Below are 56,159 nucleotides of genomic sequence, written 5' to 3' on the forward strand. Positions count from 1 at the left end.
GGTTTAATGGATACTCTATTTTAGAAGTACTGTGAGTCATAAAAATTGCCACAGACATACTTCATCGTACAATCAGTTATTTTGTATGGACTAGAGGATAAAGTAATTTGGCTAAACGTGAAAGGTGAAAATGCTGAACCTTTTAATGGGTAATAAATTCATTTAAATTAAAGCCCCGGTTCCGTAGGGTTTTTGTTGTTTCTTCCTTAAAAGCAAAAGTAGTAATATTTTAGAGAAGGTGTATGGATAGGAAAATTTGGCTGTTAGTGCAAAGGGCAGGTGCGGCCATCTTTTTCTTGCTTTTCCGCCAAGCAAGCGCTAACATATGATACTGATAACCATTATCACGAAATGCTGATGTCCATCCAAAGAAGGTGAACCATATGTCCATTGCCAAAGTCATTCGCGAGCGCCGCTCGATTAAAAAGGGCTATAAACCGGATGCCGTGCCGGAAGAACTCGTACTGGAACTGCTGAATGATGCGGTGTACGCACCGAACCACGGTTTGCGTGAGCCATGGCGCTTTTTGTTTGTGCCGTCCGAGAAAAAGGAAGCGTTTGTAGAGAAGCTGATTACTGTCTATCCGGCGGAAACGCACCCGGCGCGCCGCGAGATGTACAACCAGCCAGCCGCTTACCTGATCGTCATCATGCCGGAAGACCCGCGGCAAAAGCAGTGGGAAGAAGACTTCAGCGCCGTTTGCGCGCTGATTCAAAACTTCCAGCTCCTGGCCTGGGAGCGCAATCTCGGCGTCGTCTGGAAGACAAACCAGCACAACTGGGACCCAAAAGCGCATCAGCTTCTGGGCGTGGCGCCAGGCGAGAAGATCGTCGGCTTTTTGCACCTCGGCTTTTTCGACCAGGAAGATGTGCCGGAAGCTCGCCCACGGACGCGGGCGGAAGAGAAGTTTACGCGGTTTGAATAAGGGCTGTTCTAGCAAAGACATCGGCTAGGCAGATTAGAAAACTTGGCTGCGCCAAGCCACTGGCGAAGCCTTCGTTGCCCTTATACTGGACAAGAATCTTATCCATTCTTATCTGTACGTGAAAAGCGAGGCCCACAGGGTCTCGCTTTTTTATCAACAAATGTTTGCCAATCACGCTTTTGGACCTGCTACTCCCCATTACCTCGGCTCACTGCTCAAATGCTCATGAATCAGCTTCCACTCGCCTGCCTCCGTTTTGACAAACACATTCGTGGCCCGTCCGCTCCCGGAGACGAACTCGCCGTTGTAATAGCCTTCGTACCGGTACGTGTACAGACAGGTCGCGGAGTGCTGGTCGGCGCTGATCCACTGCACGTCAGTCGCGGCGTACACTTCTTCCTTGATGACGTTCCAGGCGTTTTCGAAGTAGCTGCGGATTTCAGGCAGCGAGGTGCAGGTCTTGTCTGAAAACCAGTAGACGGCCTGCGGGTGCAGCACCTTTTCCACGTTCGAAAAGTCGTGCGTGTTCGTAGCGGCGATGTATTGCTCCAATGCTTGCTGATAACCCAAGGCGAACATGACCTCCCCGACAAAATTCAGAAAATACGGCTTCTTTTTTGTATTGTAAAGGATTTCCTGATCGCGTACCAGACCATGAAAAAAAGCCCGCCCGATCTAGAAGGGGGCTATTCGGGCGGCAATGGAGGACGTAATGTCCATCGTAGGGTCTGACAATTTCATCATAGTGCGGACATGTTAAGGGAGAGTAGAGGCAGCATGAAGCATTTGTTAATTTTGGGCGTAGTGCAAGCGAGGAGGGCAAGCACCTGTTTTTTTTATTTTGCCGATCAACTAGACAGGCATCCATACGGACAGCAGTCGGCTGTCATAAGCTGAAAAGAAGTGCTGGTCCTTTGCAAGGTCAGCTCTGCTCTACGACGTGAGAAGAGAGGAGAGGAAAGCCATGGGATGCAGGCGCGGCGGCGGTTTTGGCTTCGGAGGTGGCGGGTTTTTCTGGATCATCCTCATCATTCTTCTGGTCACTTCTTTCTGGGATGATTAAGCTCTGATTGGCAGCATAAGCAAAAAAGACTCTGCACGCGGCTTGCGAGCCGAGCCGGCAGAGTCTTTTTTGTACAGAGAAAAGATTCTTATCCGTAAAAGCGGAACTAAGGCAGCGCCAATGGTTTGGCGCGACCAAGTTTTCGAACTGTTGGAACAAACTGTTGGAACAAAGCCAGAAGCTTTACGCCTTCAAATGCTGCAAAAACTGGCGGGTGCGCTCCTCGCGCGGCGACGAGAACAGCTTGGCCGGGGTATCGCGCTCGACGATGACGCCCTGGTCCATAAAAATGACCTCGTCGGCCACTTCGGGGGCAAAGCCCATTTCGTGCGTGACGACGACCATCGTCATCCCTTCCTGGGCCAGCTCCTTCATGACTTTCAGCACTTCGCCGACCAACTCGGGGTCGAGCGCAGAGGTCGGCTCGTCGAACAGCATGACTTGCGGGTCCATCGCCAGCGCGCGGGCAATCCCGACACGCTGCTGCTGGCCGCCGGAGAGCTGTGCCGGGTAATGGTCGAGCTTGTCGCCTAGCCCTACTTTGGACAACAGCTTGGCCGCTTTGGCCCGCGCGCTCTCTTTGCTTTCCTTTTTGACGGTCACAGGGCCTTCCATGACGTTTTCCACGGCGGTCATGTGCGGAAACAGGTTGTAGCTTTGAAACACCATCCCTGTCTGTTTGCGCAGCCGCGGGATGCTTGCGCGTTCAAGCTTTTGCGAAAAGTCCAGCTTGACCTCGCCGATCTGCACGCTGCCGCTGGTCGGCACTTCCAGCGCGTTCAGGCAGCGCAACAGCGTCGTTTTCCCGGAGCCGGAAGGGCCGATGATGACGACGACCTTTCCTTTTTCCACGGTCAGGGAGATGCCTTTTAACACGTGCAAGTTGTGAAACTGTTTATGCAAATCCGTGATGGTAATCATCTGGGTTCACCTGCTTTTTAGACGTAGCGGTCCAGCTTGTTTTCAATCCGGTCCTGGATGAAAGAGAGGACGAAGCAAATCATCCAGTAAATGAGCGCCGCCTCCGAATAGACGAGCAGCGGCTCATAGGTCGCGGCGACGATCTCCTGTGCCTTGCGAAACATCTCGGGAACGAGAATCGCCGCCGCCAGCGACGTATCTTTGACCAGGCTGATGAACGAGTTGGACAGGGGCGGAACAGAGACGCGTGCTGCCTGGGGAAGCACGACCCGGCGCAGCGCCTGCCAGTAGGTCATCCCGAGCGAGTACGCCGCTTCCCACTGTCCTTTGTGAATGGACAGGATGGCAGCCCGCACGACTTCGGAAGAATAGGCGCCGACGCTGAGCGAAAAGCCGATGATCGCAGAAGGGAACGGGTCGATCATGATGCCGACGCTCGGCAAGCCGAAGAAAATGATGAACAGTTGCACCAAGAGCGGCGTCCCGCGAATGAGCGATACATAAAAACGGGCGATGCCCACCAGTGGCTTGATGCCGGACAGGCGGGCCAAAGCGGTTAAAACAGCGATAATCAGGCCGAAGAAAAAAGAAACGATGGCAAGCGTCAAAGAATAGAGCAAGGCTCCTTTCAAAAGAGGCAGAAAGGAGCTTTGCGCAATATCCATCCATCGGTTCAGGCGTTCCGGGTTGTCAAAGAAGTTACTTAGAAACATCTGCACCAAACCATTTCTCGGAAATTTTTGCGAGGGTACCGTCTTTCGTCATATCATCCAGCGCTTTGTTGAACGCGTCAACCAGCTCTGTGCTGCCTTTGCGGAAGAGGAACCCGTTTTTCGCGACGTTCGGATCTTTGGCGACAATTTTGATCGGCGTATCCGGCTTTTGCTTGAGGAAGTCCAACAGCGACAGGCCGTCGTTGATCGTGATGTCGACACGCTTGGAAGTGAGCAGGTCGATCGCCTGGTTGAAGCCTTCTACCCCGACGATTTCTGCGCCGTTTTTCTTCGCGATGTCCGTGAGGTTGCTCGTCAGCGTCTGTGCCGCTTTCAAGCCTTTGATATCTTCAAAGCCTTTGACGGTCGTGTTGTCCTTGTGGGTCACAAGAACGGCCGTCGAAACGGTGTACGCATTGGAGAAATCGTATTTTTCCTGACGGTCCGGGCGGATTCCCACCTGGTTCGCCACGACGTCAAAGCGCTTGGAATCGAGTCCGGCGAACATGGCGTCCCACTGGGTTTCCTGGAACACAGGCTCGACGCCGATGCGCTTGGCGACTTCCGTTACGACTTCTACGTCATAGCCGGTCAGCTTGCCAGATTGGTCGTGGAAGGTGAACGGAGCGTAAGTGCCCTCGGTCCCGATCAAGATTTTTCCGTCCGCTTTTACTTTTTCCAGCAAGTTTTGCTCTTTTTTCTCTTCGCTCGCTGCTGGTGCTGCGTTGTTTTGTGGCGCTTGGGAAGAAGAGGAGCCGCAGCCTGTCAAAGCGACCAGTAAGGTAGATGCGAGAACGGAAAACAATAGTTTTTTCATAAAGGAACCCCCACTAAACCGATATGTTTTTTTGATAGGAACATGCTAAAAGGGACGGACAATTTTGTCAACGAACGTTTACTTGGTGATGTCTTCGCCGAACCATTTTTCGGAGATGGATTTCAGCGTGCCGTCCTGGTGCATGTCATCGAGCACCTTGTTGATCGCGTCCACCAGCTCTGTGCTGCCCTTGCGGAACATGAACGCGGTCGGCTGGCCTTCTTCGTTTTTGGTCACGATCTGAATTGGCGTGTCCGGCTTTTGCTTCAGGAAGTCGAGCACGGACAGGTTGTCGTTGATGACGACGTCGACGCGTTTTTGTGCGATCAGGTCAATCGCCTGGTTGAAGTTGTCGACGGCGACGATCTCCGCTCCGTGCGAACGGGCGAGGTCGGCGTAGTTGCTGGTCATGGACTGGCCGGCCTTCAAGCCTTTGATGTCAGCGAAGCCTTTTACACCCGTATTGTCCTTATGGGTGACGAGAACGGCGCGGGAGATCGTGTACGGCTTGGAAAAATCGTATTTTTCCTGGCGGTCTGGGCGAATCCCTACCTGGTTGGCAATCACGTCAAAGCGTTTGGAATCCAGTCCGGCGAACATGGCATCCCACTGGGTTTCCTGAAACACCGGCTCGACGCCAAGGCGCTTGGCGACTTCGGTCACGACCTCGACATCGTATCCGGTCAGTTTGCCGGACTGGTCATGGTACGTAAACGGCGAGTATGTACCTTCCGTTCCGATGACGAGCTTTTTCTCCGCTTTGACTTTTTCCAGCAGGTTTTGCGACGCTGCTGGCGGCGTTGCATTATCGGATTGGGAAGGCGCGCCGGAGCTGCTGCAGCCAACGAGTCCCAACAACAGGCAAGAGAGCAGAGTAGAGAAAATGACTTTTTTCATGATGATAATCCCCTTTATGTTGATCGAATTTCATGGATTCATAGTAGTAGGCTCATCGGGCTTTGTCAATCATAAAAATGCTAAATCCGATTCGGTTACTATGAATTGGTTTTTGCGCAAACGGTTCCTTTTCAGGATTCTCCAATTGCCCCGGGGCTATGTGCGAATGAGAGCCGCTTATTGTGCAAGTAGTGGTTGAGGTTGTGGGCGCACATAGCGTACAATGAGTACGACCTTGGGAGTTTGCCTGCTTTTTTTATGGAGAAAAAGCGGTGAAATAGATGGGACAACAACGAACCGATAAAAGGAGTCAATCAGCATGTTAAACGACTGGCGTATGTACACGGATGCAAGCGGAACGGAGCAAAAACACGTAGCCTGGCATGAAGTATTGCGGGAAATTGCGCAGTTGGACGGCGTGAACCGGACGCTCGTGCATGCGGCTTACGGCGACCATGTGGATCTGGTGGTGGCTGGCGGAAACAAAGGCAAGGTGCTGGTTCAATGGAAGGAACACGAGCCGGGCGAGCAGCATTTTGTGTTGACCACGGGCGAGCAGAGCGCGGTGATGGCGTCGCTCGTCATTGAAGGCGGCGAGGCGGTGTTTCCGCTCTCCTGGTGCATCCCGCTGGAGAAGGCTGTCCCGCTGTGCGGCGATGTGCTCCGAACTTGCGACAAAGGCGAGCCACAAGAACTGCAATGGCTGCCAGTAGAAATGTAGGCGGGGGAAGCGGGCGATGGAATTTCAAACGTTGCAGCAATCCGTTCTCATCATGGCCGTCATTATCGGCATCGGTAGCCTGATCGGTTACCGCCAGCCGCTGACGGCCGATTCCCGTCAGCTTGTCATTACGATCATTATCAACGTGGCGATGCCGTGTATCATTTTGGACGGAATTTTTCAGACGCAAATCGACCATCAGCTTTTGATTCAAATTTTTGCAATATTCGTCATTTCGATCGTCCTGAACTGTCTGGGCATTTTTCTCGGTTGGGCGGGGGCCAGGACGCTGCCGTTGCCTGCGAAAAAGCGGCGGGAAATCGCGATTTTGTCCGGGCTTGGCAACACCGGCTTCATCGGGCTTCCGCTGTGCGCCGCCTTGTTCGGGCCAAAAGGCGCCTTGCTGGCGGCGATCTTTGACGCTGGCGTAGACGTCGTGCTCTGGACGGTTGGCGTCATGATGCTGCAGGAAAAAGGCTCGTTTTCGCTGAAAGGGCTGAAGACGCTTGTCAACATTCCGATGATTGCGATTGTATTCGGACTTGGCTCCGCCCTGGTCGGCTTTGCCCCGCCAGAGCCGGTCAAGCATCTGTTCGGCACGCTCGCGAAGCTGGCTTCGCCGCTCGCCATGATGTACATCGGGATGCTGCTTCCGCTGTTTTTGCGCAACAAGCCGCAAGTGTCCCTCCCGCTGCTCGGGATGCCGCTGGCCTTCAAGCTGTTCGTCTTTCCGCTGCTGACGGCCTTGCTGCTGTCGACCTTTTCGCTGGACAGCGATATCGTCAGCGTCACGCTCGTGCAGGTGGCGATGCCTACGTTGACGCTCGCCTCGATTCTGTTCGGGCGGTACAAGGCCGACGAGGAAATGGGCGCGATGACGACGGTGTTTTCCACACTGCTGGCGCTATTGACGATTCCAGCCGTCGTGCTGATGGGAAACTGGCTGTTGCACTAAAGCGTGCTTGCGCCAGGAAAAGCTCCGGTCCTGCCGCAGATGGCAGGCCGCTTTTTTTTAGGCGCAAGCACTGAAACGAATAAGAACAACCGAAAGTCTAACAAGATAGAAACAATCCGACAGCAATGGAATGGAGGAACAAAGATGAGAGGAAAGACATGGATGGCCGTTGCGCTGAGCCTCCAGCTTTTTGCCGTGGCCCCGGCGCTCGCGGCAACGGGCGGTACGCAAACGGCGACGGTTTTGGTAGATGGAAAAGCTGCGGCTCTGCAAAAGCAGGCGATTCTCCAGCAGCAGAAAACATACGTGTCTGCCGCGGACGCAGCCAGCTTACTGCAAGCGGCCTGGACGCTCGACGGACAAAAAGGGCAGTTGAAGCTGGGCGAGCGGACGATTGTGTTCCAGTTGGACGCGGGAACAGTGACGGTGGACGGCAAGCCGGTAGCAGGCGGCGAGGCTGCGCTCGTCCGCGGCAAAGAGGTGTACGTGCCGCTGCGCTGGCTCGTGGAGCAGGCAGGGCATGAGATTGCCTGGAATGAGGAGAAAAAGGCGGTGGAAATCGTGTCGAAAGCGCAAAACGATGCATTTGTCCTCGTGGACGAAAAACAGTTGAGCAAAGAAGAGCAGGACTTCATCGAGTCGGTCAAAGGAAAGCGGGGCGTCCATCAGCGGGGAGACTTGTACGTCATTGCCCGCGGCCAGGCTCCCCATCCCGGCTATGGCTTGCAAGTTACAAAGGTCGAGCAAAAATGGGAGCAGCTTTTTGTGTACGTCAAGCAGTCAGAGCCTGCGCCGGGGATGATGTATCCGCAAGTGATCGCCTACCCGTATTTGACGGCAAAAGTGAAGCTCCCACCGTACACGACGATCTCGTTTATAGACGCGGATACGAACAAGCCGCTGTTCGAGGGTCAGGCGCAAGGGCAGTAGGCGTTTTCCCAAGCAGCGTTTTGGCGCTTGTTTTTCGCGTGAAGCTGGTATATGATGGTGGATAAGATTTACCTAATCCTTGGGAATGGAGGTGTATGTACGTGTTCGGAACTGTTCAGGCATGGTTTGTGGTAGAAACTTCCAGTATGACGCATGATTTTTCTTTCAACGGGACCAGTCTGCCCATTTTTGCGCATACAACTGAACGGAGTTTCCACAGGCGTACCATGCATCGACCAGGGACGGTTTGTTCTTGTTCATAATGGGTGACTGACTCGCGCGGCGTTTTGCGCTGGCGAGTGGCTCCCCTTACGATGCCGCAGGTAATGGCCTGCGGCTTTTTTGCGTCCATTTTTGCCTGTTCGCGGGCAAGCGCGGGGGCAAAAGTCGGCCGGGGCCAGCCAAGGAAGTCCATTATTTTAAACCGTTATCACTAACCAGGGAGGAAATGAACTCATGATTATCGTCGCGACTACACAATTGGAAAAATCGTACGGAGCCGATCCGGTTCTGCAAGGCGTTACACTGGAAATAAAGGCGGGCGAGCGGGTAGGGATCGTCGGGCCGAACGGAGCGGGGAAAACGACCTTGTTCAAGCTGCTGGCCGGAATCGAAAGCCCGGATGCGGGCGAGTTGTACCGCGCCAAAGGAACGGTATGGGCATACTTGCCGCAGTCTCCGCACTACCCGGCAGACTGGACGGGCGAGGATGTGGTGGCAAGCGCGTTTGCCGATGTGCGTCACATTCAAGAGCAGATGCGCGAGCTGGAAGGGCAGATGGCCCTGCTCTACGAAAACGAGGCCGAGTTGAATCGGCTGATGCAGCGCTACCAGAAGCTGCAGGACGAGTTTGAGCAGTTGGAAGGCTACCAGTGGGAGACGCGCATGGCGCAGGTGACGCAAGGCTTAGGCGTCAGCGCGGAGCTTTTGGCGACGCCTTTTGCCCAGCTTAGCGGGGGCGAAAAGACGAAGGCGGGGCTGGCCAAGCTTTTGTGCCAAAAAAGCGACGTCCTGCTGCTCGACGAGCCGACCAACCACCTCGATGTGGAAGCGATGGAGTGGCTGGAGCAATTTTTGCAGAGCTATCCGGGAACGGTGTTGATTATTTCCCACGACCGCTACTTCCTGGATGCCGTCGTGACGTCGATCTACCATGTCGACGGCGGGGAAGCGGAGTACTACATCGGCAACTACAGCGCTTTTGCCGCCGAACGGGAGGAGCGCTTGCTGCGGCAGTTTGCCGCCTATCAGGAGCAGCAGAAAAAAATCAAAAAGATGAAGGAGACGATCAAGCGGCTCAAAGAGTGGGGTAACCGCTCCAACCCGCCGAACGAAGCGTTTCACCGCCGGGCGAAGAGCATGGAAAAGGCGCTGGCGCGGATCGAGCGGATCGAGCGGCCGAAAATGGAAGCCGACCGGATGGGCTTGCAGTTCAATAAGACCGACCGGAGCGGCCAGGATGTGCTGATCGTAAAAGGCGTGCACAAAGCGTACGGGGGCAAGCCGTTGTTTTCCGACGCCAGCCTGCTTTTGCGCTTCGGGGAGCGAAAGGCGTTGCTCGGGCCGAACGGCTGCGGAAAATCGACGCTGATCCGCATGCTGTTGGGCGAGATCGAGCCGGATGCGGGCACGCTCAAACTGGGCAGCAGCGTCAAGGTCGGTTATCTTTCGCAGCAAGCGCTGGAAGGGGACCAAAACCAGCGGCTGATCGACGCGTTCCGCGACGTGGCGAAGGTGACGGAGGCAGAAGCGAGGCATTTGCTGGCGCGGTTTCTGTTTTACGGCGAGCATGTCTTCAAGCGGATCAGCCAGTTGAGCGGCGGCGAGCGCATGCGGCTGCGCCTGGCCCAGCTCATGCACCAGGACATCAACCTGCTCATCCTGGACGAACCGACCAACCATCTCGATATCGAAGCGCGGGAAACGCTTGAGGAAGCGCTCGCTGATTTTCACGGCTCCTTGTTCATCGTCTCCCACGACCGCTATTTTTTGCAAAAAATGGTCGACGGCGTCTTTTGGGTGGAGGACCGACAGCTTGTGCACGACGTCGGCAACTATGAGGAAGCGCGCGAAAAGCAGAAGCGGCGCAGCGCAGCGCGGGCTGACAGGCTCGCGGAGGAATCGCGCGGCAAAGGGACCAAGCCAGAGCGGCCAGCGGCAGAAAGCAAACCGTCTTCGGCAGGCGCGCCCGCTTGCGCACAGACAAAACGCCCCAATGCCTACAAGCTGTCCGAGCTGGAAGCGCGCATTGCCAGACTGGAGGAGCAAAAAGAGCGCTTGAACAGGCTGCTTCTGGAGGCAGGGGCGGACTACCAGCAACTGGCGGAGTGGCAAAAGCAAATCGAGCAGGTGCAAGCCGAACTGGATGAGTCGTACTTCGCCTGGATGCAAATGCAGGAAGCATAGGCGCAACTCGCTTTTGCCTGGAGCTTGAGCAAACCAAAAGGCAGCGGAGGCCGCGGACGAGAAAACAGTCCGGGACTTCCGCTGCCTTTGGCGTTTGCCGCGCATACGGGCTTTTGCTTAATTCGAGGTTTGCATGGTCGGCTCCGGGTCGGGCAGCCGCCGATAGCTGCCGAAAAACCAGAGCAGAATCAGCACCATCAGGACGCCGCCGAGAAAAAACGGTCCGCTGTGGGAAAATTGGTAGACCGCGCCGCCTGCCAGTGGACCCAAAATCCGTCCGAGGCTGTCCATCGAGCTGATCGCCCCGCTGGTCACGCCTTGCCCTTGCGTAGTGCGCTGCGTAATCATCGCGGTAGCGGTTGCCCGGATCATGCCTTGTCCAGCCCCGAACAAGGACAAAATCAAGGCCAGCGCCCAAAAGTTGCCGGACAGCGGAATCGCGAAAAAGCCGATGCCGTAAAAGATCATCCCCAGCGCAAGCACAGAGGCTTCCCCGAACTGCTTGACCAGCCTGCCGATCAGGCCGCCCTGCACCAAGGCCGCGATAATGCCCATGACGAGGAACATGTAGCCGAGGTCTTTGGACGTAAAGCCGTACAGATCGCTGATGAACAGCGCAAAGGTCGTCTCCAGCCCGGAAAAGGCGAACGAGACGACAAACAGGATCGCATAGAGCAAAGACAGGGAACCGAACAGAGAAGTGAACGGGTTTTCCCTTGCTTCTTTTTGCAGGCTCGTCCGCTTTTCCTTGGGCAAGCTCTCCGGCAAGGCGACAAGAATGAAGAGGAACGTAACGAACGCGACGATTCCCGAAGCGTAAAACGGAATCGCAAACCCGTACCCGCTGAGCAGGCCGCCAATGACGGGGCCGAACACAAAGCTGAGCCCGATTCCGGCACCGACTACGCCCATTCCTTTTGCCCGCTCTTCAGACGGAAACAGGTCTGCGACCATGGCTGTTACCGTAGGCAGAGCCGCTGCGGAGACGATGCCGCCCAGGATGCGGTACATGAGCATTTCCGCATAGCTGTCCGCCATCCCAAACAGGATAAACGTGACGGCAAAGCCGAGAAGGCCAAAAGAGACGAGCGGCTTTCGCCCGATCCGGTCGGAGAGGCTTCCCCATACAGGTGCGAACAATAGCTGCATGATGTTGTAGCTGGCGAACAAAACGCCGATTTGAAAGGAAGACGCACCCAGTTTTTCTGCAAAGAAAGGGAGAATGGGAATGATGATGCCAAACCCGAGCATGGTCAAAAAGGCGATGAAGAACAAGAGGGCCAGGTACTTCTTATTCACAACATTTACCTCGTTTCACACAAATATCAGCTACTATTTGCTTGCATTTTCCACCTTACGTGAACGAAGTGTCGAAGTCAAGCGAGCGGCGTGGGCAGCATTGCCGATAGCGTGCTATAATGGAAAAGAAACAAGAATCGTTTTGCAAGTTGTCCAGTATATATCCATGAGGTGTTTGTCACATGTCTACTGCAATGCTGTACTACCTGGCCTGGCATGAAGATGACTGGCTGGATGAAGTTCTCGACCGCTTTCCTGAGGTGAATGCGATCGTGCCTACAGCGAAAACGTTTGAGCTGATCGCCGGGCAACGGGAGTCGAATGAGGTGACGCGCGCGGTCCTCGTCTTGAATGCGGCACAGGAGCAGGACAGATGCCGCGAATTTTTGCGTCTGTGCCAGGGACATCCCCAGCTTTCCAAAGATCCGCTGTACATTGTCGGATTGAAGCCTGAAGAGGAGGAGGCGTGGCAGGAAGCGTATCCGCATGCGAAGATCATCGTCATTACCGGCTTTGCTGTCGAGTTTGACTACGATGCCGTCCTCGCGAGGATGGAAATCGATCTGGAGGGAGCCCATTGAAAGCGAACCCCAATGAGTTCGATTTAAAGGCGTTTCTGCAACGCTTCGGTTTGTTCATCTACACGGGAGACCCGGAGGGGGATCTGCTCTTGATAGAGGACGAGATTCGCGAGCTGTACGAATTGAATGTCATTGAAAAAGAAGAGTTTATGGAGGCCATGTCAGCCGTGCGCAGCAAGCGCAAGGCGCTGGACGGCCGCTAACCGAAAAAAAGAAAAACCGGAACGAGGCGTGTTTATCTGCCGCTCTTAGGATGCGGCGGTGATAAGCGCGTTTTTTTGTGCAGATCAGGCTTCGCCAATGGCTGGACGCAGCCGCGACCGCTTTCTTAAGAAATTCTTCATAAATCCTTTCCAAAAACGTAAGGCATTCTCTCCATTTTAGAAAGGTTTACCCTGTAGCATAGAGAGCAGGATGGAGAGAAGGAGCGGCGGTGGCGATGACAGACTACGCAACGTTTTTGCGGGAATTATGGAAAGAACTTTTACGGCAGCTCGTTCCCGATGAAGTTTCGGTGATGAGCCTGGGCGCAAAGATCGCGCATGAGGATGCGGCTTTTTCCGTTGTGTACGCAGCCGTTTTTTTGGCGGCGCTCATCGGAGTGGCGGCGAGCTACATCGCCGGAGCATGGATGGGCGCACCTGCTCTGGCCCGGCTGTTCGGCCGCCGCTGGGCTGCCCGCCTGCGCCCGGGATGGGGACTTGGGCAAAGGGAGCGGGAATATGTAGGCTGGGTACTGGCGATCAGCGTTTTTATCCCGGTGGTTCGCTACCTCGTTCCTTTTGCTGCGGGCTTGTATCGGTTGCCGCTGCGCCAGCTTTTGCTGTTTTTTTTGCCCAGCACGTTCGTCTGGACCCTTCATTATTTTCTCATGGGCTACTGGTTCCCGGACGAGTTGGACGCGCTGTTGGCAGGAGTGTACCAGTACAGGAAAATTACGTTGGTGACGGCAGTTGTGGCCGCCGTCTCCTACATCACGATTCGCCAGTACATGCGAATGAAGCTTTGGATGGGAGCCACAAGCGCGAAGCACAGGGGAGAATTGCAAAAGGAGCCGACTGCCTGAGAGGGAAAACGCCCAGGACAGCCGGCTCTTTTTCATGTTGGGGAAGGCGCCGCGGGCAGCTCCCAGCCGAAGCTGTCAAACCACTTGTTCCGCCTGTAATTGGCAATCGCCTGTCTGACATACGGAATGACGTTGTCCGGCAACTGGTCGAGGTCCGCCCAGACCAGCTCGTCGCATTTGTCCGGTTCGGCGTTCACGATCTCGCCCTGCCAGCTTGTGGCGGCGACAAAAAAGTCGATTCGCTCGTCGGTGGAGCGCCTGTGCATGACGCCGACGAGCGAGAGGGCAGAGGGAGCAATCTCGATGCCGCACTCTTCCCGGGCTTCGCGGATGGCCGCTGTCTTGACTTCCTCGTTTCCATCCAGATGTCCGGCCGGGACGCTGTAATTTCCGTCCTCATAGCCTGTATTGTAGCGGCGCAGCAGCAAAATCTCGTTGCCTCTCACGAGAAAAAGATGCACGGCAACCGGCATGGTAAAATGGGTTCGCATAGCGCAGCTCCTTTTCTCAGCCTTCCTCTGGACGATGATTTTCCGCAGCTTGTCTGCGCCGTTTTTCCCTGTTCTTTTTCAGGACGGGCGAGCTGCTCATGGCGGCAAACAGCATGCCGAACCCGGCGATTGCCAGCACGATGCCAATGATGAGGTAGATGGTAGAAGACATTCGAAAAAGACCTCCTTATTCTATGAAAGCAAGCATGAATCTGACTTTGAACTGTGCTATAATGGCACAGTGTGTTTTACCCGATACTACGTATTGACTTATAGAAAAGCACAGGGAGGATTTCGCGAGATGACTCAGCATACGTCTGTCGATCAGCTATCCATTAACACCATCCGCACGTTGGCGATTGATGCCATCGAAAAGGCCAATTCCGGCCACCCGGGAATGCCGATGGGCGCTGCCCCTATGGCTCATGTTCTGTGGAGCCGTTTCATGAAGGTCAACCCTAGCAATCCGCAGTGGATGGACCGCGACCGTTTTGTCCTGTCTGCAGGACATGGCTCTATGCTATTATACTCGATGTTGCATTTGATGAAATACGATGTTTCGCTGGAAGACCTACATAACTTCCGCCAGTGGGGCAGCAAGACGCCAGGCCACCCGGAGTTTGGGCATACGGCTGGTGTTGATGCGACGACCGGACCGCTGGGACAAGGAATCGCGATGGCTGTCGGGATGGCCATGGCGGAAAAACATATGGCGGCTGTTTACAACCGCGACAACTTTGACATCGTCAACCACTACACCTACGTCATTTGCGGCGACGGCGACCTGATGGAAGGCGTGTCCAGCGAGGCTTCCTCCCTGGCGGCTCACCTGAAGCTCGGCAAAATGATCGTGCTCTACGATTCGAACGATATCTCCCTGGACGGCGAGCTGTCCCGTTCCTTCTCGGAAAACGTGGCGGCACGCTACCAGGCATACGGCTGGCAATACTTGCGCGTAGAAGACGGAAACGATCTGGCAGCGATCGAAGCTGCAATTGCAGAAGCGAAAACAGATCTCGACCGTCCTACCTTGATCGAAGTCAAAACCGTCATCGGCTACGGCAGCCCGAACAAAGGCGGCTCCAGCGCTTCCCACGGCGCACCGCTCGGCAAGGACGAAGTGAAGCTGACAAAAGCGAACTACGCGTGGACGCATGAAAACGAATTCCACGTGCCGCAGGAAGTAGCTGACTTCTACGCAAGCCTGGCAGAAGCGGGCGAAAAAGCGGAAGCCGCGTGGCGCGACAAGTTTGCGGCTTACGCCAAGGCGTACCCAGAGCTGGCTGCGCAATTCACGACAGCACAGGAAGGCCACCTGCCGGCAGGCTGGGATGCGAACATGCCTGTGTACGAAGCAGGAGCCAAACTGGCGACTCGCGTAGCTTCCGGCAACGCGATCAACGCGCTGGCGAAAACCGTTCCGTTTTTCCTCGGCGGTTCCGCTGACCTGGCTCATTCCAACAACACCGTCATCAAAGAAGCGGGCAACTTCCTGCCAGGCTCCTACGAGGGCCGCAACATCTGGTTCGGCGTTCGCGAGTTCGCCATGGGTGCTGCCCTCAACGGGATGGCCCTGCACGGCGGCGTGAAAGTGTACGGCGGTACGTTCTTCGTCTTCTCGGACTACCTGCGTCCGGCGATCCGTCTCTCTGCCCTGATGAAACAGCCAGTGGTGTACGTGTTCACGCACGACTCCATCGCGGTCGGCGAAGACGGTCCGACGCACGAGCCGATCGAGCAGCTCGCTTCCTTGCGCGCGATGCCGGGACTGACCATTTTGCGTCCGGCAGATGCGGTGGAGACGAACGAAGCGTGGAAATACGCGGTATCCCGCACAGACGAGCCAGTCGTTCTGGTGCTGACTCGCCAAAACTTGCCAGTCCTGCCTGAGACGATCGAAAAAGCGGCAGAAGGCGTGACCAAAGGCGCTTACGTACTGGCGGATGCGCCAAGCGGCAACCCGCAGCTCATCCTGCTGGCTACCGGCTCCGAGGTGTCTCTGGTGATGCAAGCCCGCGAAGAGCTGCTCTCCCGCGGAATCGAAGCGCGCGTCGTGTCCATGCCGAGCTGGAACCTGTTCGAGCGCCAGCCGAAAGAATACCGCGATGCGGTCATTCCGCCAACGGTAAAAGCACGGGTAGCCGTGGAAATGGGCTCTCCGATGGGCTGGGAGCGTTACGCCGGGGATGGCGGCAAAGTCATCGCGATCAACCAGTTCGGCGCATCCGCACCAGGCGAGCGCATTATGCGCGAGTACGGCTTTACGGTGGAAAATGTGGTCGCAACAGCAGAAGAGCTGCTCAAATAAATGGTTTTTGCTCCGTAAAAAAAGCCTATCTCTCTCGGGAGATAGGCTTTTCCAGTGACAAATGGGAATCAGTATGGAATGATAGACACGTGCCAAAACCAAAAGGAAGAAACTTTTTTCAAAAGCATCCGTCTATATAAGATGCGGGGGAGAGAGAAAACCAGGAGGTAAGAAATGGCAACAAAGGCCAAGAAGAAAGTCAGGAAGAAGAAAAACAACTTGCTGATGATTGCCGTAGGATTCGCAGTCTTTCTCATCTTGAGCGTCATTGGGGGATACTTCTCCCTGTTGTATGCGGGAGACCGGATGATTGCGGAAAACGAACAGAAGCTGAAAGATTTGAAAACAGAACCAACCGTCATATACGACAAAAACGGCGAAGAGATGACGAGCCTGATTCGTCAAAAAAACCGTGAATACAAGCCGATCAACGAGATGCCGAAAATTTTGATTAACGCGTTCCTCGCCGTCGAGGACAAACGCTTTTTCGAGCACAAGGGCGTCGACATGATCCGGATCGGCGGAGCCATTATCAATGACATTAAAAAAGGTTCACTGGCTGAAGGGGGAAGCACGATTACCCAACAGCTAGCCCGCAACGTATTTCTCACCCTGGACCAAACGTTTTGGCGCAAGACGAAAGAGATGAGTATCGCGATCGGACTGGAGCGCCGATATTCGAAGGATCAGATTTTGGAAATGTACTTAAACCGCGTCTATTTGGGCGAAGGGGAGTTCGGCGTCGAGGATGCGTCCAACTACTACTTCGGACACTCTGTCAGCGATGACGAATTCACCATTGCCAAAGCAGCGATGCTGGCGGCGATTCCGAAAGCGCCGACGACTTATTCGCCGTTCAACGACCCGGAAAAGGCGAAGCTGCGCCGGGATACCGTCATTCGCCTGATGTATGAGCAGGGCATCATTACCGAAGCGCAAAAAAACGAAGCGCAGGCAGAGCCGCTGCCAACCGAACCGACGGAAGTAGCCGGAGCCAGCCTGAAAAAAGGCTACCGCGCCTTTTTCGACCATATGGTAGAGGAAGCGGACGCCAAGTACGGCGTGACAGAGGAAGAGCTGTACCGCGGCGGCTGGCAAGTGTACACGACGTTTGATCCGAAAGTGCAGGATGCCATGATCGCCGAGTATGCCAACGCGAAAAACTTCCCGAAAGACGGGGCGAAGCGCGGCGTCGAATCGGCCATGATCGTCGTGGATGCGAAAAACGGCGGCATCGCCGGGATGATGGGCGGCCGCAACTACGCGGCAAAAGGCTTCAACTACGCGACAGACATGAAGCGTCAGCCGGGCTCCAGCTTCAAGCCGCTGGCTGTGTACGCGCCAGCGATTGACTCAGACAGCAAGTGGGGGCCAAATTCTTCGCTCAGCAACAAAAAGCAGAGCTTTAACGGCTACGAGCCTCGCAACTACAACAACAAATACAGCGATTCCGTAAGCATGAACCGCGCGTTGATCGATTCCCTCAACGTGCCGGCGGTTTGGCTGTTGAATGAGATCGGCGTCCAAACAGGCATCGATTACTTGCAAAAATTCGGCATCGAGCTGGCGCCGGAGGACCGTAACCTGGCGATTGCGCTCGGAGGTCTCAGCAAAGGGACGTCTCCGCTGAAAATGGCGCAAGCCTATACCGCTTTTGTCAACGGCGGGGTCATGTCCGAGGCGCACACGATCACGAAAATCGAAAACAAGAGCGAAGGTGTCGTCCGGGAGTACGAAGGCAAACAGACCGAAGTACTGAAGCCGAAAGCGGCTTGGGCTGTTCACACCATGTTGGAAAGAGCGGTTCAGGAAGGGACGGGGAAAGCGGCCCGCATCTCCGGTCGCCACGTTGCCGGAAAAACGGGTACGACCCAGTCGATCGCCGGGGACAGCAGCGTGAACAAGGATGCCTGGTTCGTCGGCTATACGCCGGAATACGTCGGCGCCGTCTGGATGGGCTTCGACCCCGAGGACAAACAGCACTTGATGCGCCAGGGCAGCAGCTTGACCGCGCAAATGTTCTCCAAGGTGCTCGCAGCAGGCTTGAAGGGCGTGAAGGCGACAGACTTCGTGCGGCCGGATGGCGCAGTGGAGGAACAGCCGGAGGAAGAAGCAGCCCAACCGCTGCAACTGGCGGCAGACCTGACACTCGACAACAACCAGTTGAAAGTCGTCTTGAGCTGGATTGGCGGAGCGCCTGATTACACATACGATGTGTACCGCGTCAAGCAAAATGGCGAGCGCGAGCTGATCGCGGCGGGATTGAAGGACACGACGTTCGTCGATGCGCTGGATAATCCGAACGAGTACCGCTATGTCGTCGTTCCGCGCAACGCCCAGGGCGAGGAGCAGACGCCTTCGCCGATTACGAGCATTAACTCGCAAAACCTGGAAAACTTGATTAATGCAGGAGATGGCCATCACGAGGACGGCAACAGCCAGGAGCAAAACCCGGACGGAACAGGAACCGACAACGGCGACGGCACGATCCAGTTCCCGCCGAACTTTGGCGGCAACAACAATCCGGGCAACGGCGGCCAACCAGGCGGCCAAGATCCGAACGGAGGCCAGGGAAATCAAGGCAATCCAGGAAACCCGGGAAATGCTGGCGAAATCCCGCCAGACATCGCCAATCCGGGCAACGGGCAATCAGGCGGTTCTACAGGCGGCAATCAGCAGCCGGCACAGCCTGTAGATGGCGCTCAGCAACAGACTGATCCCAATGGAACGAATGGCGGTTGAGTAGCATAGGATAGACAACTCGACAGATTCAACTATTTGCACATCTTCTTTCGCGTGGTACAATACCAGTAAATCGGGAGACAGGGGGGACAGTCCATGTCTGACTTCGCACAAAGAGATTTGCCCACTTTTTTCAAGGACCAATTACGCCGAGCCAAAGTGAATTTTGAGCGAGCTCTCGACTGTAAACATACCGATTTTGACGACCTTTACCCATATATGAACGAGCAGCCACAGTTTTTCTGGTACAAACGTTACGTCGCCTGGTCAGAGCTGCTGACTGTCGTGCGGCTGGCTGAGGAATTGGGCGTCGATTGGACAGAGGATTTTAGCGAGCAGCAGGTGGAATTTGTCAAAGGCAAAGTTCTGCAAGGAAAAGTGCTCGATTACTGGAATCCGGAAGAAGAACAGGAAGAAACGATCAGTCAGTTGGAAGAAGAAAAATAAGGCCATAAAAAATAAGGCGCGTTCCCGATGGCGGGGGCGCGCTTTTTTCAGTGGAAAACGAGGTTTGCCGCCGGGCAAAAACATGGCGATGACCGCTTACCGCGAGCAAAGCGGTCATCGCGTTTTTTTGGATGGAATCGCCACGTAACCAGCGATGATACTGGTTCGTCTTTTCATAGGGAGATTAATGCAGCCAGGTGTATATGACGTTGGGCGTCTCTTCCTCGGGTCCCGCCGGAAGGATGAAGAGAGCCGGGTTGCTCCACGGCTGGGCGGGTACGGGGGCATTCGAGATGATAAATTCCGTGCCCAGCGAGACAAAGGTGTACAGCTCCTCCACGGCGGCATTGAACAGCCGGACACAGCCGAGCGAGACGGACGTTCCGATGCTCTCGGGGTGGTTGGTTCCGTGGATGGCGTAGCCGTTGCCTTGAAACACCAGACCGCGTGTTCCGTAAATGTTGTCGTGGCCGCGCGGTTGGTTGATCTTTTGCAAAATCGTGTAGTAGCCCTCGGGTGTCGAGTCGTTTTTGCCGATCGCTGCCGGATAGCTGCGGACGAGATGCGTACCGCTGACCAGTTGCAGCGTATGCGACTTTTGCGAAAGCCGGACCTGGAGAGGGGCGAGCGGCGACAGCGGCTCCGGATAGCCTGGCAGCGGCAGGACGTCGCGCAGGCTCGCCCATGCCGATCCGCTCTGAAAAGCGTGCGGATGGTACGGGTAGCTTTTCAGCAGCAGCCGCTTTGGCGGGAGCGGAACCTGCGGCAAATAGTTGCCGGGATAGCTGCCCGCCAAATCCGCCAGACTGGCAGGGAGAGTCCCTTTTTGCTGGTAGTAGCGATAGAGAGAGTTGCGCAATGTCAGCACATGCTGCAACGTTTGCTGCTCGACTGCCAGATCGCCTCTCGCGGCTGCCAGCGTCGCCCCCGCATCAAAGCTGGCAGGAGAACCGAACCAGCGCTGGCTGATGACCGTCCGGCTGACTGGATTGTACTGCAGAACGCCCAGCACCTGTTTGGGCTGATAAAACAACAACGGCGTAAACAGCGGCGAGCCGGGAACCTCTGGAACAACGAGTACGGTGTAAGGCTGTGCGAGCGCCGGGCGCCGCGCCTCTACATAGCGACGCACCTGGCTTTGCAACTCCTTGGGGCTGAGCGTCGCGGGAACGGCAATCACCTCGACGTGCGGCTGCACAGGAGCAGGCGCGCTGGCGGGGACTGCCTGTGGCTGCGCGCTGGCAGCAGGCGCCCCATCCTGCAAAGGTCCGGGTGAAAACACAAATTGGGCGTACAAAAAAGCGAGCGAAGCGAGAAGCAGGCGTGCCCGGTTGCGCCAGCCTTGGCGGCTTTGCTCGCGCAGCAATTTTTGATAGGCGTCTCGCGCCTCGTCGTAATAGGGGCCTTGTTTGGCAAAAAGACTTTGTCTGTAAGCGGCCAGCGCCTGTCGCGTGTCTCCTTGTGCCTCGCGGGCCTGGCCCAGATGATACCAGCCGATCGCTTCATCCGGGTGTTGCTGTGTGAACCACCGGTAAAAGGAGAGATCGCTCTGTTCTGGATATTTCATATGAAAGGCGCTTTTTTCCTGAAGAAAGGAAACCTTGTCCACCGATACTCCCCCCTATATGGTTGTATCGGCGTGGCTCGGCAAAAAAGTGAGGGTGGAGGGGAAAATATTGGTTTATTTACGGACGATCAAGCTGCTGCGCGAGCAGTTTCCCGATGCCAGGCGGTACCCGTTTGACCTGCCGTCGTTGCGCGCGCTCGAAGCGATCGAGCTTGCGGCCAGCGTGACGTTTTTTGTCGGGGAAAACGGCTCCGGCAAGTCGACCTTGCTCGAGGCGATCGCCTATCAGTGCGGCTTTCACACGGCAGGCGGTTCCCGCCACAACTACTACAGCGTAGACAAGGCGGAAGCGAGCCTCGGCGACTACATCCGGCTGTCGTGGATGCCCAAGCAGACCAACGGATTTTTTCTGCGGGCGGAAAGCTTCTACCAGTTTGCCAGCCATATCGACGAGATTGGCGGCACAGCCAGCTATGGCGGGAGATCGTTGCATTCGCAATCGCACGGGGAAGCGTTTATGGCTTTGTTCACCAACCGCTTTAACGGAAAAGGAATCTACCTGCTGGACGAGCCGGAGGCGGCTTTGTCGCCGAAGCGGCAACTGGCGTTTTTGTACCTCATGCGCGAACTCGTCGAGGAAGGGGCGCAGTTTCTGATCGCCACGCACTCCCCGATCTTGCTGGGCTACCCCGGCGCGGACATCTATACGTTTGACGAATCTCCCGCGCAACCGATCCGCTATCAGGATACGGAGCATTACCAGTTGACCCGGAGGTTTCTGGAGAAGCCGGATGCTTTTTTTCGCGATTAATTTTTTTCCTGCTGTCACAAAAAAGGCGTCGGCGGTTTCTATAAGGTGTAGAACGCAAGAGGGAGCGTCAAGACAGTGGCTGTGCAGGAAGGAGGAGGATTGATGGAGATGCAGGCAAAGCTGGCGGTGAACCAGATGCGGGCCAGAGCGGAAACGGACTCGTTTCAGGAGCTGTTTACGGCCTACTACCCGTTCGTTGTCCGACAGATCATGCGGATTGTGCGTGAACAGCAAACAGCGGAGGATATCGCCCAGGAAGTGTTTCTCTCCTTTTACCATACAGATCGCTCCGCCATCGAAAATATTCCGGCATGGCTGGCCAAAGCGGCTCTCTATGCGGCCTACAACCATCTGCGCTCCGAAAAGCGCAGGCAGGACAGGCAAGAGCGCGGGACAGCGGATCAGGCTTGTGTCATGCCTTCGTCCGAAGAAGTATGGCTGGAGCAGGAAGCGCTCAGCCACGTCCGCGAGGTGCTCGATGAGCTGGATGAGCGGGAACGTACCTTGCTGCTTATGAAATACTCCGGCTTTCCTTATGCCGAGCTGGCAAAAGCGACGGGAATGCAGGCCAGCTCCGTCGGGACGGTTCTGGCGCGAGCGAAGAGCAAGTTTCGCAGGCTATATGAGCGGGTCAGGGGGGAAGAAGGATGAAATGTGCCGACACAGGCTTGATTCAGACGTTTTTGGACGGGGAATGCGACGCGCAGCAAAGCGAAACGTTTCGCGCTCACCTGGCTGAGTGCGAACAGTGTCAGGCTCGCCTGGAAGAGCTGATGGCTCTCGATGTCTGGACGCGCGAAAAAATCGAAGCGCACGTTTTTGCCCAGGCGGACCAGGCGAAGATCGATACCGACGCCGCGTGGCAGCGTTTCTCGCAAACCGCAGGAACAACGAAAAAGAGCGATCTGCGCGAGTGGGACAGCCACGAGCAGCGCAGCGCGAAAAGGAGCTGGAAACAGATGAACAAAACGACAAAACGCTGGATGACGGCAGCGTCAGCAGCAGCCGTAGTGGCGGTATCCCTTTCTTTTCCGCAAGTGCAGGCGGCCGCCAATGATTTTCTGTCCATTTTCCGCATGAGCAAGGTCGAATTTGTCAAAGTGACGCCGAAGGACTTGCAGCAAGTGGAAAGCTGGATTGCAAACGGCAATGTCGGCGAGATGGATTTGCAAGGAATCGGGAAAATCTGGATCGACGGCGTGGATAAAGACAAGCAGGAAAACCGAAACCAATACTACAACAGCAGAGAGGCCGCCGAGAAAGCGGGCGTCAAGCTGCCGAAGCTGCCGGATGGGCTGACAGTGGACGGCGTAGAGGTGACTTCCCCGTATCGCGTGCACCTGGAAATCAACACCGAGCGGGCGAACAAGCTGCTGGCCCAACTGCAGGTAGAGGCGAAATTCGATGAGAAGCTGGACGGTCAGCGCATCTCGTTGGAAATTCCGAAGATGCAAAAGACGTGGATCGCCACTGGCAAAGACAGCTATTCCTACTCCGTGGTCGACGCGCCTGAGCTGAAAGCGCCAGAGGGCGTAGATTTGCTCCAGTTGCGCGAGACAGTGCTGGCGCTGCCGTTCATTCCGGATCAGGTGAAAAAGCAAATGCTCGACATCAAAGACTGGAAGCATACGATTCCGGTGCCGTACATGGCTGACGGCAAGAGCGACATGAAGGAAGTCAAGGTAAACGGCGAGGACGGCATGCTGGTCACCGGCAAGTACGATACGCATCTCGTCTGGCAGCAGGACGGAAAAATTCACATGCTCGAAGGCAGTGACAAGAGTGGAGAAGCGCTGCTGGCTTTGGCGAAGCAGTTGAAGTAGAGAGGCAAGTCGAATGGAGGGGAGTAGCAGAGCTTTCCTGATGAGGAAGGCTCTGCTTTGTCCCGTTTCTTGCAAGAAAGAGGAGGAAACCGATGACGGATTACGTAATCGAGACCTGGGAGCTATCCAAGCAGTACGACGGCAAGGCAGGATGCAAAAACATTACGCTGCAAGTGCCGCGCGGGTCGGTGTTTGGCTTTCTCGGGCAAAACGGCGCCGGAAAAAGCACCTTTGTCCGAACGATGCTGGGGCTGTTGCACCCGACAAAAGGCAGGGCGGTCATGCTCGGCCACCCGATCGGCAGCGTCGCGTCGCGCCAAAAAGTCGGGTATTTGCCCGAGCTGTTTCGTTATCCGGATTGGCTGACCGGACAGCAGCTCCTGGAACATCATGCCGAGCTGTGCGGCCTGTCCCGGACGGAGAGCAAGGCCGTCATCCGCCATGTGCTGGAGCTGGTGGGCATGGCTGGCCGCGAGCGCGAGCGGATTCGCGGCTACTCCAAAGGCATGCAGCAGCGCATCGGGATCGCCTGCGCTTTACTGTCCGATCCCGAGCTGATTTTTTTGGACGAGCCGACTTCAGCGCTTGATCCGATTGGGCGAAAAGAAGTGCGCGAGCTGATTGCCAGGCTGCGCGATCAAGGCAAAACGATTTTTCTCAACAGCCATCTGCTCAGCGAGATGGAGAGCGTCTGCAACTACGTCGGCATCATCCATCGCAGCGAGCTGGTCGTGCATGGGGAATGGCGCAAGCTGAGCAGCGTCGCTCCTCAGATTGAGCTGACCGTAGAGGCGGCGAGCTTTGCCGCGAGCGAAGAACTGCCGGCCTTCGTCACTGACCGGCGGCTGCACAGACAAGACGCTGACCGCTCTACGTGGCTGCTGACGCTGGATCGGGACAATCGGGTGCCGGAGCTTTTGCAGGCGTTGATCGCCAGAGGCGTCGCGGTGCATGGGGTTGTGCAAAAGCAGCAGTCGCTGGAGGAAGTATTTTTGTACTGGGTGCAAAAGAAGGAGGGGGAAGCGCATGTGGCCGATCATGAAAATCACGTATAGGGAGATGCTCTCCAAGCGGATTTTTACGATTACGATGATGATGTCGCTTGCCTTCCTGCTGCTGTTTGGCGTGGCGACCTGGTTTGCGGCGCGGGAGCTGGGCCGTGAGCTGGGAGGCAGCGCGACCGACGTGCTGATGCAAAAAAACTTTTTCTCCACCCAACTGCTCGGCATGGGCTTGTACTTCGGCTCCTTCATTACCGCGCTGCTCGCGATTTTAAGCAGCGTCGGCAGCATTGCGTCTGAAGTGGAGAGCCACCAGATTGATACGTGGCTCGCCCGGGCGCTGCCGTGGCACAAATACGTGCTCGGCAAATTCGGCGGGCTTTCGAGCATGCTCATCCTCTACGCCATCCTGATGTTTTTGGGCATCCTCGGGATCAATCAGTGGGTGGGCGGAGGCGTACTGGCCGCAGACGTGAGCGCCCAGCAAGTGTTGTCCTCCCTGGGCTATTTTGTCCTGATGCCCGTCATTCTGGTCTGCGTGTCTCTTTTGCTCAGCAGTGTGACGACGACGGTGACAGGCGGAATCGTCCTGATTATTTTGTACGGGATCAGCTTTATCGGCGGGTTTGTCGAGCAGATCGGGTCGATCATCGGACAAGACGCGCTCATCAACATCGGCATTATTTCCAGTCTGCTGTTTCCGACCGACTCGCTGTTCAGGCAAGCGACTGTTGTGCTGTTTGACACGGCAGACGATCCGCTGTCCTTTGCGACGCAAGGCATATTCGGTACCATGTCTCCGCCGAGCGACGCGATGCTTTTTTACACTGTTATTTACGGAGCGGTGATGTTGGCGCTGGCTGTCCGCTTGTTCGGAAAGCGCGATGTGTAACGGGAACAGCCCGAGCCGGACAGCTCGGGCAAAGGCAGCCTGGCGCTGGAGTTAGTTGCGGTCTGTCTCCGAGCGGGCCTGGGCCGTTTTTTGTTCTTGTTGTTGCAGAAGCTGGATCAATTGGTCCAGCTTTTCATTTCGTTCGCGGTCCAGCGAGGTCTTGTTTTTCATGAAGCGGATCAGGCTGAAAATCAAATAAATGATTAGACCGTAAAACAGCAACATTATCAAGAGCGGGATGGCAGAAACACCGACGTTAAGCATGAAAACCTCCAGTTTAGGAAAATATAGGTTGTCTTATTGTAACATGCAACGGGACGAGTGGACACGATGTTGGTGAATTTTATGACGTTAATGAAAACAATGCGGGTAAAACTGTTTATGCGCAAATTCTATTCGGACTTTTACGAAGATTGCTATAATGGCAGCGCAAAATGAAATCGCATTCTTCCAAGGAGGAAATCGGGAAGCAGATGGTGGGCGGCGATAACGAGGCGGTGTTCGCGGGAAACTCGATCATCTCCGAGACAGTCGGTTCGCTCGGACCGGGGCTGCGGGGACAGACGCCGATCTATAATGACGCAGGGCAAGTGATGGGAGTCGTGTCTGTCGGCTTTTTGCTGGCAGATATTGACGAGACGATCGAATCGTACCGCGACCGGATTGTCGTGGTGGGGATCGTTACGCTGCTGTTGGGCGTTGCTTGCACGATGCTGCTTGCTTGCTCGGCAAGCTGAACCAGGCCAACGAACGCAAAATCGAGCTGAAAATCGACCCGGACAGCAACTTCCGCGACATTCCCGCCGCGATTGACCGGGCGCAACTGATTGTCATTTTGGGCAATTTGCTCGATAATGCGATGGACGCCGTTTTGTCGCCGGGGGCGTTTGCGCAGGAGGTTACGATTTTTTTGTTGGACATGGAGGAAGTGCTGCTGATCGAGGTGGAAGATCGCGGGCCAGGCATCTCGCGCGAAAACGCCGAACGGGTATTCGAGCTGGGGTTTTCGACCAAAGTGAAACCGAATCACGTCTACGGCCTGCATCTGGTGCAACAGGCGGTCGCGAAGCTGCACGGCAATATTACGCATACAGGCAATCCGTCGGGCGGAACGATTTTTACCGTGACGCTTCCGAAAAGAAGCTCGCACGTCGCAGACATGAAGGAGAGAGAGCAGCGTTGAAAAGCATGGCGGGGAGCAACATACGGGTACTGATTGTCGAGGACGACCTCAGAATCGCCGAGGTGAACCGACGATTTGTGGAAAAAGTGGAGGGCTACGAGGTTGTAGGCATTGCCACCAATGGACAGGAGGCGCGGGACCAGTTGGAGCTATTGCAGCCGGACCTGGTGCTTTTGGACATTTATTTTCCGGACATGGACGGGCTTGATTTTTTGTCGGTGATGAAGGAAGAGTTTCCCGTGTGCGACTGCATCATGGCTGTTCAGGGAAGACAGGGCACCCCCGCCGATATAACAAGCGACGTACACAAGGACAAGAAAGTCGGCCAAAAGGAGCGCATAAACGTTTCCTGCTGCCGAACCCTTTTGTAAATCAACAGGAAGACGATTGATAGAAGAAAGCCGGCGGTGTGTATGCCCGTCAACGTATAGCAAAAGAGAGGATCGCCGACGTCTTTGAGCAAGACCAGATCGGCATACAGAAAAAAAGGATAGCACATGAGCAGAAACAGCGAGGTCATGCGCAACCGGGTGAATAACAAGTTGGTGTTCCATTCATGAAAGGCTTCATCATGCTATTCATCTGTTGATCTCAATCCTTTGCTGGAAGGTCGAAAAAACTCCACGTAAGCACGAACGATTCCGATAGCGTGTTCACGTGGAGGCATGTGCCTTGTCCAAAAGGCGCGTTTCTTCTATTTAATGATGCAGCTTGCCTCTACCCGATAAATACGCTGTCCGCGGGACGAAAAGCGCTCTTCGTACTCCGTCATGACGTTCTCCTCTGCGAGCTTCGACTGGTGCAGGTCAAAAGTGATGTTGCGCATCTGGAAGCACTCGGCAGCGAACTGATTGAGCGAAAACTCAAAGAGCTTTTCATTGTCTGTCTTCAGATGAATCTCTCCGTCCTCGGCAAGCACCTGACGATAGTTGTTCAGGAAGCGAGGATGGGTGAGACGGCGTTTGGCGTGGCGTGTCTTGGGCCACGGATCGCTGAAGTTCAGATAGATGCGGGCAATCTCGTGATCGGCAAACAGCTCGGTCAGCTTGGAAGCGTCAAACTGGACAAAGGCCAGATTCGGAATCGGCTTGTACTCTGTCCGCTGCAAGGCGCGCAACACGACCTCCGCTTTCAGCTCGACAGCAATGAAATTAATATCAGGGTGACGCTGTGCCAATGTATTAATGAAGCGTCCTTTTCCACAGCCGATCTCCACGTGGATCGGATTGTCATTTCCGAAGCGTTCTTTCCAGCTTCCTTTATAGGAAAGGGGATTGTCCACAAACGTCGGATATTCTCGCAGGGCCGCTTCGGCACCTGGAATGTTACGCAGTCGCATGATGTGCCTCCTTAAAACGAACTCTTTTCTACTTTACGCTGACTCCCTGCAGGTTGCAAGCATAGAGAAGGAAGAGTAGAGAGAATCCAGTTTCTTCCCCAGCGAAAATCGCGAGAACAGGAACTTTTTGCAAGAAGAACTAGGCCATAAGTCGCATGTTATGCGGGAAGTAGACGCTTGGCACTGGATACAATTGGTCAAATTGCGAGGAACATTTTGGCAAGAAAATAAACTGAAAATTTGAGGAATGCCCATGATATCGGGCTTGAGCGCGTCAAGCGGTAATCGTATCCATTTGCCCAAGCGGTTTTTGCCAAGTTTTTGGTAATTTCACCGGGTAACAGCTTTGGTAAAGTAGAGAACAAGTGAGAGGTCAGCCAAACTTTGCATAAAGTAAGCTTCTACCGAAACGATTTCGTAGAAGCGTGTTCTGTCAAAAGGGAGGATGAACAACATGAAACTGCGAAAAACCCTCATCGGAATTGTAATGGGCTTGACACTTGGCGTAACGGCGATTGCCATGCCGATGCCTGGAGAAAATGTAGCTCATGCTGCTTGGTCGCAAGCAAAAGCGGACAAGGTTATTGCCACTGGGAAAAAATATTTGGGTACACCTTATAAATTCGGGGCAAGCAAAAATACGACAGCCGTCTTTGACTGCTCTTCTTTCACGCAACGCGTTTTTCGTGTGGCAGTAGGCAAGAGCTTGCCGCGAACGTCGCGCGACCAGGCGAAAAAAGGAATCAGTGTGTCCAAAGCCAACCTGAAAAAAGGGGATCTGGTCTTCTTCAAGGCGAGCACAACGACGAAGTCCAAGCGGATTACCCATGTAGCGATTTACGCTGGCAACAACAAGCTACTACATACCTACGGGCAACCGGGTGTGACTTTTACAGGTTTTAAAGGCACATCCTGGGAGAAGCGCTTTGTCTCGGCGCGTCGCGTCCTGTAGCGTTATTTCGAATCTCTCTACTTATTCATACGTCTCACAGCGCCGTTCGTTGCGAGATAGGAGCAAGAAAATCTTGGAAAAAGCGAAGCAGGCAAACAGGAGGGCGGTCCAGTCGGATCGTCCTTTTTTGCTGTCCAAGCGCCGGGGGAACGCCTCTTTTTTAGCATGCCCGATTCGCTTCGCGCAACAGCAGAAGCATGGGCAATTGCCTTGATTTATCAATAGCAGTTTGCGTGTACAAGGAGTAGTTTGGATGACGGATAAGCTAGGAGAAAACCTTGATGGAGAACGGAAAAAAGGAGCAATCCGATGCAGACAGGTGGAGGCAAAAAAAGCAAAAACTTCTCGTTTGCCATGATCGCGTTGATGATGGTGCTGATTTTGTTGACCGGATGCGCCGCTTTTTTCGGGGAAGAACGAAAAGCCGACGACGGTACACCAAAATCCAAAGTCGCCCCAACCATCATTCGCTCCACAGGAGAAAAGAGCAAGGCGATTCCGTTTGTGTACACCACCAGGCGGGAGCTATCGCTCACCTTCAATGGAATGACAGACAGCGACACGATGAAGAAGCTTTTGGATGAACTGGACAAGCATCATCTGAAGGCTACTTTCTTTTTGCCTGGCATGCGGGTCGCAGAAGAGCCGGAGCTGGCAAAAGAAATCGTCGCGCGCGGACATGATAATGCACGCCAACGCGCTCTACCAGGGGATGAACCGGCTCGTGTCCGATGTGAATGACGCCAACATCCGGCAACTGTTTGCGATGCATTTCAACAGGGAGGGCAACGCCTGCAATACCGCCGAGGACAGCCTGTACAACCTGACGCGCGTCCAGGCTGCTCTTTACTGGTACACGAACCATTTGCTGATGAAAATTCAGAAGGATACGCAGCAAAAGGTCAAATTCGTGCAGGGCGACGAACAGCAGGCGGCAAAGTGGGAGCGAATGGGCGGTGCGGAGGAATTTGGGGACAACAGCATCGTGCTGACTTCGCCGCCCGGTGAAAGCGGCATGCTGTATTTGCGCGACAGCGAGAAGTACCGGGATGTGCGCGTGTCAGCCAAGCTGGAGGGCAATGTCGTCGGCAGACAAACCATTTACTTGCGCTACGATCGCCAAAAAGAGTCGTTTGTCCGCTTGCTTTTGGAAAACAATGAGCTCAAGCTGGAAGAGAAGCAGGCAGGCCGTCCGCTGGTCGAGCTGTCCAAGGCAACATTGAGCGAGATCCACTGGAAGCCGGAAGACCTCGCCTACGACAAGGCGACAGTGTACAGCAAAGCCCAGACAGAGGCAGGGGCGGTAAAAGAAGACCCGGGCTATCCGGTCAATATTTCGCATATGCGGCTGCGGGAGATCGCGCTCAGCGGGAAGCGACTGACGGTGTCTGTGGACAAGCAGGTCGTGATCGACAGCCAGGAGACGGCGCAAGACAGCGGCGGTATCGCCCTGGAATCGCGGTATAGCGAGCAAAACAAAAAAGACGACATATACGATGCCGTTTTTACGGATGTGAGCGTGGTTGCGCCGGCCGCTGGCGAGCCGGGCAAGGAGACAATCCTGTTCAGGAATGCGTATTCCGGCTGGCGGGTTTGACTGGGCGGAGACAGGCGAGGTGACCGCGCTCACGGAGCAGCAGGCGCTGGAGCTGACAAAAGCGTGCGCTTCATGGATCAGTAACAAGCGGCTTTTGCTTTTGCATAGGAAAAACCCCCTGCCTGAGCGGACAGCTTGTCCAAAGGCAGGGGGTTGTCTTTTATAAAGAAATGCGACTAGATTTTCATAACGCCGCCCATGCTCGCATTCGTCACCAGCTTGGAGTAGCGGGCCAGGTAGCCTGTTTTGACTTTCGGCTGGAATTCCTGCCAGCCTTCGCGGCGGCGGGCCAGCTCAGCCTCGTCCACGTGCAGGTGGATCGAGCGCTCTTCGAGGTCGATGGAGATGATGTCTCCGTCCTGGACGAAAGCGATCGGGCCGCCTTCCGCCGCTTCCGGCGAGACGTGGCCGATACTGATTCCGCGGGAAGCGCCGGAGAAGCGACCGTCTGTGACGAGCGCGACTTCCTTGCCGAGTCCCATCCCGACGATTTGCGAGGTAGGAGCGAGCATTTCCGGCATGCCGGGGCCGCCTTTTGGTCCTTCGTAGCGAATGATGACGACGTGCCCGGATTTGATCTTGCCAGCGGCGATGCCCGCCAGTGCTTCCTCCTGCGAGTCGAAGCAGATCGCCGGACCTTCGTGTCTTTTAATAGAAGGATCGACACCGCCGGTTTTGATGATCGAGCCTTGCTCGGCCAGGTTGCCGAACAGGACGGCCAGACCGCCGGAGGCACTGTACGGATTTTCCAGACGACGAATCACCTGGTCGTTTTTGATTTCGGCGTTGGCGATGTTTTCTGCCAGCGTCTTGCCTGTCACGGTAATCCGGTTCGGATGAATCGCGCCTTCTTTGCGCGCGATCTCCTTGAGCACAGCGGACACGCCGCCCGCTTCGTGGCAGTCCTCGATGTGGTAGTCAGAGGATGGCGCCAGCTTGCAAATGTGCGGGATGCGCTTCGCCACTTCGTTGATGCGCTCGATCGGGTATTCGATTCCCGCTTCCTGGGCGATTGCCAGCGTGTGCAAAACGGTATTCGTAGAGCCGCCCATCGCCATGTCGAGCGCGAAGGCGTCGTCGATCGCTTCCAGCGTAACGATGTCGCGCGGCTTGATGTCTTGCTCGATCAGGTGCTTGAGCTTTTCTGCGGAGGATTTTACCAGCTCGCGGCGCTCCGGAGAGACGGCGAGAACAGTGCCGTTGCCTGGCAGCGCCAGACCGATCGCTTCGAGCAGACAGTTCATCGAGTTGGCGGTAAACATACCGGAACAGGAACCGCAGGTTGGGCATCCGTATTGTTCCAGTTCTTCCAGTTGCTTGTTGTCGATCAGGCCAGCCTGGTAAGCCCCGACGCCTTCGAATACAGAAGAAAGCGAGATGGAACGGCCGTCGCTCGTTTTGCCTGCTTTCATCGGGCCGCCTGTCACGAATACAGTCGGGATGTTGACGCGCAGGGCGCCCATAATCATGCCCGGGGTGATCTTGTCACAGTTCGGAATGCAGATCATGCCGTCGAACCAGTGCGCGGCTACGACCGTTTCCAGGCTGTCTGCGATGATCTCGCGGCTCGGGAGCGAGTAGCGCATGCCGATGTGGCCCATGGCGATGCCGTCGTCAACCCCGATCGTATTGAACTCAAAAGGAACCATGCCAGCGGCACGAACAGCTTCCTTGACCAGCTTGCCAAATTCCTGCAAGTGCACGTGGCCCGGGATAATGTCGATGTAAGAGTTGCAAATGGCGATAAACGGTTTGTCGAAATCCTCGTCCTTTACTCCTGCCGCACGAAGCAAGCTGCGGTGCGGAGCGCGGTCAAAACCTTTTTTAATCATGTCACTTCGTTGTCTAGCCAATGTGAAACTCTCCCTTCCTACACGTGAAAGTTACCTGTCTTATGTTTTGCACTATCTTATCAATTTTTATTAATAGAAACAACCGTAAAAGTCTGAACATTTGCTCAGTCTGCTGCCTGTGAGCGGCTGTGACCGGCTTTTGGAGACATGGCGGAAACCAGCTTTATGGGCTACAATAAAAGGATTGAGTCTATTTTTGTTGGAGTGAACAAAATGATAGAAGAGCTAAAAAATGTCTGGGCGGAAGGAAATGACGAGGAACGGAAAATACTGGAGCTGGCTTTGCAGGCAATCCGCCAGAAGCGCGAGCGCAAAAGCGCCTATTTATCCGGCTTTCTTGGCCTGAAGGGAGAGTTTATCGACGAAACGAAGCAGTCGTATCGCTTCGAGCTGCCTCTCACCGTGTTCATGCACAACTCCGGGGGAGCGGTGCACGGGGGGATTCTCGCCACCTTGATCGACTCGGCCATGGGTTCGCTAATCAACCGCTCGCTGCCGCCGGAGCAGTACGCGGTCACGACCGAATTGAAAATCAACTACTTGCGGCCGGGAGTAGGGAAGCGGCTTCGCGCCGAAGCGACGTTTTTGCACCGGGGGCACACGCTGGTCGTCATGGAGGGCACGGTGTACGACGAGCGCAACAAGCGGGTCGCCCACGGCACCGGGACGTTTATCGTCCTGAACAGAAAATAGCAAAAAGGCGTGCGAAATACGCACACCCCAAAGCCTGTTTTTTTACCTAGGCTTTACCGGATCACAACAAGCCCGCTGTATTGTGTAATGTAAGTGAGCATTTTGGCGGAGAGAGGGACGATAAACTCCATGTTTTCCTTCTCCACGATGCCGGAGCGGGAGACGATTCTGGCCCACTTGACGCCGATCTTGTAGTATTGGGAGCCAAACGTGGTGTGGACGGTTTCGCGGTTCAGGCGAAAGGACACGGGCGCGTTGTCGAGCTTATGCGGCACCATGCTGACGATGTCGTGCAAAAACAGGTGGTAGGTCAGGTGCGGCTTGAAAAAGACAAGCTCCTTCGTCGTGACCGAGAAGCCGTAGCTATTGTTCATTTGGGTGAATTTAAGCTCACCCTCCATATTTTTCAGGCGAATGAAATCGCTGTTCATGTTTTCCCCTCCTAAAAGCGTCGGGCACCGATGGGAAAAGGCTGGCTTGTGGCTCGGGACCGCGCTGCGTATCTGTCTTTCGCGAGATGGGTGTCACTCTATCATAGTGAAGTCAGGAGCCGGAATGCAAGGGAAAACAATGACAGACCATAGGAAGGGGCGAAAAGCCGATGCTGGAAATAGCCAAAGAAGCAGCAAGTGCAGCAGGAGCATTTTTAAAGGAGCGTTTTCTCGAACAGCTTACGCCGGATGAGGAACTGCATAACGACGTGAAGCTGCCGGAGGACAAAGGCAGCGAGCAGCGCATTATCGAGGTACTGCACCGCCATTTCCCGACGCATACGATTTTTTCCGAGGAAGTCGGAATGGTCAGCCGCGACGAAGAATATTTGTGGATTGTCGATCCGCTGGACGGCACGAACAACTACTTTATCGGCCATCCGTACTTCAGTATTTCGATTGCCTTGCAGCACAAGGGCGATCTCGTCCTCGGCGTCGTCTACAACCCGGTGGCAGGGCAAATGTTCTGGGCGGAAAAAGGGAAGGGCGCGTTTTTGAACGGCAGGCGCATGTCGATCAACAACCGGACAGACTTGACGCGCGCAGTCGGGACCTACATCCGCGGGCGCAATACGGTGACCAAGCAGGAGGAGCTGGCCTTTACGGAGCCGTTTGTGCTGAACACGAAGCGGATTTTGCGCAACGTCGCTCCGGCGCTCGACTGGTGTCTGCTCGCCAACGGCTGGCTGGACTATATCGTCATGCAGCGCTCGGGCATCATGGACGTCGCTGCGGGGATCGTCATCGCGAGCGAGGCGGGAGCGACCATCACTGACTGGCAAGGGAAACCGTACCGGCACGAGCCGTTTGCCCAAGATCAGGTGCGCTCGCTTTTGGCGACGAACGGGCATTTGCACGAGCCGATTCGCGGCCTGCTGCTGGAGCAGAGCATGGCGGATTGTCTGCGCTAAGGCTTTGCCGGACTGCCGGTAGCGCGACCTTTTTCACAGGAAACATCGCGGCTGGGGCTTGGGTCGGGACTCTCGCACCAACTTTTTCCTGTTCATCCGATTTTTTTAATTTTTTGGCAACCAAATGTTTCGTAGCGCGTATAAAATGTTGCGTGTCGTGAAAGAAGCAGCATTTTCGTACAAACGGGGTGAAAAAATGGCCAGATTGGAATATCGGCTGCTGGATGAGGCGAACGGTTACCCGGTCTTGTTTTACTACGACCGGATCGACAAGGACGAAGTGTCCTTGCGCTTTGCCTGCGACTACCTGGTGAAAGGGCATGTCGTCTACGAGAAGACTTCCTGCGCGATTGAGCAGGGGACGTACGTGATCTACGTCCGGCATTCGACGGAGGAGACGGCTGTGGACTACGCGGAGAGGCCGTCCGTGCGCTGGGGGAGCATCCAGATCGAGATGCGGGAGTACCGCGAGAACACACGGCTTTACCCGCTCGTGCACACGTTTTCGTTCAAGGACGACGACGATGCTCTCTTGCACTTGCAAAGCGACTATTTGTACCTGAATGGACGCGAGTGGGAAAAAACATCGGCGGAAGTGGACGAAGATCGCCAGGTGTACATTTTCTACGCGCGGCCGGCAGGGTAGGAGGGAAGAGGATGGCACTGACAAAATCGGCCAAGGTCGTCGGCCTGTTCGTGGCTGCTACGATGGCCATCAGCGGCTGTTCGTCAGACTATGATGACGATTGCTACGACAGAGACAATGACGGCTATTGCGACGACGGAGGAAGCAGCTCGCGCGGCGGGTCGTCCACCTACTACGGAGGCGGCTCGTCGAAAAGCAAGTCGCAAGGCGTATCAAGCGGCATTAGCCCGAGCAGCTCCAAGGGCGGTATCGGCAGCTCCGGCGTGTCCAGCTCGGGGTGAGGCCAGTGGACGTGCGGAACCGAAGAGAAGCGCTGTACGCCCCTTTGCGTGAAGAAGGCATTTTTACATGGGATTGGATGTACGGCGAAGAGTACGCGCTGGCCGATCTGCACCTCATCCCGGCATCGTTTCGAGACGAGCTTGCGACGGCAACGGCTGCGCTGGGCCGGATTTTCACCAAAGTGACGCCTGTACTGCAGCAGGCAGACGACGCGCTCCTGCTCGAACTGGGAGTCCCGCAGCAAGCGCTGCAAACGGTCAGAACCGCCGTTTTGCCCAAGCTGCCTACGGCGATCGGGCGCTTTGATTTTGCCGAGACGCAAGCGGGGCTGAAAATGCTGGAGTGCAACAGCGACACGCCGACCGGGATCGTCGAAGCTTTTTACGTCAACGAGCACGCCTGCCGCTTTTTCGGAGTGAACAATCCGAATGCCGGCATGGACGTCCAGTTGCGCCACGCTTTTGCCAAGCTGCTGCAAGCTTACAGGGACATGGGCTATCCGGTAGAGCACGTCTGGTTCAGCTCGCTGGACTGGCACGAGGAAGACAAGGGCACCACGCTTTATTTAATGGAAAAGACGGAGATCGCTGCCCGGTTTGCGCCGCTGGAAAAGCTGCGCGTCTGGGAGGACGGACTGTACGTGCAGGACGGCGACAGCCTGCTTCCCGTCGATGTGCTGTACCGTTTGCATGCGCTGGAAAAGCTCGCAGACGAGCGGGACGAAGACGGCTACCCGACAGGCGAGCACGTCCTGGCGCTGATTGCGGACAGAAAGCTTGCGATCATCAATCCGCCGTCCGCGTTTTTGATCCAGACAAAGGCGCTGCAGGCGCTCATCTGGAACTTGCACGAGGCGGGCGAGTTTTTTACCGCAGAAGAGCATGCGACCATCGACGCCTACATGCTTCCGACCTATTTTGAAAACCGTTTTGCAGGGACAGAAGACTATGTAACCAAGCCCATTTTCGGCAGAGAAGGGGGCGGAGTGGCCCTGTTTGCGGCAGACGGCACTTTGGTGGAGAAAGACCAGGAGGAATTTTACTGGGAGCAGCCGATGATCTACCAAAAGCGGGTGGAGCTGCCCGAAATCACGGTGCAGACCGTGGCGGGTCCCTACGCCGGACGGCTGTTGTGGGGCTCCTTCTGGATTGGCGGGGAAGCATCCGCAATCGTGGCCCGGGTCGGAGGTCCGATTACAAACAACCTGTCGTATTACTTGCCAGTCGGCATGAAAGGATAGCGAAAAGGAGAGGGGCGCGGCATGATTACGCAATGGAGCTACATACTCAATTTTTTGGCCTATATGGCCGTGACAATTCCGATATTGGCAGTAGGTATTTTCGTGTTTACGTTTACGACTCCGTATAAGGAGTTCGCTCTCATCAAGGACGGGGCGCAGACAGACGACCCGAAAAAAATGGCGGCGGCCAAGGCGGCAGCACACGACCTGGGCGGAAAAATTATCGGGCTGGCAATCGTGCTCGCATCTGCTGTCTACCATTCGGTCAACCTGTGGGATTTGGTTGTATGGGGCCTGGTCGGCATGGTGTTTCAAGTCATCATTTTTTATTTGTTCGAGTGGGTGACGCCGTTCAAGGTCGTGTCTGAAATCCCGAACGGCAACGTGTCTGTAGGCATTTTCGCCTCCAGATTGAGCATTGCGGCAGGCTTGCTGATGGCTGCGCTCATCAGCTACTAGGAAAAAATGGGAATAACGAAGAAACAAGCTGTCGGTGCTGCCGGCAGCTTGTTTGACTGAATCGGATAGCGTAAACTTGCAAGAGCAAACAACCGATTCGGCAAGAACAACCTTTCGCTAAGACGTGGTCGCTCATCATTGAGCAGGATTCGATAGAGGTTTTCTTATCCAGCAAAACGAAAAGATGTGCAAATATATTTTCATCAAGATTTTTTTCAAGAAATAGGAATTGATTATTGACGGCGAAAAACATCCCCTTTATAATTCCGAGTAAACATATATGATTTACAAATTAGGTTTGGATAAGGGGTTTATCCGATGGCAAAAACAGCGGCTTTGGTAATCGCTCACGGTTCACCCGATCCCGACTGGCTGAGTCTCGTAGAGTCAGCCGTCAGGCAGTGCCAGAGCGAGCTGCCGACCCGGGTAGCGTATCTGGGGGGAGTAGAGGGGCGAAGCATCAGTGACGAATGGAAGCGTCTGGAGGCGTCCGGCGCGAAGCGGATCGTCGTAGTTCCCCTGTTTGCTTCGGCGGGGAGCAACCACGTGACAGAAATACGCGCGATGCTCGGACTGGAGCCGTGGCCCGCCTGGGAGACGGAGCAGGTGCGCATTCCGGTTCGCGCGCGGCTGCTCTGGTGTCCGCCGCTGGAAGATCATCCGCTGGTGGAGCAAATCGTAAGCCAGCGCATTCAGGAGCTGTCGAGCGATCCGCGCAAGGAAGCGCTGTTGCTCGTCGGCCACGGCAGCGATTTGCCGGGAGGCCAGGAGCGGTGGGAAAAGCTGTTGCGCCGGATGACGTTTCGCCTGCAAAACCGCTACGCCTTCCCCGCAGCCGGATATGCGACACTGCGGCCGGACACGTTGCGGGAACAAGCCCTGCTGCTTGCAGAAAAAGGAGATGTCCTCGTGCTGCCTCTGTTCGTCAGCCAGGGGTACTTCACCCGCAAGGCGATTCCGGCACGGCTGGCGGAGCTGCCGTACCGCTACAACGGCAGCGCGTACTTGCCTCACCCGCTGATTGCAGACTGGATTGGCCAATCCATTCGCACGGCACTTGTAACAGACCTCTTCACAAAAAGGAGCGTGTATGAGCATGGCAGAGAGAAAACAGTGGAAATGGGCAGATGATCCGTCCCTGAACAAAATGGAGCTGACCAAGCTGGAAAAAGACGGCCTGGACGTCATCGAAACAATCATCAATACCTACTCCAAAGAGGGCTTTGAATCGATTGAATCTTCTGATATGGACCGCTTCAAGTGGGCGGGAGTCTACCAGCAGCGTCCGAAAGACGGCCACTTCATGATGCGGGTGCGCATCCCCGGCGGAATCATGACCAGCGAGCAGGCGAGAGTGCTGGCGAAAATCGCCCAGGACTACGGCCGCGATCTCGTGGACGTGACGACGCGCCAGGCTGTCCAGTTTCACTGGCTGACGGTGGAGACGCTGGCCGATATTTTTGATCGGCTCGCTGCGGCCGGGCTTTCTTCGTTCGAAGCGTGCGGCGACTGTCCGCGGCAGATCATGGGCAATCCGCTGGCCGGAATCGATCCGCATGAAGTGCTGGATACACGTCCGATTGTGGCCGAGCTGGAAAAGTTTTTCCTGCTCAACCGCGACTTTTCCAACCTGCCGCGCAAATACAAGATGTCCATCTCCGCCAACGTCTACAACGCAGCCCACGCGCAAATCAACGACCTCGCCTTTACGCCCGCCAAAAAGCGCATCGCGGGCGAGGATGTAATCGGGTTCCACGTCTGGGTAGGCGGCGGCCTGTCGGCGAAGCCGTACTTGGCGAAGCAGCTTGACGTGTTCGTCCGGCCGGAAGAAGTCGTCAAGGTGGCAGCAGGCGTCACGACCTTGTTCCGCGACTTCGGCTATCGGCAGAAGCGGACGCATGCCCGCCTGAAATTTTTGGTGGCGGACTGGGGACCGGAAAAGTTCAAGGAAGAACTGGTCAAGCTGATCGGCGAGCTGGAAACGAGCGGAGAGGATTTGACGAAAGGCTGGAACGGCGGCTATTTTTACGGCTTGCACGAGCAGCGCCAGCCCGGCTACTACTATGCGGGACTGTCCGTTCCCGTCGGCCGGATGAACGCTGCCGAGCTGATCGAGCTGGCGCGCCTGGCCGATGAATACGGGGACGGCACGATCGGAGCCTGCAACACGCAAAACGTCCTCATTCGCAACATCGCCAAGGAAAAGGTGGCGGCATTCCGCGAAGAGCCGCTGATTGTGAACCGCTTCAAGCTAAAACCGAATACGTTTGTCGGCTATGCCGTCTCCTGCACAGGGACTGAGTATTGCAACCTGGCGATCGTGGAGACGAAAGAACGGATGCGCTCGCTCGCCCAATATTTGGACGACACCGTTGAACTGGATACGCCGCTGCGCATTCACATGATCGGCTGCCCGAACTCGTGCGGACAGCGGCAGATTGCCGATATCGGCCTGCAAGGGGCAAAAGTCAAGACGCCGGCCGGGATGGTCGAAGCGTTTGACATCCACGTTGGCGGCACGCTCGAAGAACCGCAATTCAACCGCAAGCTGAACGCGCGAGTGACCGTCGACAGGCTGGGAGCCTTCCTGGCGCAGTTGATTACGTTCTACAAGGAAGAGCGGTTGGAGGGCGAAGAGTACTGGCGCTACGTCGAGCGGGTCGGACTGGCACGCATCCAGGAGCAGGTCGACAGCATTTTGCAAACGGCGTAAAGAAGCCAAAGCCGGACAATAACCGATCACACCCGATCCAAGGAAATGAGGGACTACCATGGCAGAGGAACAAACCGAGAGCTACTTGTACAAACTGGAGGCCGTGCTCGAAGAAGGCCGACTCTTGACCGTGGTCGTGATTGCCAAAACGGACGAGCGCGCTTTTTCGTCCGCGGAAAACAATCTACTGCGGCACACCATCGCTCCGCCGAAAATCAAGGAGCTGAGCCTGGTGGAAAAGAAACCGCTCGGTCGGCAGGGAGTCGGCTACGTCGTCGAAACCTCCCGCTTCAGCCAGTAAGACGAAACAGCTTTTCGCGTTAGGGAAGGCAGCAAGGAGGACTGATCGAAAATGAACGCTGGCAGAGTCTTATTTGTAGGGGCTGGCCCTGGCGATCCGAAACTGCTCACCATTCGCGGGATGGAGGCGCTGCAAAAAGCCGACGTCGTCGTGTACGACCGACTGGCTAGCCCGCTGCTTCTCTCCCACGTCAAAAGGGACGCCCGGCTTGTTTACTGCGGCAAGGAAAGGGACCGCCACACACTGCCACAGGAAGAGATCAACCTCCTGTTGATTCGGGAAGCCAAGCGAGGAAAAACCGTGGTTCGCTTAAAAGGCGGGGACCCGAGCATGTTCGGGCGGGTAGGCGAGGAAGCGCAAATGTGCGTACAGCATGGCGTGCCGTACGAGATCGTGCCGGGGATCACCTCCGGCATGGCGGCCCCGCTGTATGCAGGGATTCCTTTAACCCACCGCGACTACAATTCCTCCGTTGCCTTTGTCACCGGGCATCTGTGCGACAAAAATGCCGGCAAGGAGCCGGACTGGGCAGCACTGGCGCGGATGGAGACGCTCGTCATTTACATGGGCGTGAAAAACTTGCCGCACATCCAGGCGCAGCTTTTGGCCTGCGGAAAAAGCGGGGATACCCCTGTCGCGCTCGTCAGATGGGGCACGGTAGGAGAGCAGCAGACATTGGTCGGGTCGCTTGCGACGATTGACCGCGATGTCGCCAAAGCGGGCTTTTCCGCGCCGGCCATCATCGTCGTGGGCGAGGTCGTCCGGCTGCGCGAGCAACTCAACTGGTACGAATCGCGGCCGCTGTTCGGACAACGGGTGGCGCTTGCGGCCATTCCCGGAGCAGGCGGCAGCGACGCACTGGCGGGCAGGCTGGAGCAGCTCGGTGCAGAAGTCATCGCGATTCCGCTCGTGAAGCGCCCTTTGCTCGCTGTGGATGCTGCTGAATTTCCCGAGGACCTCACGGCATATGGCTGGATCGTGCTCGACGATGCGCAGCAGGCGGAGGCTTTTTTGGCAGAGCTGGGCAGACGGCGGTTTGACCTGCGGCGGCTGACGAGCAAGCTCGCTGTGCGCGGGAAGCAGGCGGCTTTGTTTCTGGAGAGCAGAGGACTGTACCCGGAGCGCGTTTTCGATCACGCGGCCACTCCTGCGGCTATGAGCAGGGAGCTTGCGCGAAACGGCGGGGAGCGGATTTTGCATGTGCGCGCCAAATGCGGGAGTACTCCTGCCCAGTCAGCAGCAGAGTTCCTCCATCTGCCAGCGGGAGGCGTCCTGGAGTGGGAGGAGACACACCCGGTCGTTCCTTGGATGAAAAAGCTGGCGTTTGACTGGTTTGCTGCCGCTGACGGGGAAGTTTTGCCTGCCCTGGCGGATTTTGCAGGAGCGGGTTGGGAGAGTGTGCCGCTTTTTTGCGCCGATGCGAAGACGCAGGAGGTGGCGAGACAAATGGGGTGGCGCGTCGTCATCGCCGAAGACGTGGAGAGCTTGGCCCGAGGAATCCATTCGCGAGAGCAGGTCGCCAGCGCAGCATGCAAGCTGTACGGCACCCCTTCTTTTCTTACGTAACAACAGATTGGCATGAAAGGAGGTAGTGCTCTTCGTGGATTGGAGTTACGTCGCCATCGCCATCGCCTTGTTTTTCGCCATGAATATTGGAGCCAGCGGGACCGCAGCCTCGATGGGGGCCGCGTACGGCAGCGGGGCAGTCAAAAACAAGCTGCTCGCCATGCTGCTCGTAGCCGTAGCGGCCTTGCTCGGGGCAGTGCTGGGCGGCGGCGAGGTCGTCAAGACGATCAGCGGGGGGATCATCCCTGCGAATCTGCTGACGATCGAAGCCGTTGTGATCGTTCTCGCTTCGGCCACGCTGACGCTTTTTGGGGCGAATCTGCTCGGGATTCCGCTCTCGACCAGCGAGGTGACAGTGGGGGCGATCGTGGGCGTGGGCCTAGCCTATCAGTCTTTGTTTGTCGGGCACATCCTCGTCATCCTGTTTTTTTGGGTCGTGGTCCCGGTGGCTGCCTTTATCGGGGCCTACGGGGCAGGCAAGCTGATTCGCCGCGTGGAGCGGCGCTGGCCGTCCTTGCAAAAGCCAGGCTCCAAAGGAGAGCGCTGGCTGACCTTTTTGCTCGTCGCCTGCGGTGTGTATGAAGCTTTTTCAGCGGGGATGAACAACGTAGCCAACGCTGTCGGCCCGCTCGTGGGAGCCGGACTGATGTCGACCGAAAACGGCGTGTGGCTCGGCGGACTGGCCGTCGCTGTCGGCTGTCTGCTCTTGGGAGGAAGAGTGCTGGAAACGAACGGCAAGAAAATTACCACCCTGTCGCTTTTGCAAGGAAGCGCGGTATCGGCTACAGGCGGTACGCTCGTCATCATCGCTTCGCTGTTCGGGATTCCCGTGCCGCTGACTCAAGCCACGACTTGCGCCATTTTAGGCGTAGGCACGTCGGAGCGAGGCTTCGTCTTGTGGCAAAAAGGAATTATCAAGCAGATCATCATGGTCTGGATCGTCTCGCCAGTTTCTTCGCTGGTCGTTTCGTTCGCCTTTGTCCATCTGTTCCTGCGTTCGGATTTGTACACGCTGGTCGTGCTCGCCAGTGTTTTCGTGGCGACGCTCGGCTTCGTGGGGCTGATCCGGCTGATTCGCAGGGAAAGCAGTTCCATCAACGATCAAGGAGGGGGCATATGAGCCGTCTACACTACGACACGGCGACAGCCGAGCAGCTCGCTGCGATCAACAAAAGTCTCGCCAAGGGAGATACCGTGGATGTCATCAAGTGGGCCTACGAGACGTTTGCCGACGATTTGGTCTATTCGTGCAGCTTTGGGGCAGAAGCGATGGTGCTCATCGACATGATAAGCGATGTAAAAAAAGACGCTCGCGTCACTTTTCTGGACACCCATCTGCATTTTCCCGAGACGTACGAATTGATCGAGAAAGTGCGTGCGCGCTACCCCGACTTGCAATTGACGATCAAGGAGCCACAGCTTTCGCTCGCCGAGCAGGCAGCGGAATACGGCGACGAGCTGTGGACAACCCAGCCCGATCTGTGTTGCCATCTGCGCAAAGTACAGCCGATGGAAAGCGTGCTGAAAGGGACGGTAGCCTGGATGTCAGGGCTGCGCAGGGAGCAGTCCGCGACGAGGGCGGACGTCCAGTTTGTCAATCGCGACGAGAAGTTTCAGTCGCTGAAAATTTGTCCGCTGATCCACTGGAAGGCAGATGAGGTGTGGCAGTACATCCGCGTGTTTGAATTGCCGTACAATGCCTTGCACGATCAAAGCTATCCGAGCATCGGCTGCGCGCCGTGCACGCGTCCGGTCAAAGCGGGCGAGGACGAGCGGGCGGGCCGCTGGGCGCATTTGGGCAAGACCGAGTGCGGGCTGCATCTCGCCAAGTAAGCGTGGGAAAAGAGAACAACGGATATGGATGAGGAGGGCTTGAATGTGAGTGGTAGCATCCCGCATGGAAACGTACTGGTAAACCGTTTTGATCCGACTGCCGACCTGTCGCGCGCGACGGGCGATGTCGAGCTGGACGCTTTTGCGCTGTCAGACCTGGAGCTGATCGCCATTGGAGGGTACAGCCCGATTCGCGGCTTTTTGGATCGCCATGACTACACATCCGTCGTCGAGCGGATGAGACTCGCGGACGGCACCGTCTGGAGCATTCCGATTACGCTCCCTGTTCCGGCGACCGTGGCAGGCGCGCTTCAGCCAGGAGATACCGTGCGTCTGGTCTATCAGAAAGAGGTGTACGGCTTGCTGGAGATTTCCGACATTTACTCGCCGGACAAACGGCAGGAAGCCCGGCTCGTGTACGGCACGGATGACGAAAATCACCCTGGGGTGAAAAAGCTGCTGGGCCGCCCCGATATTTACCTCGGCGGGCCGATTACTTTGGTCAAACGGGCTGACAAAGGGCCGTTTGCCGACTACCACTTTGACCCTGCCGAGACGAGAGCCGCATTCGCCGAAAAAGGCTGGAAGACGATCGTCGGCTTCCAGACGCGCAATCCTGTGCATCGCGCCCATGAATACATCCAGAAATCGGCGCTGGAGATCGTCGACGGCCTGTTTTTGAATCCGCTCGTCGGTGAGACGAAGGCAGATGACATCCCGGCCGATGTGCGGATGAACAGCTATCAGGTGCTTCTGGAAAAATACTACCCGGCTGATCGGGTCAAGCTGGCCGTCTTCCCTGCCGCCATGCGCTACGCCGGGCCGCGCGAAGCGATTTTCCACGCCTTGGTGCGCAAAAACTACGGCTGCACCCACTTTATCGTCGGCAGAGATCACGCGGGCGTCGGCAACTATTACGGTACATACGACGCGCAGCACATTTTCCGCCAGTTCCAGCCCGAAGAACTGGGGATCACGCCGCTGTTTTTTGAGAACAGCTTTTACTGCTCGACCTGCGGCAATATGGCATCAGCGAAAACGTGCCCGCACGGTTCAGAACATCATGTGGCGCTGTCGGGTACGAAGGTGCGGGAAATGCTGGCGCGCGGCGAAGCGCCGCCTCCTGAGTTCAGCCGTCCGGAAGTAGCGCGCGTGCTGATCGAAGGACTGCGGCCGATCTCGGTGTAACCGAGAAGGATGGAGTTTTTTTCAGGAAAAGAGAAAGGGGGACGCTCATGGCAAAGGAAGGAGTTGCCCACATCGTTTGGCATCCGACGACGGTGACGAAAGCAGATCGGCAGAGGCGGGCAGGGCACAAAAGCTGCGTCCTGTGGTTCACGGGGCTGTCTGGCGCCGGAAAATCGACGTTGGCCAATGCGGTTGAGCAGGAGCTGCATCAGCGGGGCCTGGCCAGCTACGTGCTCGACGGCGACAACATCCGCCACGGCTTGAACAAAGGGCTTGGCTTCGGAGAAGAAGACCGCAAAGAGAACATTCGCCGCATCGGCGAGGTAGCCAAACTGTTCGTGGATGCAGGCGTGATTGTGTTGACGGCATTCATTTCGCCCTATCGTTCGGATCGCGAACTGGCGCGCAGTCTGGTAGAGGCGGGAGAGTTTATCGAGGTGTACGTCAAATGCCCGCTGGAAGAGTGCGAGCGCCGGGACGTGAAGGGACTGTACGAAAAGGCGCGGCGCGGGGAAATCGGGCAGTTTACGGGAATCTCCGCTCCGTATGAGGAGCCGCTGCAGCCGGAGATTGTGGTGGAGAGCAGTGAACAGACGATTGAAGAGTCGGTTGCTGCCGTTCTGGCCTATCTGGAACAGGCGGGAATCCTCACCTATGAGAAAAAGCACGACGCGTAAATGCGCCGTGCTTTTTGTTTTGGCTGTGGATGGAATTAAGGGGTGGTTGTTTCCAATTCTTCCGCCCACTCGGCTTCCAGTTCTTTTTGCCATTTGAGATCGTCCAGCATGCTTTGCGCGAAGAGGCGCATGAAGCCTTTGTCGCTGAAGTTGTTGATCGCTTTTTCGTCTTTGTACAAGTCTTCTGCTGTCAGGCCAGCGTCTTTTGCCGGAACGTCGTACTTGGTCGCTTTTCCGAAGTTGTATGCGTATTGATCGGCGAACAGACCGATTGTCAGCGGTTGTTTCATTTCAGGCGCCTGGAAGGTTACGCTCAGGTCGCTCTTTTGGTGCACAGGCATTTTGTTTTTGTCTACGTAGAAGTCGAGGTTCCAAGCGAGGTTGTGGAAGCCTTCTTTTTTCATTTCTTCTACGATTTTTTCAGGCGTGTACACTTTGCCTGTTTCGTCCAGCCATGCTTTTGCTTCTTTCAAGCCTTCGGTGATGGTTGCTTCGGCGTTGGCGCGTTTTTCTGCCTCGGTCGTTTTGCCCATTTCCGGATACATTTCTTCGGTCAGGGAGTTGGTCAGAACCATCATGTCGATTGCGAACGCTTTTACGTCCTGGCTCGCTACCGCGTCGTTGGCTGTGAAGAAGAACATTTTCACCAGTTCTTTGGCGTCGATCTTCACCGTTACGTGAGTCGCTTCTACTTTTTCGCCGTTAGGCAGCGTGACGGTTTCGATGCCGAGGTTTTTCGCGTCAGCCAGCTTGTAGCCGTACTTGCCCACGTATTTTTTGATGAAGTCCAGCGTCAACTGGTTCATTTTGTCCTGGTATTCTTTCAGCTTGGCAGGGTTCACCTTGTCGTTTCCGTTCACGCCAGTGAGAGCGCCGGAAGCGTTCGCGTCGATCAGCAAGTATTTGCTGTCGAGCGGAGATTTTACGAATACTTTGTCATCGCTGACTACCAGCTCGACGGACGCTTTTTTGTCGCCAGTCCAGAGCTTGTTGTCGCGCAGTACCTTGTCGTCGTTCACTTCAAACTGAACCTTCGCATTTTTCAGATCGAGCTGGGATCCTTTTACAGTCACGCCCGCTTTCATGGCAGACAAGATCGCTTGTCCCTGTTTGTCCGGTGTCGCTTCCCCGAAAGCTTCCGGCAATTTGTCTACGTCGCCTGTCAGCTTCAAGGTTCCTTGGAAATCGTAGTTTGGTTTATCAATGGATGCCACGATAGAATCGCGCACCAGTGAAGCTTCACCAGCACATCCTGTCAGTACCAGCATCCCCGCGAGCAGCAGGGCGCTCCCCTTTTTCCACATGTGTGTTCCTCCCCTATGTATTTGTTTTTGTTCCCTCTATCTATTACGTCCAAAGAAAGAAAAGGTTTCGCAAATACGGAAAAAAATCACAATCGGCCTAAATCGCCGCTTGTTTCATGGTAAGATGAGAGGGAATAGATGGTTAGCAAAGAAAGGACGTTGCAGCATGTGGTTGTGGCTTCAAAAGCTGATGAAATTTTTTCAGGGCGAAGAAGAGCATGAAGAGACAGTGGAAGGGCGTCCAGCGGCAAGTCCCCCTGCAAGCCCCGCACCCCGTCAGCCCCAGGCGAAGACAAAAAGCATTTACCCGAAAGAACGGGTGAATAATCGCAATATAGACGATGTGCGTCCGCGCAGGGAGCGCCAGTTTCGCTTTCCTGTCGTGCCGGACGACTATTTGGAGAACAGGCGAAAAGAAAGAAGGAACCAGCAGGCAGCAGACGACGCCGTGCGCGCCCAGTCGGCTGCGCGCGAGCGGGGAGCGAGTGCGCGGGACACGCTTCGTCCGCGCGATGAACAGGTGCCGGAAAAGCAGGCGGAGACATTCGCAGACAGAAAGCCGGCTGTCTCTGCCGAGCACAAGCGCGACAGCCATCGTTGGCAGCCAGCCAGACAGACGGAAAGCGCGCAGCGCACTTCGCTGACGCCGCAGGAAAAGAAGGCGTACCGCCCGTCGGAGATCGTCTCGCCTGTTTACGGCAAGATCACCCCGTCTACACGCGAGGCGGAGCACCGCATCCACACAACAGGGGGAGTGGTGTATCCGCGACTGGAGCAGGAAGAGCATCTGCAGCAGATCAAGCAGTGGGAACAGGAAATTAGCGAGCGGTATTTTCCTGAGCAGAAAACGGTGGCGCAGGATAGGGAGACTGACGGAAATGCCAGCGGCGGCAAATCCGTCATTGAGATGGATGGAAAAGCGGAGAGCGGCAACGGGCAGGCGGATCGTACCGCCCGGTCGTTTGAGCGGCAAGCGGACGTGGTGGCGGAAGCCGAAGCGCAAGCGGCCGCTGCGGCAGTTGTGGAATCAGAGCAAGATGCGTTGGACAAGCCTGCGGTGCAGTTCCGGGAGTTGGGGGGCGCAGAGCAGGAGCGTGTCCGCCTGCGGCAAGAAGCGGAGTCGCTTGCGGTTGGGGAGACAGGAGTTGTGGAAGGAGAAAGTCGTGTCTTTGTGCAGGATAGGGCTGTTACGGAAAAGCTGTATGGGCGCGCAGAGCGCGTAGAGGTAGAAGAAGTGAAAACGGGTGAAGCCGTGTCAGCCAAGGGTGAGGAACCAGCGCTTCAAGGTGGCAGTGTGGCAGGCGCAACAAGTGGAGCGAGGGCCGCGGCCGATTTTGGCAGCGCGAGTGAGCAGTGTGGCGAAGTAGTGGGTGGTTTGGAAAATGGGGCCGAGTTGCTGGAAGGAGAAGCAATGGCAGCGGCCGGAGTGATAGGTGTGACGGGAGCCGCGGCAACTGGTGGAGCGATGGAGGCAGTGGGAGCAGTGGAAACTGCTGGAGCTGCGGAGACTGCTGGAGCAGTCGGGACAGTTGGCGCAGCGGAAACTGCTGGAGCTGCCGGAACAGTTGGCGCAACGGGAACTGCTGGTGCAACAGAAACAGTTGGCGCAGCGGACGACGTTGGCGAACCGGAAACAACCGGGGCAGCGCAAATAGCCAGATCGACCGAAACGGTTGGAGCATCCGAAATAACGGAAGCAGTTGAAGCAGCGGCAGAAGCAGCGGCAGAAACAGCGAAAGAACCCGAAGCGACTGTGGAAATGGTCCCTGAGCTGCACGAAGCGGAAGCAAGTGGGGAGACTTCCCCTCTCATAGCACCCGAGTCCCCGCTGGGGGCACGACGAGAAGCGGCACTCCCATCGCGGCCAGAGCAGCAAGCAGAGCAACCAAACGATTCGGAGCGACCAACCTATCCGGAGCTGCCGAGCCAAGCCGCAACACAGCAAATGCTGGTCGCAGCGCTTGGCGACGTTGTGCGCACTGGGATCGAGGAAGGCATAACGGCTGCCTACGAGCGCATTCAGGAAGGCGAAGCCGCCCAACCTGCTGTTCCGTCCGGCGGCAGCGACACGGTCCGGCCAATCAACAGCGACAATGTGCCCGTTTCCGCTGAAGAAGAAAAGCAGGCGCCAGCCTACACATACGACGTCAATCGCCTGCTGGCGCGGGCCATGCCGGATGCCGAGGTGGAAGCTTCTGCTGCGGCGCAGGCGGCGAGTTCGGTTTCCGAGGCTGCTGCCCCAGACGCTTTGCAGGCACAGATCGCAAGGCTGTTACCGCCAGTGACCGAACTGCCAAGCGCCGGGCAAAAAGATGAGGGCACAGCGCAGCCAGCGCCTGGATTGGTGACGCCAAGTGCGCCAGGTACAGCAAGTACTCCAAGCGCCCCAGGTGCGGCAACCACCCCATCCCCCGGCCCTCACTCTCAGCCGCAGCCACCAGCCGCAGCGGATAGCCAGGAGCCGCCGTATTGCCTGCCGACGCTTGCGCTGCTCAATCCGAGCCCGCCGATAAGCGATGACGACGATGAGCATACGCAACTGCAAAAGCTGCTTTTGGAAGAGACTTTATCCAACTTCAACGTCAGCGCGAGCGTCGTCGGCATCGTCAAAGGCCCGTCTGTCACGCGCTTCGAGCTGCAGCCGGCCCCAGGGGTGAAGGTGAACAAAATTACCAGTCTGATCGACGACATCAAGCTGAATCTGGCAGCCAAGGACATTCGCATCGAGGCGCCGATTCCAGGCCGCAACGCCATCGGGATCGAGGTGCCGAACTTGGCGAGCCGGCCCGTGCTGATCGAGAAAATCATCGGCTCGGAAAAATTTCAGCAGCATCCATCGCCATTGGCCGTGGCGCTTGGCATGGACATCGGCGGCGAGCCGATTATTGCCGATATCAAAAAAATGCCGCACGGCCTGATCGCAGGCTCGACCGGATCGGGGAAAAGCGTCTGCATCAACTCGATCATTGTCAGCCTGCTGTACAAGGCGACGCCGGAGCAAGTCAGACTGCTGTTGATCGACCCGAAAATGGTCGAGCTGGCACCGTACAACCATTTGCCGCATCTGGTGACGCCTGTGGTGACGGAGGCCAAGCAGGCGACAGCGGCGCTGAAATGGGCCGTCGAGGAAATGGAAAAGCGCTACGCTTTGTTCGTCGACGCAGGTGTGCGGGATATTGACCGCTACAACCAGACGACAGACGACCAGTTGCCGTATATCGTCATCATCATCGACGAGCTGGCAGACCTGATGATGGTTTCTCCGCAAGACGTGGAGGACTGCATCATCCGGATCGCGCAAAAGGCACGCGCCTGCGGCATTCACTTGTTGCTCGCGACCCAGCGCCCGTCCGTGGACGTCATCACGGGCAATATCAAGGCAAACGTGCCGACGCGCCTGGCGTTTGCCGTATTCTCCCAGGTCGACTCGCGCACGATTCTCGACCAGTCCGGGGCAGAACGATTGCTGGGCAGAGGGGACATGCTGTTTCTGGAGAGCGGCACGACGCCTGTGCGCTTGCAGGGCAACTTTGTTTCCGACGACGAGATCGAAAGAATTACGCAGACGATCAAGAAGCAGCGAAAGCCGGCGTACCTTTTCAGCAAGGAAGACCTGGAGCAGCAGGTGCAATCCTACGATGTGGGCGACGATCCGCTGTACATGGAGGCGCTCCTGTTTGTGGCGGAACAAGGCCAGGCTTCGGCATCTGGACTGCAGCGCCGCTTCCGGGTCGGCTACAACCGCGCAGCGCGCCTGATCGAAATGATGGAGGCAGACGGCTACGTCGCCGGACAGAGCGGAGGCAAGGCGCGGGCGGTGCTCATCACGCGCGAGGACGCGCAAGCAGTGGTGGACGGCTCGACTTTGCTGTAAAGAAGAGAGGTCAAGGAAGCAAAAAAGCTTGCCCAAGGCGGCAAGCTTTTTTGTCCATAAGTTTAAGAATGGATAAGATTCTGATCCAGCTCATCCAGTATAAGGCCAACTTGGCTGGACCCACGGCTTGGGGCAGCCAAGTTTTCCAATAGCCGGATCGTATTTTACCGTTAGGATGGAACTTCGTACTTTTCTTCTTTCGTTTGTACGAATGAAGGGAAAGATATAGCATCCCTAAAAGCAGCATTGCTCCGCCAACGACGCCAAAGAGCATTTCAATGCGAAGCATAGACGGGAAAGTCCAAGCAATAAAGGCCAGAGACAGAGACTGAAACAAACTCGATACGGGGTCAAGAATCCCCCGAAATCTTCCCATCATGTTCGGATTCACCATTTGCGGTATCCATCCATAAAAAGAAATGTTAATAAACGCCACAGCAACGGAAAAGAAAAAGTGAAAAATCAAGAATAGAACAATCGTAGGGGACAAGCCTGCGAGGATGACGAAGATTCCCGAGAAAATCAGGCTGAAAGTCAATACCATGTACAGTTTGATTCTCTTCGTAACTTTGGGGCTTAGCGCACTTCCCAGCAAGATGCCGATTCCGAAAACGATCGTTTCGATTACGGACATTTCCTTGTAGAAATGGGGAGACAGTTTGTATTTCATGATAAAAATAGGAATGATTCCTATTCCTCCATTGACTACTCCCAGTATGGCAGAACCAAGCGTTAGCAGCAGCAACACCCGATCGTAAACAATGTATTTTACCCCCTCAATAAAATCCGTGAACAGTGCTTTAATTGTATGTAGTCCTTTCCAATCGGTGCTCCCGTTCAGTTTCCGAACAGATAGCTCGATTTTGCACGAATAAATGAGCATGGCTGAAATCAACAAGCAGATGAAGTCCAGCAAAAATGCACCTTGGACTCCCAAATTCCAATAGACTACCGCGCCGATCCCACTCCCGAAAAGCAAAAATACACTTCCGAGCATAGAGTTTAATCCAGCGGCAAGGGGATATTCTTCTTTTGATAGTACGCCTTGAATGATTGCACTTTGGGCGGGAGGAAAAAATTTCCCTACAGCACTTCGGAGAAAAATGGCTAAAAAAATCAAGGCAAGCGAATCGTACCAAATGCAAATCATTAGACATACAGTGAGAAATGCGCGAATCAGATCGCAATGGACCGCTATTTTCTGACGGTCAAAGCGATCCGCAAAAACGCCGATAAACAGAAAAACGACCAATGCGGGTGCGGCATGCATCATGTCTTTCATGGTAGTGTAGTACGGTTGTTGGCTAAATTTATCAAGCAAATAAAATGTGATCGCCATAATCCCGATGACATTTCCCAGTTGCGAAGTAAATTCTGCGAGAAAAAGTTTCAAATAGTTTGCGTTTCTGAAAAGGTGGAAGACGTTATTTGGACCCATCCATATCGAATCCCTTCAGCATTGTCCGTTTGTATCCCGACACCTATTGATTTTATTTTCGTTATTTTCAAAAAACGTTTTCAATCGTGTGGTATAGTTATCGGATTCTATTAAGAAAATATTTACAATTATATTTATTGTTTACTAAAACTATCAAAAAAACAACACTTTCCAGCAATTCGAACGTAGAAAATTGCCTCCGTCCGGGAACGATGGCAGTTCATCATAACCAACGGCTGCCGTGTTCATGAAAATACGGTGTCTCTATTGTGGATCAGCTTCATCCCAAAACATAGGAGGGAGCGCGTCGCTTTGGACAGTTCAAAGCAGTCCGTGACATGAAGGGGCACGCGTGCCATCCCGCTGTCACGCGGATATCGTGCGGGGGAGCAGGAGGAATATTCAACATTTTCTGTCAAATTCGTTGCCGAAATATTCGGCAGCATATATGCTATAGGATAGATTGTGGCGATAGCTGGAAGGGGACCAAGACAATGAATCCGCTTGCAAAAAAGTATCAGCAAATCGATGACCAGATCGTGTTGTTCAACGAGGAGTATTACTTGAGCGTGGAGAAACTCGACATTTCCTCCCTGACACAAGAAACGAGGGAAGCGTTGTTCAACCACCTCTACGATTTCGACAGCAGCGATATGGAGCTGGAAATCGACGTGTCCGAGGAAGATAAAGGAGTTTGGTACCTGCAATTGCTCGTGCCGCACGTGTTGACGTTGCCCGAAGCGGCGAAAAGGCGCATCGGGCAAGGCGCGGAGCAGCTTGCCCAGCATCTGGCGGGACGGGTGGGAGCACTCGGTCAGGTACGTCTGCAAAACGACGAAATCTACGAATACGTGAAGCGGTACAATCCGGATTTGGAGCGGATCGCCTAGTAAAAAACATCTCTTCTGCCCTGTGCGCAAGCAGGGAGGAGGGATGTTTTTTTGTGCAGATAAGCATGCAACAGCTTCTTAACCAGTAGGCGTACAACGAAGGCTCCGCCAAATGGCTTGGCGCCGGCACGTTTTGCAAGGGAAAGTCAGAAAGTCGGGGTTAGCTTTTCGCGGTCTTGGTCGCCAGCCACGTGCAGGCGGTCTTGTTTGTCGTGGTCGCGATCCACTCGCACGGCTGCCCGTTGACAGGCGTTATCAGCCGGAGTGTGTCGCCTTTGATCCCGCCGTATTTCACCGATGAGCTGGGAGGCGTGCTGGCGTAGACGATTCGCTCGTTCATCGCCACGCTGGGGAGATAGGAAGAGTTGTCAGAGCTGTAGCCGCTCGTCAGACTGATGGGGACAGGCACGTTTTTCATAGAGAGCGTAATTTTGTCTGCGGTTTTGTGGTAGAACATCTTTCCGCTGACCTGGCTGAAGTCTCCGCCGTCTACGGTGAGAAAAAGCGGATAGGAGCCGGAGCCATACAGGGAGATGACATGATTGGAGCCGGAGTAGCGGTTGTTTTCCAAATAAACATGCCCGCAGCGGTTCAAAAACAGGTTTTGCCTGAGCCGCGTATCGAACGAACAGTTGCGGACGGTAATAACTCTCTCGGACGGGACATCCCACGGATCGACGCTGAGCGCGTAGCCGTCAATGACAGCGGCGGTATCGGCTGCCTCAAAGCTGCAACCGTCGAACACGAGGCCGACGTTGTCGTAGTCGACGGAAAGGCCGCTGCCAACCGTCCTGGCCGCTTCTTGCGCGGTCGTGTGCAGGACCCATTTGCAGTGGGCGAACGTCATGTTCCGCATGAAATTGACGCGGTTTTTTTGATCGGCAGCGGTGTAAAAGGTGGAGGCGCTGATCGTGCCCGTCAAACAGCTCAGGCTGAAGCTCGCCATGGAAACGAGCTGGCTCGCCTGCACGACAATCGGCGCGGACGTATGTCCCTCCAGATCAAGCTGCTGCCGACAGTGGACATTGCTCAGGTTCACCAGCATCGGACGGCTGCCGTCGTAGGCTTCGTTCAGTTCGACTTCAAAGCGGTCGCATAGTACATTGGCGGCGTTCAGCCGTTCCAGGCCGCCCGTTACGGTAATGTCCGAGCGGGTGCGCGTCCGGCTGTCGCTGTAAAAATCGCTGATGGAAACCGAGCGGACGTAGCAGTTCGCCTCCCCGGCGAAGTAAAAATGGTCGGCGACCCCGTCCGTGCACCAGATGTTTTGCAGCAGCACGTAGTTGAGATAGCTGCCAGGCCCGTCGCCGCGAATGTAAAAGTCGGCGGAGTGCTCGTAGGCGTACGGGTCTTGCGGCACAGGATTTTCGCGCGCATTGGAGTCGATTTTCAGATTGGACACGACGAACGAATCAGCGTCCCCGCCCGCAGAGGTGATCGAAAACAGCCACCGCCAGTCTGCCGCAGTAGAATTGGCCTTTCGCTTCAAAACGGAAAAAGGACCGGCGCCCTGCATCACCAGGCTTTTGCCTTTTCCTAGTGTGACGGCCAGTTTCGTAGGTTCAATGACGTAGGTCCCGGGCGGTAAATACAACGGAAGTTGCTGCTGGACCGCGGCTGCCAGAGCGGCCGAAAGCGCTTGCGTATCATCGCTCACCCCGTCTCCCCTTGCGCCATACGTCTTCACATCAAGCATCATGCACCCATTCCCTCCATCTCGTCAATTCGACAACACAAGATTGTCTTTCTTTCATTTCATTCAAAAACGAAAAAATGTTGACAACCATTTTGCAAAAAAGGTGACCGTTTGCCCAGGGCGTGTGCAAGTCGTCCTGCGACCTCTTTCATCCTGCTGGCATATTTGTTCTAGAACCTCCGTATGAATAAGCAAAGAGGTGGAAAGTATGTCGATTTTAGTGACAGGCACTGCTGGCTTCATTGGATTTCACGTAGCGAAAAGACTTTTGGAAGGAGGGGAAGTCGTATGGGGGGTGGATAATTGCAACGACTACTACGATCCCCGCTTGAAGGCGAAAAGGCTGGAAATGCTCCACGCGTTCGAACAGTTCCACTTCTATAAAGCAGATATTGCCGATCAGACGACAATGGACGGGTTGTTTCGCAAAATACGACCGGAACGGGTCATCCATCTGGCGGCGCAGGCTGGCGTCCGCTACAGCCTGGAAAATCCGCATGCCTACACAACCTCCAACATCGCGGGCTTCCTGCACATATTGGAAGGCTGCCGGCAGACGGGAGTCAAGCATTTGCTCTACGCCTCGTCAAGCTCTGTGTACGGAGGCAACAAAAAGCTGCCTTTCTGCGAGACAGACCCGGTCGATGAGCCGAACAGCCTGTACGCCGCGACGAAAAAAGCGAACGAGCTGATGGCGTACACGTACAGCCACCTGTACGGCATTCCTGCGACAGGACTGCGTTTTTTCACCGTGTACGGACCGTGGGGACGCCCCGATATGGCGCTGTACACATTCACCAGGGCCATCCTGGCGGGAGAGCCTGTCCGCGTGTTCAACCACGGAAAAATGATAAGAGATTTTACGTACATTGACGATGTAGTGGAGGGAATCCACCGGCTCATGGGACGGCAGCCAGAGCCGCAGGACGGCAAGCCGCCGCACCAGGTTTTGAATATCGGGAACCATCAGCCTGTAGAACTGCTACAGTTCCTGGCGATTTTGGAGCAAAAGCTGAACAAACCCGCAAACCGCCACTATATGCCCATCCAGCCGGGCGACGTTCCGGCTACATTTGCCTCCGTTGATGCCCTTTATGCGGAAACAGGCTTCCGCCCCCAGACGCCAATCGAGGTAGGGATTTCCCGCTTTGTCGATTGGTACCTCCACTATTACGGTGACGCCCATGCGTAAAAAAGTAGGAGTCGTAGGACTCGGGTACGTCGGATTGCCTGTTGCGGTCGCATTTGGGGAAAAGCTGCCTGTGATCGGGTACGATGTGGACGCGAGACGAATCGCTGCGTTGCAGACGGGCCGGGACGAGACGGGGGAACATACGGCGGAGGAGCTGGCGCGCACGAGCGTCACTTACACCGATGATCCCGCCAGGCTTGCGGAGTGCGACTTTATTATCGTCACCGTGCCTACGCCAGTCGATGAGGCCAAACGTCCCGATTTGCGCGCGCTGCTCTTCGCCTCGGAAACGGTCGGGAAGCATATGCAGCCTGGGACGATTGTCGTCTATGAATCGACGGTTTACCCTGGCGCGACAGAGGAAGTGTGCGTTCCAGCGCTGGAGCGCTCGTCCGGGAAGCGCGCAGGCGAAGACTTTTTTGTCGGCTATTCTCCCGAGCGGATCAATCCCGGGGACAGGGAGC

Annotated in this window: 55 protein-coding genes and 1 pseudogene (1 of these 56 running past the window's edge); 40 read left to right on the top strand and 16 right to left on the bottom strand. The window is 55.6% G+C overall.

The features are described 5' to 3' along the window. The first annotated feature begins 383 nt into the window (after positions 1-383). Complete coding sequence (locus AC3WJN_RS06670) at positions 384-926, top strand: nitroreductase family protein (RefSeq protein WP_005836576.1); 543 nt, start codon at positions 384-386, stop codon at positions 924-926. Between the two features lie 198 nt (positions 927-1,124). Here AC3WJN_RS06670 and AC3WJN_RS06675 read toward each other — a convergent pair whose 3' ends face one another. The 5 genes from AC3WJN_RS06675 to AC3WJN_RS06695 form a co-directional block, all read right to left on the bottom strand. Further along, entirely contained in the window at positions 1,125-1,496 is a 372-nt protein-coding gene (locus AC3WJN_RS06675; RefSeq protein ID WP_005836571.1) for a YybH family protein, read from the bottom strand. A gap of 676 nt (positions 1,497-2,172) precedes the next feature. Continuing rightward, positions 2,173-2,910 (bottom strand): amino acid ABC transporter ATP-binding protein, encoded by a 738-nt coding sequence (locus AC3WJN_RS06680; protein WP_007778958.1) that lies wholly within the window; start codon positions 2,908-2,910, stop codon positions 2,173-2,175. Positions 2,911-2,927: 17 nt separating this feature from the next. Beyond that, positions 2,928-3,623: an amino acid ABC transporter permease gene (locus AC3WJN_RS06685; RefSeq protein WP_025843858.1), complete on the bottom strand. Its 696-nt coding sequence runs from the start codon at positions 3,621-3,623 to the stop codon at positions 2,928-2,930. Then, the gene (locus AC3WJN_RS06690) at positions 3,610-4,440 is read right to left on the bottom strand and encodes an amino acid ABC transporter substrate-binding protein (protein ID WP_005836563.1); all 831 of its coding nucleotides are present in this window, start codon (positions 4,438-4,440) and stop codon (positions 3,610-3,612) included. The genes AC3WJN_RS06685 and AC3WJN_RS06690 overlap by 14 nt, the downstream gene beginning before the upstream one ends. 78 nt (positions 4,441-4,518) lie before the next feature. Next, complete coding sequence (locus AC3WJN_RS06695; protein WP_007778961.1) at positions 4,519-5,337, bottom strand: amino acid ABC transporter substrate-binding protein; 819 nt, start codon at positions 5,335-5,337, stop codon at positions 4,519-4,521. Between the two features lie 319 nt (positions 5,338-5,656). Here AC3WJN_RS06695 and AC3WJN_RS06700 point away from each other — a divergent pair, with 319 nt between their 5' ends. The 4 genes from AC3WJN_RS06700 (at position 5,657) to abc-f (ending at position 10,349) form a co-directional block, all read left to right on the top strand. Beyond that, positions 5,657-6,058 carry a hypothetical protein gene (locus AC3WJN_RS06700; RefSeq protein ID WP_005836559.1) on the top strand — a complete coding sequence of 134 codons (402 nt, stop codon included), beginning with the start codon at positions 5,657-5,659 and terminating at the stop codon, positions 6,056-6,058. Positions 6,059-6,074: 16 nt separating this feature from the next. Further along, entirely contained in the window at positions 6,075-7,013 is a 939-nt protein-coding gene (locus AC3WJN_RS06705) for an AEC family transporter (RefSeq protein WP_005836557.1), read from the top strand. 144 nt (positions 7,014-7,157) lie between these two features. Continuing rightward, a complete protein-coding gene (locus tag AC3WJN_RS06710) occupies positions 7,158-7,943 on the top strand; it encodes a stalk domain-containing protein (RefSeq protein WP_007778965.1) in 786 nt (261 codons plus the stop codon). A 456-nt stretch (positions 7,944-8,399) separates the two neighbouring features. Next, positions 8,400-10,349: a ribosomal protection-like ABC-F family protein gene (abc-f, locus tag AC3WJN_RS06715; RefSeq protein ID WP_007778966.1), complete on the top strand. Its 1,950-nt coding sequence runs from the start codon at positions 8,400-8,402 to the stop codon at positions 10,347-10,349. Positions 10,350-10,466: 117 nt separating this feature from the next. Here abc-f and AC3WJN_RS06720 read toward each other — a convergent pair whose 3' ends face one another. Further along, positions 10,467-11,648, bottom strand: a complete 1,182-nt coding sequence (locus tag AC3WJN_RS06720) for an MFS transporter (protein ID WP_005836552.1) — start codon at positions 11,646-11,648, stop codon at positions 10,467-10,469. Positions 11,649-11,830: 182 nt separating this feature from the next. On the opposite strand from AC3WJN_RS06720, the gene AC3WJN_RS06725 reads away from it, so the two are divergent. The 3 genes from AC3WJN_RS06725 (at position 11,831) to AC3WJN_RS06735 (ending at position 13,295) form a co-directional block, all read left to right on the top strand. Beyond that, the gene (locus tag AC3WJN_RS06725; protein ID WP_005836550.1) at positions 11,831-12,229 is read left to right on the top strand and encodes a hypothetical protein; all 399 of its coding nucleotides are present in this window, start codon (positions 11,831-11,833) and stop codon (positions 12,227-12,229) included. Then, positions 12,226-12,432: a YqgQ family protein gene (locus tag AC3WJN_RS06730; RefSeq protein ID WP_007778978.1), complete on the top strand. Its 207-nt coding sequence runs from the start codon at positions 12,226-12,228 to the stop codon at positions 12,430-12,432. The genes AC3WJN_RS06725 and AC3WJN_RS06730 overlap by 4 nt, the downstream gene beginning before the upstream one ends. 236 nt (positions 12,433-12,668) lie before the next feature. Next, entirely contained in the window at positions 12,669-13,295 is a 627-nt protein-coding gene (locus tag AC3WJN_RS06735) for a DedA family protein (protein WP_005836546.1), read from the top strand. Between the two features lie 32 nt (positions 13,296-13,327). Here AC3WJN_RS06735 and AC3WJN_RS06740 read toward each other — a convergent pair whose 3' ends face one another. After that, positions 13,328-13,786, bottom strand: a complete 459-nt coding sequence (locus AC3WJN_RS06740) for an NUDIX hydrolase (protein ID WP_005836543.1) — start codon at positions 13,784-13,786, stop codon at positions 13,328-13,330. Between the two features lie 16 nt (positions 13,787-13,802). Beyond that, positions 13,803-13,958, bottom strand: coding sequence for a hypothetical protein (locus AC3WJN_RS06745; RefSeq protein WP_005836541.1), 156 nt, complete (start codon positions 13,956-13,958; stop codon positions 13,803-13,805). A 129-nt stretch (positions 13,959-14,087) separates the two neighbouring features. Between AC3WJN_RS06745 and tkt the strand changes: the two genes are divergently transcribed. The 3 genes from tkt to AC3WJN_RS06760 all read left to right on the top strand — a co-directional run bounded on the left by tkt (position 14,088) and on the right by AC3WJN_RS06760 (position 19,283). Beyond that, a complete protein-coding gene (gene tkt / locus AC3WJN_RS06750; RefSeq protein ID WP_005836539.1) occupies positions 14,088-16,094 on the top strand; it encodes a transketolase in 2,007 nt (668 codons plus the stop codon). Positions 16,095-16,268: 174 nt separating this feature from the next. Then, positions 16,269-18,836 carry a transglycosylase domain-containing protein gene (locus tag AC3WJN_RS06755; RefSeq protein WP_005836537.1) on the top strand — a complete coding sequence of 856 codons (2,568 nt, stop codon included), beginning with the start codon at positions 16,269-16,271 and terminating at the stop codon, positions 18,834-18,836. Positions 18,837-18,932: 96 nt separating this feature from the next. Then, complete coding sequence (locus AC3WJN_RS06760) at positions 18,933-19,283, top strand: hypothetical protein (protein ID WP_005836536.1); 351 nt, start codon at positions 18,933-18,935, stop codon at positions 19,281-19,283. Positions 19,284-19,467: 184 nt separating this feature from the next. Here the strand turns inward: AC3WJN_RS06760 and AC3WJN_RS06765 are convergent, their stop codons facing one another. After that, a complete protein-coding gene (locus AC3WJN_RS06765) occupies positions 19,468-20,892 on the bottom strand; it encodes a L,D-transpeptidase (RefSeq protein WP_007778989.1) in 1,425 nt (474 codons plus the stop codon). 67 nt (positions 20,893-20,959) lie between these two features. Between AC3WJN_RS06765 and AC3WJN_RS06770 the strand changes: the two genes are divergently transcribed. From AC3WJN_RS06770 to AC3WJN_RS06790, 5 genes are all read left to right on the top strand, one after another. Continuing rightward, positions 20,960-21,661, top strand: a complete 702-nt coding sequence (locus AC3WJN_RS06770; protein WP_007778994.1) for an AAA family ATPase — start codon at positions 20,960-20,962, stop codon at positions 21,659-21,661. A gap of 102 nt (positions 21,662-21,763) precedes the next feature. Next, positions 21,764-22,312 (top strand): RNA polymerase sigma factor SigX, encoded by a 549-nt coding sequence (locus AC3WJN_RS06775; protein ID WP_007778996.1) that lies wholly within the window; start codon positions 21,764-21,766, stop codon positions 22,310-22,312. Next, a complete protein-coding gene (locus AC3WJN_RS06780) occupies positions 22,309-23,484 on the top strand; it encodes an anti-sigma factor family protein (RefSeq protein ID WP_283858056.1) in 1,176 nt (391 codons plus the stop codon). Before AC3WJN_RS06775 ends, AC3WJN_RS06780 begins: the two co-directional genes overlap by 4 nt. A gap of 92 nt (positions 23,485-23,576) precedes the next feature. Then, positions 23,577-24,539: an ABC transporter ATP-binding protein gene (locus AC3WJN_RS06785; protein WP_007787290.1), complete on the top strand. Its 963-nt coding sequence runs from the start codon at positions 23,577-23,579 to the stop codon at positions 24,537-24,539. Further along, positions 24,511-25,377, top strand: coding sequence for an ABC transporter permease (locus AC3WJN_RS06790; protein ID WP_492329228.1), 867 nt, complete (start codon positions 24,511-24,513; stop codon positions 25,375-25,377). Before AC3WJN_RS06785 ends, AC3WJN_RS06790 begins: the two co-directional genes overlap by 29 nt. A 51-nt stretch (positions 25,378-25,428) precedes the next feature. On the opposite strand, the gene AC3WJN_RS06795 is transcribed toward AC3WJN_RS06790, so the two are convergent. Next, entirely contained in the window at positions 25,429-25,641 is a 213-nt protein-coding gene (locus AC3WJN_RS06795; protein WP_007787286.1) for a hypothetical protein, read from the bottom strand. A gap of 170 nt (positions 25,642-25,811) precedes the next feature. Here AC3WJN_RS06795 and AC3WJN_RS06800 point away from each other — a divergent pair, with 170 nt between their 5' ends. From AC3WJN_RS06800 to AC3WJN_RS06810, 3 genes and pseudogenes are all read left to right on the top strand, one after another. Continuing rightward, positions 25,812-26,114, top strand: a complete 303-nt coding sequence (locus AC3WJN_RS06800; protein WP_007787283.1) for a hypothetical protein — start codon at positions 25,812-25,814, stop codon at positions 26,112-26,114. Further along, positions 26,099-26,560 carry a sensor histidine kinase gene (locus tag AC3WJN_RS06805; protein WP_433947772.1) on the top strand — a complete coding sequence of 154 codons (462 nt, stop codon included), beginning with the start codon at positions 26,099-26,101 and terminating at the stop codon, positions 26,558-26,560. The genes AC3WJN_RS06800 and AC3WJN_RS06805 overlap by 16 nt, the downstream gene beginning before the upstream one ends. 5 nt (positions 26,561-26,565) lie before the next feature. After that, a pseudogene (locus tag AC3WJN_RS06810) lies at positions 26,566-26,835 on the top strand (response regulator); the annotation flags it as partial. A gap of 419 nt (positions 26,836-27,254) precedes the next feature. Here AC3WJN_RS06810 and trmB read toward each other — a convergent pair. Next, on the bottom strand, positions 27,255-27,899 hold the full coding sequence (gene trmB / locus AC3WJN_RS06815) for a tRNA (guanosine(46)-N7)-methyltransferase TrmB (RefSeq protein ID WP_007787280.1): 645 nt from the start codon (positions 27,897-27,899) through the stop codon (positions 27,255-27,257). Between the two features lie 454 nt (positions 27,900-28,353). Here trmB and AC3WJN_RS06820 point away from each other — a divergent pair, with 454 nt between their 5' ends. The 3 genes from AC3WJN_RS06820 to AC3WJN_RS06830 all read left to right on the top strand — a co-directional run bounded on the left by AC3WJN_RS06820 (position 28,354) and on the right by AC3WJN_RS06830 (position 30,448). After that, on the top strand, positions 28,354-28,851 hold the full coding sequence (locus AC3WJN_RS06820) for a C40 family peptidase (protein WP_005828388.1): 498 nt from the start codon (positions 28,354-28,356) through the stop codon (positions 28,849-28,851). Between the two features lie 309 nt (positions 28,852-29,160). Continuing rightward, positions 29,161-29,592 carry a polysaccharide deacetylase family protein gene (locus AC3WJN_RS06825; protein ID WP_007787277.1) on the top strand — a complete coding sequence of 144 codons (432 nt, stop codon included), beginning with the start codon at positions 29,161-29,163 and terminating at the stop codon, positions 29,590-29,592. Then, positions 29,576-30,448 (top strand): hypothetical protein, encoded by an 873-nt coding sequence (locus AC3WJN_RS06830; RefSeq protein ID WP_051998958.1) that lies wholly within the window; start codon positions 29,576-29,578, stop codon positions 30,446-30,448. The genes AC3WJN_RS06825 and AC3WJN_RS06830 overlap by 17 nt, the downstream gene beginning before the upstream one ends. 176 nt (positions 30,449-30,624) lie before the next feature. Here AC3WJN_RS06830 and ilvD read toward each other — a convergent pair whose 3' ends face one another. Beyond that, a complete protein-coding gene (gene ilvD, locus AC3WJN_RS06835; protein WP_005828390.1) occupies positions 30,625-32,301 on the bottom strand; it encodes a dihydroxy-acid dehydratase in 1,677 nt (558 codons plus the stop codon). Positions 32,302-32,514: 213 nt separating this feature from the next. On the opposite strand from ilvD, the gene AC3WJN_RS06840 reads away from it, so the two are divergent. Beyond that, a complete protein-coding gene (locus AC3WJN_RS06840; RefSeq protein WP_007787272.1) occupies positions 32,515-32,994 on the top strand; it encodes a PaaI family thioesterase in 480 nt (159 codons plus the stop codon). A 53-nt stretch (positions 32,995-33,047) separates the two neighbouring features. Here AC3WJN_RS06840 and AC3WJN_RS06845 read toward each other — a convergent pair whose 3' ends face one another. Then, positions 33,048-33,425, bottom strand: a complete 378-nt coding sequence (locus AC3WJN_RS06845; RefSeq protein WP_005828392.1) for a hypothetical protein — start codon at positions 33,423-33,425, stop codon at positions 33,048-33,050. Positions 33,426-33,595: 170 nt separating this feature from the next. On the opposite strand from AC3WJN_RS06845, the gene AC3WJN_RS06850 reads away from it, so the two are divergent. From AC3WJN_RS06850 to cysC, 13 genes are all read left to right on the top strand, one after another. Continuing rightward, the gene (locus AC3WJN_RS06850) at positions 33,596-34,396 is read left to right on the top strand and encodes an inositol monophosphatase family protein (RefSeq protein WP_005828393.1); all 801 of its coding nucleotides are present in this window, start codon (positions 33,596-33,598) and stop codon (positions 34,394-34,396) included. Positions 34,397-34,592: 196 nt separating this feature from the next. Beyond that, positions 34,593-35,042 carry a hypothetical protein gene (locus AC3WJN_RS06855; RefSeq protein WP_025843876.1) on the top strand — a complete coding sequence of 150 codons (450 nt, stop codon included), beginning with the start codon at positions 34,593-34,595 and terminating at the stop codon, positions 35,040-35,042. An 11-nt stretch (positions 35,043-35,053) separates the two neighbouring features. Further along, the gene (locus AC3WJN_RS06860; protein WP_005828395.1) at positions 35,054-35,323 is read left to right on the top strand and encodes a hypothetical protein; all 270 of its coding nucleotides are present in this window, start codon (positions 35,054-35,056) and stop codon (positions 35,321-35,323) included. A gap of 11 nt (positions 35,324-35,334) precedes the next feature. After that, a complete protein-coding gene (locus AC3WJN_RS06865; RefSeq protein WP_005828396.1) occupies positions 35,335-36,564 on the top strand; it encodes a glutathionylspermidine synthase family protein in 1,230 nt (409 codons plus the stop codon). Positions 36,565-36,585: 21 nt separating this feature from the next. After that, positions 36,586-37,023, top strand: a complete 438-nt coding sequence (locus AC3WJN_RS06870; RefSeq protein ID WP_005828397.1) for a DUF350 domain-containing protein — start codon at positions 36,586-36,588, stop codon at positions 37,021-37,023. A 318-nt stretch (positions 37,024-37,341) separates the two neighbouring features. Beyond that, on the top strand, positions 37,342-38,154 hold the full coding sequence (locus AC3WJN_RS06875; protein WP_005828398.1) for a sirohydrochlorin chelatase: 813 nt from the start codon (positions 37,342-37,344) through the stop codon (positions 38,152-38,154). Next, positions 38,120-39,736, top strand: a complete 1,617-nt coding sequence (locus AC3WJN_RS06880; protein WP_005828399.1) for a nitrite/sulfite reductase — start codon at positions 38,120-38,122, stop codon at positions 39,734-39,736. Before AC3WJN_RS06875 ends, AC3WJN_RS06880 begins: the two co-directional genes overlap by 35 nt. Before the next feature lie 58 nt (positions 39,737-39,794). Beyond that, positions 39,795-40,037, top strand: a complete 243-nt coding sequence (locus AC3WJN_RS06885) for a DUF3906 family protein (protein ID WP_005828400.1) — start codon at positions 39,795-39,797, stop codon at positions 40,035-40,037. A 51-nt stretch (positions 40,038-40,088) separates the two neighbouring features. After that, on the top strand, positions 40,089-41,603 hold the full coding sequence (cobA, locus tag AC3WJN_RS06890; RefSeq protein WP_005828401.1) for a uroporphyrinogen-III C-methyltransferase: 1,515 nt from the start codon (positions 40,089-40,091) through the stop codon (positions 41,601-41,603). A 34-nt stretch (positions 41,604-41,637) separates the two neighbouring features. After that, the gene (gene cysP, locus AC3WJN_RS06895) at positions 41,638-42,723 is read left to right on the top strand and encodes a sulfate permease (RefSeq protein ID WP_005828402.1); all 1,086 of its coding nucleotides are present in this window, start codon (positions 41,638-41,640) and stop codon (positions 42,721-42,723) included. Next, positions 42,720-43,436, top strand: a complete 717-nt coding sequence (locus tag AC3WJN_RS06900) for a phosphoadenylyl-sulfate reductase (RefSeq protein ID WP_005828403.1) — start codon at positions 42,720-42,722, stop codon at positions 43,434-43,436. Before cysP ends, AC3WJN_RS06900 begins: the two co-directional genes overlap by 4 nt. A 45-nt stretch (positions 43,437-43,481) precedes the next feature. Then, positions 43,482-44,624 carry a sulfate adenylyltransferase gene (gene sat, locus AC3WJN_RS06905; protein WP_007778883.1) on the top strand — a complete coding sequence of 381 codons (1,143 nt, stop codon included), beginning with the start codon at positions 43,482-43,484 and terminating at the stop codon, positions 44,622-44,624. A gap of 47 nt (positions 44,625-44,671) precedes the next feature. Continuing rightward, entirely contained in the window at positions 44,672-45,301 is a 630-nt protein-coding gene (gene cysC / locus AC3WJN_RS06910) for an adenylyl-sulfate kinase (protein ID WP_005828405.1), read from the top strand. Between the two features lie 35 nt (positions 45,302-45,336). On the opposite strand, the gene AC3WJN_RS06915 is transcribed toward cysC, so the two are convergent. Further along, complete coding sequence (locus tag AC3WJN_RS06915; protein ID WP_007778871.1) at positions 45,337-46,605, bottom strand: hypothetical protein; 1,269 nt, start codon at positions 46,603-46,605, stop codon at positions 45,337-45,339. A gap of 166 nt (positions 46,606-46,771) precedes the next feature. Between AC3WJN_RS06915 and AC3WJN_RS06920 the strand changes: the two genes are divergently transcribed. Further along, entirely contained in the window at positions 46,772-50,479 is a 3,708-nt protein-coding gene (locus tag AC3WJN_RS06920) for a DNA translocase FtsK (protein ID WP_492329229.1), read from the top strand. Positions 50,480-50,489: 10 nt separating this feature from the next. Here the strand turns inward: AC3WJN_RS06920 and AC3WJN_RS06925 are convergent, their stop codons facing one another. Then, the gene (locus tag AC3WJN_RS06925) at positions 50,490-51,917 is read right to left on the bottom strand and encodes an MFS transporter (RefSeq protein ID WP_492329230.1); all 1,428 of its coding nucleotides are present in this window, start codon (positions 51,915-51,917) and stop codon (positions 50,490-50,492) included. A 494-nt stretch (positions 51,918-52,411) separates the two neighbouring features. On the opposite strand from AC3WJN_RS06925, the gene AC3WJN_RS06930 reads away from it, so the two are divergent. Beyond that, entirely contained in the window at positions 52,412-52,807 is a 396-nt protein-coding gene (locus AC3WJN_RS06930; protein WP_005828411.1) for a hypothetical protein, read from the top strand. A gap of 160 nt (positions 52,808-52,967) precedes the next feature. Here AC3WJN_RS06930 and AC3WJN_RS06935 read toward each other — a convergent pair whose 3' ends face one another. Further along, the gene (locus AC3WJN_RS06935) at positions 52,968-54,506 is read right to left on the bottom strand and encodes a glycosyl hydrolase family 28-related protein (protein WP_005828413.1); all 1,539 of its coding nucleotides are present in this window, start codon (positions 54,504-54,506) and stop codon (positions 52,968-52,970) included. 205 nt (positions 54,507-54,711) lie between these two features. Between AC3WJN_RS06935 and AC3WJN_RS06940 the strand changes: the two genes are divergently transcribed. Beyond that, complete coding sequence (locus tag AC3WJN_RS06940) at positions 54,712-55,695, top strand: NAD-dependent epimerase (RefSeq protein ID WP_005828415.1); 984 nt, start codon at positions 54,712-54,714, stop codon at positions 55,693-55,695. Then, on the top strand, positions 55,688-56,159 hold the beginning of the coding sequence (locus AC3WJN_RS06945) for a nucleotide sugar dehydrogenase (RefSeq protein ID WP_005828416.1). The gene runs 809 nt beyond the window's last position; 472 of the gene's 1,281 nt are visible here — the first part of the coding sequence; it begins with the start codon at positions 55,688-55,690; the stop codon falls past the right edge of the window. The genes AC3WJN_RS06940 and AC3WJN_RS06945 overlap by 8 nt, the downstream gene beginning before the upstream one ends.

The organism is Brevibacillus sp. FW306-2-1A-C05A, from assembly GCF_058781555.1.

Excerpts from the sequence above, each read along its gene's own strand:
- AC3WJN_RS06670 (WP_005836576.1), top strand. The coding sequence starts at position 384 with ATGTCCATTGCCAAAGTCATTCGCGAGCGCCGCTCGATTAAAAAGGGC.
- AC3WJN_RS06680 (WP_007778958.1), bottom strand. The coding sequence starts at position 2,910 with ATGATTACCATCACGGATTTGCATAAACAGTTTCACAACTTGCACGTG.
- AC3WJN_RS06685 (WP_025843858.1), bottom strand. The coding sequence starts at position 3,623 with ATGTTTCTAAGTAACTTCTTTGACAACCCGGAACGCCTGAACCGATGG.
- AC3WJN_RS06690 (WP_005836563.1), bottom strand. The coding sequence starts at position 4,440 with ATGAAAAAACTATTGTTTTCCGTTCTCGCATCTACCTTACTGGTCGCT.
- AC3WJN_RS06695 (WP_007778961.1), bottom strand. The coding sequence starts at position 5,337 with ATGAAAAAAGTCATTTTCTCTACTCTGCTCTCTTGCCTGTTGTTGGGA.
- AC3WJN_RS06700 (WP_005836559.1), top strand. The coding sequence starts at position 5,657 with ATGTTAAACGACTGGCGTATGTACACGGATGCAAGCGGAACGGAGCAA.
- AC3WJN_RS06705 (WP_005836557.1), top strand. The coding sequence starts at position 6,075 with ATGGAATTTCAAACGTTGCAGCAATCCGTTCTCATCATGGCCGTCATT.
- AC3WJN_RS06710 (WP_007778965.1), top strand. The coding sequence starts at position 7,158 with ATGAGAGGAAAGACATGGATGGCCGTTGCGCTGAGCCTCCAGCTTTTT.
- abc-f (WP_007778966.1), top strand. The coding sequence starts at position 8,400 with ATGATTATCGTCGCGACTACACAATTGGAAAAATCGTACGGAGCCGAT.
- AC3WJN_RS06725 (WP_005836550.1), top strand. The coding sequence starts at position 11,831 with ATGTCTACTGCAATGCTGTACTACCTGGCCTGGCATGAAGATGACTGG.
- AC3WJN_RS06735 (WP_005836546.1), top strand. The coding sequence starts at position 12,669 with ATGACAGACTACGCAACGTTTTTGCGGGAATTATGGAAAGAACTTTTA.
- AC3WJN_RS06740 (WP_005836543.1), bottom strand. The coding sequence starts at position 13,786 with ATGCGAACCCATTTTACCATGCCGGTTGCCGTGCATCTTTTTCTCGTG.
- AC3WJN_RS06745 (WP_005836541.1), bottom strand. The coding sequence starts at position 13,958 with ATGTCTTCTACCATCTACCTCATCATTGGCATCGTGCTGGCAATCGCC.
- tkt (WP_005836539.1), top strand. The coding sequence starts at position 14,088 with ATGACTCAGCATACGTCTGTCGATCAGCTATCCATTAACACCATCCGC.
- AC3WJN_RS06755 (WP_005836537.1), top strand. The coding sequence starts at position 16,269 with ATGGCAACAAAGGCCAAGAAGAAAGTCAGGAAGAAGAAAAACAACTTG.
- AC3WJN_RS06760 (WP_005836536.1), top strand. The coding sequence starts at position 18,933 with ATGTCTGACTTCGCACAAAGAGATTTGCCCACTTTTTTCAAGGACCAA.
- AC3WJN_RS06775 (WP_007778996.1), top strand. The coding sequence starts at position 21,764 with ATGGAGATGCAGGCAAAGCTGGCGGTGAACCAGATGCGGGCCAGAGCG.
- AC3WJN_RS06780 (WP_283858056.1), top strand. The coding sequence starts at position 22,309 with ATGAAATGTGCCGACACAGGCTTGATTCAGACGTTTTTGGACGGGGAA.
- AC3WJN_RS06785 (WP_007787290.1), top strand. The coding sequence starts at position 23,577 with ATGACGGATTACGTAATCGAGACCTGGGAGCTATCCAAGCAGTACGAC.
- AC3WJN_RS06790 (WP_492329228.1), top strand. The coding sequence starts at position 24,511 with ATGTGGCCGATCATGAAAATCACGTATAGGGAGATGCTCTCCAAGCGG.
- AC3WJN_RS06795 (WP_007787286.1), bottom strand. The coding sequence starts at position 25,641 with ATGCTTAACGTCGGTGTTTCTGCCATCCCGCTCTTGATAATGTTGCTG.
- AC3WJN_RS06800 (WP_007787283.1), top strand. The coding sequence starts at position 25,812 with ATGAAATCGCATTCTTCCAAGGAGGAAATCGGGAAGCAGATGGTGGGC.
- trmB (WP_007787280.1), bottom strand. The coding sequence starts at position 27,899 with ATGCGACTGCGTAACATTCCAGGTGCCGAAGCGGCCCTGCGAGAATAT.
- AC3WJN_RS06820 (WP_005828388.1), top strand. The coding sequence starts at position 28,354 with ATGAAACTGCGAAAAACCCTCATCGGAATTGTAATGGGCTTGACACTT.
- AC3WJN_RS06825 (WP_007787277.1), top strand. The coding sequence starts at position 29,161 with ATGCAGACAGGTGGAGGCAAAAAAAGCAAAAACTTCTCGTTTGCCATG.
- AC3WJN_RS06840 (WP_007787272.1), top strand. The coding sequence starts at position 32,515 with ATGATAGAAGAGCTAAAAAATGTCTGGGCGGAAGGAAATGACGAGGAA.
- AC3WJN_RS06845 (WP_005828392.1), bottom strand. The coding sequence starts at position 33,425 with ATGAACAGCGATTTCATTCGCCTGAAAAATATGGAGGGTGAGCTTAAA.
- AC3WJN_RS06850 (WP_005828393.1), top strand. The coding sequence starts at position 33,596 with ATGCTGGAAATAGCCAAAGAAGCAGCAAGTGCAGCAGGAGCATTTTTA.
- AC3WJN_RS06855 (WP_025843876.1), top strand. The coding sequence starts at position 34,593 with ATGGCCAGATTGGAATATCGGCTGCTGGATGAGGCGAACGGTTACCCG.
- AC3WJN_RS06860 (WP_005828395.1), top strand. The coding sequence starts at position 35,054 with ATGGCACTGACAAAATCGGCCAAGGTCGTCGGCCTGTTCGTGGCTGCT.
- AC3WJN_RS06870 (WP_005828397.1), top strand. The coding sequence starts at position 36,586 with ATGATTACGCAATGGAGCTACATACTCAATTTTTTGGCCTATATGGCC.
- AC3WJN_RS06875 (WP_005828398.1), top strand. The coding sequence starts at position 37,342 with ATGGCAAAAACAGCGGCTTTGGTAATCGCTCACGGTTCACCCGATCCC.
- AC3WJN_RS06880 (WP_005828399.1), top strand. The coding sequence starts at position 38,120 with ATGGCAGAGAGAAAACAGTGGAAATGGGCAGATGATCCGTCCCTGAAC.
- AC3WJN_RS06885 (WP_005828400.1), top strand. The coding sequence starts at position 39,795 with ATGGCAGAGGAACAAACCGAGAGCTACTTGTACAAACTGGAGGCCGTG.
- cobA (WP_005828401.1), top strand. The coding sequence starts at position 40,089 with ATGAACGCTGGCAGAGTCTTATTTGTAGGGGCTGGCCCTGGCGATCCG.
- AC3WJN_RS06900 (WP_005828403.1), top strand. The coding sequence starts at position 42,720 with ATGAGCCGTCTACACTACGACACGGCGACAGCCGAGCAGCTCGCTGCG.
- cysC (WP_005828405.1), top strand. The coding sequence starts at position 44,672 with ATGGCAAAGGAAGGAGTTGCCCACATCGTTTGGCATCCGACGACGGTG.
- AC3WJN_RS06915 (WP_007778871.1), bottom strand. The coding sequence starts at position 46,605 with ATGTGGAAAAAGGGGAGCGCCCTGCTGCTCGCGGGGATGCTGGTACTG.
- AC3WJN_RS06920 (WP_492329229.1), top strand. The coding sequence starts at position 46,772 with ATGTGGTTGTGGCTTCAAAAGCTGATGAAATTTTTTCAGGGCGAAGAA.
- AC3WJN_RS06925 (WP_492329230.1), bottom strand. The coding sequence starts at position 51,917 with ATGGGTCCAAATAACGTCTTCCACCTTTTCAGAAACGCAAACTATTTG.
- AC3WJN_RS06930 (WP_005828411.1), top strand. The coding sequence starts at position 52,412 with ATGAATCCGCTTGCAAAAAAGTATCAGCAAATCGATGACCAGATCGTG.
- AC3WJN_RS06935 (WP_005828413.1), bottom strand. The coding sequence starts at position 54,506 with ATGATGCTTGATGTGAAGACGTATGGCGCAAGGGGAGACGGGGTGAGC.
- AC3WJN_RS06940 (WP_005828415.1), top strand. The coding sequence starts at position 54,712 with ATGTCGATTTTAGTGACAGGCACTGCTGGCTTCATTGGATTTCACGTA.